The sequence below is a fragment of the Thermonema sp. genome (genome assembly GCF_026003375.1).
Classification (GTDB): domain Bacteria; phylum Bacteroidota; class Bacteroidia; order Cytophagales; family Thermonemataceae; genus Thermonema; species Thermonema rossianum.
In genome coordinates this window covers 633,039-690,709 of sequence record NZ_BPHD01000001.1, presented here as the reverse complement: position 1 = coordinate 690,709, position 57,671 = coordinate 633,039, and the positions used below count along the sequence as shown (strand labels likewise).

50 protein-coding genes and 1 pseudogene (2 of these 51 cut by a window edge) are annotated in these 57,671 nt (G+C 46.8%); 30 read left to right on the top strand and 21 right to left on the bottom strand.

The genetic code is table 11. The features are described from left to right. The 3 genes from QVE43_RS02990 to cyoE all read left to right on the top strand — a co-directional run. Window positions 1-840, top strand: partial view of a cbb3-type cytochrome c oxidase subunit I gene (locus QVE43_RS02990; protein WP_288004214.1) — the end only. It extends 1,053 nt beyond the left edge of the window; the window shows 840 of its 1,893 coding nt (coding positions 1,054-1,893); its start codon lies off the left edge, out of view; the stop codon is at window positions 838-840. A gap of 126 nt (window positions 841-966) precedes the next feature. Next, the gene (locus tag QVE43_RS02985; protein WP_169737601.1) at window positions 967-2,043 is read left to right on the top strand and encodes a heme A synthase; all 1,077 of its coding nucleotides are present in this window, start codon (window positions 967-969) and stop codon (window positions 2,041-2,043) included. A gap of 10 nt (window positions 2,044-2,053) precedes the next feature. After that, window positions 2,054-2,953 (top strand): heme o synthase, encoded by a 900-nt coding sequence (gene cyoE / locus QVE43_RS02980; RefSeq protein WP_038029458.1) that lies wholly within the window; start codon window positions 2,054-2,056, stop codon window positions 2,951-2,953. On the opposite strand, the gene QVE43_RS02975 is transcribed toward cyoE, so the two are convergent. The 4 genes from QVE43_RS02975 to QVE43_RS02960 form a co-directional block, all read right to left on the bottom strand. Beyond that, the gene (locus QVE43_RS02975) at window positions 2,946-3,539 is read right to left on the bottom strand and encodes a YigZ family protein (RefSeq protein ID WP_288004213.1); all 594 of its coding nucleotides are present in this window, start codon (window positions 3,537-3,539) and stop codon (window positions 2,946-2,948) included. The two genes, cyoE and QVE43_RS02975, sit on opposite strands and share 8 nt — an antisense overlap. A 20-nt stretch (window positions 3,540-3,559) precedes the next feature. Further along, entirely contained in the window at window positions 3,560-6,640 is a 3,081-nt protein-coding gene (locus tag QVE43_RS02970; RefSeq protein WP_288004212.1) for a two-component regulator propeller domain-containing protein, read from the bottom strand. Window positions 6,641-6,720: 80 nt separating this feature from the next. Next, window positions 6,721-7,629 carry an EamA family transporter gene (locus tag QVE43_RS02965; RefSeq protein ID WP_288004211.1) on the bottom strand — a complete coding sequence of 303 codons (909 nt, stop codon included), beginning with the start codon at window positions 7,627-7,629 and terminating at the stop codon, window positions 6,721-6,723. Window positions 7,630-7,711: 82 nt separating this feature from the next. After that, window positions 7,712-8,863, bottom strand: coding sequence for a hypothetical protein (locus QVE43_RS02960; RefSeq protein ID WP_288004210.1), 1,152 nt, complete (start codon window positions 8,861-8,863; stop codon window positions 7,712-7,714). Window positions 8,864-9,108: 245 nt separating this feature from the next. Here QVE43_RS02960 and QVE43_RS02955 point away from each other — a divergent pair, with 245 nt between their 5' ends. Continuing rightward, entirely contained in the window at window positions 9,109-9,852 is a 744-nt protein-coding gene (locus QVE43_RS02955; protein WP_288004209.1) for a DUF2279 domain-containing protein, read from the top strand. A 7-nt stretch (window positions 9,853-9,859) separates the two neighbouring features. Here the strand turns inward: QVE43_RS02955 and QVE43_RS02950 are convergent, their stop codons facing one another. Together QVE43_RS02950 and ispF are read right to left on the bottom strand one after the other, a co-directional pair. Further along, window positions 9,860-10,873 (bottom strand): ABC transporter ATP-binding protein, encoded by a 1,014-nt coding sequence (locus tag QVE43_RS02950; protein WP_288004208.1) that lies wholly within the window; start codon window positions 10,871-10,873, stop codon window positions 9,860-9,862. Next, window positions 10,870-11,358: a 2-C-methyl-D-erythritol 2,4-cyclodiphosphate synthase gene (ispF, locus tag QVE43_RS02945; protein ID WP_288004207.1), complete on the bottom strand. Its 489-nt coding sequence runs from the start codon at window positions 11,356-11,358 to the stop codon at window positions 10,870-10,872. Before ispF ends, QVE43_RS02950 begins: the two co-directional genes overlap by 4 nt. Before the next feature lie 107 nt (window positions 11,359-11,465). Here ispF and hemN point away from each other — a divergent pair, with 107 nt between their 5' ends. Then, a complete protein-coding gene (gene hemN / locus QVE43_RS02940; RefSeq protein WP_288004206.1) occupies window positions 11,466-12,845 on the top strand; it encodes an oxygen-independent coproporphyrinogen III oxidase in 1,380 nt (459 codons plus the stop codon). Between the two features lie 24 nt (window positions 12,846-12,869). Here the strand turns inward: hemN and QVE43_RS02935 are convergent, their stop codons facing one another. From QVE43_RS02935 to QVE43_RS02915, 5 genes are all read right to left on the bottom strand, one after another. Then, a complete protein-coding gene (locus tag QVE43_RS02935; protein WP_038029172.1) occupies window positions 12,870-13,757 on the bottom strand; it encodes a DUF3822 family protein in 888 nt (295 codons plus the stop codon). Window positions 13,758-13,852: 95 nt separating this feature from the next. Then, a complete protein-coding gene (locus QVE43_RS02930; RefSeq protein WP_288004205.1) occupies window positions 13,853-14,476 on the bottom strand; it encodes a hypothetical protein in 624 nt (207 codons plus the stop codon). Between the two features lie 135 nt (window positions 14,477-14,611). Continuing rightward, window positions 14,612-15,922: a transglycosylase SLT domain-containing protein gene (locus QVE43_RS02925; RefSeq protein WP_288004204.1), complete on the bottom strand. Its 1,311-nt coding sequence runs from the start codon at window positions 15,920-15,922 to the stop codon at window positions 14,612-14,614. Continuing rightward, window positions 15,873-16,496 (bottom strand): class I SAM-dependent methyltransferase, encoded by a 624-nt coding sequence (locus QVE43_RS02920; protein ID WP_288004203.1) that lies wholly within the window; start codon window positions 16,494-16,496, stop codon window positions 15,873-15,875. The genes QVE43_RS02925 and QVE43_RS02920 overlap by 50 nt, the downstream gene beginning before the upstream one ends. Beyond that, complete coding sequence (locus QVE43_RS02915; RefSeq protein WP_288004202.1) at window positions 16,483-17,769, bottom strand: pitrilysin family protein; 1,287 nt, start codon at window positions 17,767-17,769, stop codon at window positions 16,483-16,485. The genes QVE43_RS02920 and QVE43_RS02915 overlap by 14 nt, the downstream gene beginning before the upstream one ends. 107 nt (window positions 17,770-17,876) lie before the next feature. Between QVE43_RS02915 and QVE43_RS02910 the strand changes: the two genes are divergently transcribed. The 4 genes from QVE43_RS02910 (at window position 17,877) to QVE43_RS02895 (ending at window position 24,828) form a co-directional block, all read left to right on the top strand. Further along, window positions 17,877-20,225, top strand: coding sequence for a hypothetical protein (locus QVE43_RS02910; RefSeq protein WP_288004201.1), 2,349 nt, complete (start codon window positions 17,877-17,879; stop codon window positions 20,223-20,225). Window positions 20,226-20,296: 71 nt separating this feature from the next. After that, window positions 20,297-22,750 (top strand): T9SS-dependent M36 family metallopeptidase, encoded by a 2,454-nt coding sequence (locus tag QVE43_RS02905; RefSeq protein ID WP_288004200.1) that lies wholly within the window; start codon window positions 20,297-20,299, stop codon window positions 22,748-22,750. Beyond that, window positions 22,668-23,258, top strand: a complete 591-nt coding sequence (locus tag QVE43_RS02900; protein WP_288004199.1) for a T9SS type A sorting domain-containing protein — start codon at window positions 22,668-22,670, stop codon at window positions 23,256-23,258. Before QVE43_RS02905 ends, QVE43_RS02900 begins: the two co-directional genes overlap by 83 nt. A gap of 109 nt (window positions 23,259-23,367) precedes the next feature. Continuing rightward, window positions 23,368-24,828 carry a UDP-N-acetylmuramoyl-L-alanyl-D-glutamate--2,6-diaminopimelate ligase gene (locus QVE43_RS02895; RefSeq protein ID WP_288004198.1) on the top strand — a complete coding sequence of 487 codons (1,461 nt, stop codon included), beginning with the start codon at window positions 23,368-23,370 and terminating at the stop codon, window positions 24,826-24,828. A 65-nt stretch (window positions 24,829-24,893) separates the two neighbouring features. Here QVE43_RS02895 and hpf read toward each other — a convergent pair whose 3' ends face one another. The 4 genes from hpf to QVE43_RS02875 form a co-directional block, all read right to left on the bottom strand. Further along, window positions 24,894-25,196, bottom strand: coding sequence for a ribosome hibernation-promoting factor, HPF/YfiA family (hpf, locus tag QVE43_RS02890; RefSeq protein WP_038029186.1), 303 nt, complete (start codon window positions 25,194-25,196; stop codon window positions 24,894-24,896). Window positions 25,197-25,238: 42 nt separating this feature from the next. Next, complete coding sequence (locus tag QVE43_RS02885) at window positions 25,239-26,123, bottom strand: tyrosine-type recombinase/integrase (protein ID WP_308445291.1); 885 nt, start codon at window positions 26,121-26,123, stop codon at window positions 25,239-25,241. 101 nt (window positions 26,124-26,224) lie between these two features. Continuing rightward, entirely contained in the window at window positions 26,225-26,422 is a 198-nt protein-coding gene (gene rpsU, locus QVE43_RS02880; RefSeq protein ID WP_288004197.1) for a 30S ribosomal protein S21, read from the bottom strand. A gap of 97 nt (window positions 26,423-26,519) precedes the next feature. Further along, window positions 26,520-26,993: a DUF4293 domain-containing protein gene (locus QVE43_RS02875; RefSeq protein WP_288004196.1), complete on the bottom strand. Its 474-nt coding sequence runs from the start codon at window positions 26,991-26,993 to the stop codon at window positions 26,520-26,522. A 75-nt stretch (window positions 26,994-27,068) separates the two neighbouring features. On the opposite strand from QVE43_RS02875, the gene QVE43_RS02870 reads away from it, so the two are divergent. The 13 genes and pseudogenes from QVE43_RS02870 to QVE43_RS02810 all read left to right on the top strand — a co-directional run bounded on the left by QVE43_RS02870 (window position 27,069) and on the right by QVE43_RS02810 (window position 41,871). Continuing rightward, window positions 27,069-27,749, top strand: a complete 681-nt coding sequence (locus QVE43_RS02870) for a hypothetical protein (protein ID WP_288004195.1) — start codon at window positions 27,069-27,071, stop codon at window positions 27,747-27,749. A gap of 200 nt (window positions 27,750-27,949) precedes the next feature. Further along, entirely contained in the window at window positions 27,950-29,236 is a 1,287-nt protein-coding gene (locus tag QVE43_RS02865; RefSeq protein WP_288004194.1) for an ABC transporter ATP-binding protein, read from the top strand. Between the two features lie 12 nt (window positions 29,237-29,248). Further along, window positions 29,249-30,160 carry an FkbM family methyltransferase gene (locus QVE43_RS02860; RefSeq protein WP_288004193.1) on the top strand — a complete coding sequence of 304 codons (912 nt, stop codon included), beginning with the start codon at window positions 29,249-29,251 and terminating at the stop codon, window positions 30,158-30,160. Window positions 30,161-30,162: 2 nt separating this feature from the next. Beyond that, window positions 30,163-30,909 carry an FkbM family methyltransferase gene (locus QVE43_RS02855; RefSeq protein ID WP_288004192.1) on the top strand — a complete coding sequence of 249 codons (747 nt, stop codon included), beginning with the start codon at window positions 30,163-30,165 and terminating at the stop codon, window positions 30,907-30,909. A gap of 100 nt (window positions 30,910-31,009) precedes the next feature. Continuing rightward, window positions 31,010-31,807: pseudogene (locus tag QVE43_RS02850) on the top strand (glycosyltransferase); the annotation flags it as partial. A gap of 3 nt (window positions 31,808-31,810) precedes the next feature. Next, window positions 31,811-32,680, top strand: a complete 870-nt coding sequence (locus QVE43_RS02845) for an alpha-1,2-fucosyltransferase (protein ID WP_288004191.1) — start codon at window positions 31,811-31,813, stop codon at window positions 32,678-32,680. After that, window positions 32,665-33,429 (top strand): bifunctional 2-polyprenyl-6-hydroxyphenol methylase/3-demethylubiquinol 3-O-methyltransferase UbiG, encoded by a 765-nt coding sequence (locus QVE43_RS02840; protein WP_288004190.1) that lies wholly within the window; start codon window positions 32,665-32,667, stop codon window positions 33,427-33,429. Before QVE43_RS02845 ends, QVE43_RS02840 begins: the two co-directional genes overlap by 16 nt. After that, window positions 33,417-34,454, top strand: coding sequence for a glycosyltransferase family A protein (locus QVE43_RS02835; protein WP_288004189.1), 1,038 nt, complete (start codon window positions 33,417-33,419; stop codon window positions 34,452-34,454). Before QVE43_RS02840 ends, QVE43_RS02835 begins: the two co-directional genes overlap by 13 nt. 4 nt (window positions 34,455-34,458) lie before the next feature. Next, window positions 34,459-36,297 carry an asparagine synthase (glutamine-hydrolyzing) gene (asnB, locus tag QVE43_RS02830; RefSeq protein ID WP_288004188.1) on the top strand — a complete coding sequence of 613 codons (1,839 nt, stop codon included), beginning with the start codon at window positions 34,459-34,461 and terminating at the stop codon, window positions 36,295-36,297. Further along, window positions 36,294-37,220 (top strand): hypothetical protein, encoded by a 927-nt coding sequence (locus QVE43_RS02825; RefSeq protein ID WP_288004187.1) that lies wholly within the window; start codon window positions 36,294-36,296, stop codon window positions 37,218-37,220. Before asnB ends, QVE43_RS02825 begins: the two co-directional genes overlap by 4 nt. 48 nt (window positions 37,221-37,268) lie before the next feature. Beyond that, the gene (locus QVE43_RS02820; RefSeq protein WP_288004186.1) at window positions 37,269-37,712 is read left to right on the top strand and encodes a hypothetical protein; all 444 of its coding nucleotides are present in this window, start codon (window positions 37,269-37,271) and stop codon (window positions 37,710-37,712) included. Then, window positions 37,696-38,823 (top strand): glycosyltransferase, encoded by a 1,128-nt coding sequence (locus tag QVE43_RS02815; RefSeq protein WP_288004185.1) that lies wholly within the window; start codon window positions 37,696-37,698, stop codon window positions 38,821-38,823. The genes QVE43_RS02820 and QVE43_RS02815 overlap by 17 nt, the downstream gene beginning before the upstream one ends. A gap of 126 nt (window positions 38,824-38,949) precedes the next feature. Next, the gene (locus tag QVE43_RS02810) at window positions 38,950-41,871 is read left to right on the top strand and encodes a DEAD/DEAH box helicase (RefSeq protein ID WP_288004184.1); all 2,922 of its coding nucleotides are present in this window, start codon (window positions 38,950-38,952) and stop codon (window positions 41,869-41,871) included. On the opposite strand, the gene QVE43_RS02805 is transcribed toward QVE43_RS02810, so the two are convergent. Then, window positions 41,864-43,219 (bottom strand): hypothetical protein, encoded by a 1,356-nt coding sequence (locus QVE43_RS02805; RefSeq protein ID WP_288004183.1) that lies wholly within the window; start codon window positions 43,217-43,219, stop codon window positions 41,864-41,866. The genes QVE43_RS02810 and QVE43_RS02805 overlap by 8 nt on opposite strands. A gap of 91 nt (window positions 43,220-43,310) precedes the next feature. Next, window positions 43,311-44,012 (bottom strand): leucyl/phenylalanyl-tRNA--protein transferase, encoded by a 702-nt coding sequence (aat, locus tag QVE43_RS02800; RefSeq protein ID WP_288004182.1) that lies wholly within the window; start codon window positions 44,010-44,012, stop codon window positions 43,311-43,313. An 89-nt stretch (window positions 44,013-44,101) separates the two neighbouring features. Here aat and QVE43_RS02795 point away from each other — a divergent pair, with 89 nt between their 5' ends. The 5 genes from QVE43_RS02795 (at window position 44,102) to QVE43_RS02775 (ending at window position 52,249) form a co-directional block, all read left to right on the top strand. After that, window positions 44,102-46,231: an OmpA family protein gene (locus QVE43_RS02795; RefSeq protein WP_288004181.1), complete on the top strand. Its 2,130-nt coding sequence runs from the start codon at window positions 44,102-44,104 to the stop codon at window positions 46,229-46,231. A 56-nt stretch (window positions 46,232-46,287) separates the two neighbouring features. After that, on the top strand, window positions 46,288-48,489 hold the full coding sequence (locus QVE43_RS02790; protein WP_288004180.1) for a reprolysin-like metallopeptidase: 2,202 nt from the start codon (window positions 46,288-46,290) through the stop codon (window positions 48,487-48,489). A gap of 15 nt (window positions 48,490-48,504) precedes the next feature. Continuing rightward, window positions 48,505-49,008 (top strand): hypothetical protein, encoded by a 504-nt coding sequence (locus tag QVE43_RS02785; RefSeq protein WP_288004179.1) that lies wholly within the window; start codon window positions 48,505-48,507, stop codon window positions 49,006-49,008. Further along, on the top strand, window positions 49,005-50,438 hold the full coding sequence (locus tag QVE43_RS02780; RefSeq protein WP_288004178.1) for an MATE family efflux transporter: 1,434 nt from the start codon (window positions 49,005-49,007) through the stop codon (window positions 50,436-50,438). The genes QVE43_RS02785 and QVE43_RS02780 overlap by 4 nt, the downstream gene beginning before the upstream one ends. A gap of 140 nt (window positions 50,439-50,578) precedes the next feature. Next, window positions 50,579-52,249, top strand: coding sequence for an amidohydrolase (locus tag QVE43_RS02775; RefSeq protein WP_288004177.1), 1,671 nt, complete (start codon window positions 50,579-50,581; stop codon window positions 52,247-52,249). 9 nt (window positions 52,250-52,258) lie between these two features. Here the strand turns inward: QVE43_RS02775 and QVE43_RS02770 are convergent, their stop codons facing one another. After that, a complete protein-coding gene (locus QVE43_RS02770; RefSeq protein ID WP_038029214.1) occupies window positions 52,259-52,597 on the bottom strand; it encodes a hypothetical protein in 339 nt (112 codons plus the stop codon). 155 nt (window positions 52,598-52,752) lie between these two features. Here QVE43_RS02770 and QVE43_RS02765 point away from each other — a divergent pair, with 155 nt between their 5' ends. Together QVE43_RS02765 and QVE43_RS02760 are read left to right on the top strand one after the other, a co-directional pair. Beyond that, a complete protein-coding gene (locus tag QVE43_RS02765) occupies window positions 52,753-53,202 on the top strand; it encodes an STAS/SEC14 domain-containing protein (protein ID WP_288004176.1) in 450 nt (149 codons plus the stop codon). A gap of 77 nt (window positions 53,203-53,279) precedes the next feature. Continuing rightward, window positions 53,280-54,041 (top strand): 5'-nucleotidase C-terminal domain-containing protein, encoded by a 762-nt coding sequence (locus QVE43_RS02760; protein WP_288004175.1) that lies wholly within the window; start codon window positions 53,280-53,282, stop codon window positions 54,039-54,041. Window positions 54,042-54,135: 94 nt separating this feature from the next. Here QVE43_RS02760 and QVE43_RS02755 read toward each other — a convergent pair whose 3' ends face one another. Continuing rightward, window positions 54,136-54,792, bottom strand: a complete 657-nt coding sequence (locus tag QVE43_RS02755) for a YceI family protein (RefSeq protein WP_051633063.1) — start codon at window positions 54,790-54,792, stop codon at window positions 54,136-54,138. 35 nt (window positions 54,793-54,827) lie between these two features. Beyond that, a complete protein-coding gene (locus QVE43_RS02750) occupies window positions 54,828-55,973 on the bottom strand; it encodes an FtsW/RodA/SpoVE family cell cycle protein (RefSeq protein WP_288004174.1) in 1,146 nt (381 codons plus the stop codon). A 146-nt stretch (window positions 55,974-56,119) separates the two neighbouring features. Here QVE43_RS02750 and fahA point away from each other — a divergent pair, with 146 nt between their 5' ends. Beyond that, window positions 56,120-57,394 (top strand): fumarylacetoacetase, encoded by a 1,275-nt coding sequence (gene fahA / locus QVE43_RS02745; protein WP_288004173.1) that lies wholly within the window; start codon window positions 56,120-56,122, stop codon window positions 57,392-57,394. 135 nt (window positions 57,395-57,529) lie between these two features. Here fahA and QVE43_RS02740 read toward each other — a convergent pair whose 3' ends face one another. Further along, window positions 57,530-57,671, bottom strand: the end of a protein-coding gene (locus tag QVE43_RS02740) for a translocation/assembly module TamB domain-containing protein (protein ID WP_288004172.1). 4,508 nt of this gene lie beyond the right edge of the window; only the last 142 of its 4,650 coding nucleotides appear in the window; its start codon lies off the right edge, out of view — the gene reads right to left on this strand; it ends in the stop codon at window positions 57,530-57,532.

Genomic DNA, 57,671 nt, shown 5'->3' with positions numbered 1-57,671 from the left:
TTCTTGGGCACTATCTTCATGTTCCTTACTTTGATTATTGCCATTCCTTCGGCTGTGAAGGCCTTTAACTACATCACCACCTTGTGGCGGGGCAGCATCCGTTTCACGCCGGCGATGCTTTTCTCTATCGGTTTGGTATCGTTGTTTATTTCAGGGGGTGTAACAGGTATTGTGCTCGGCAATAACGCCTTGGATATTCAGTTGCACGACACCTACTTTGTGGTGGCACACTTCCACCTGGTAATGGGTAGTGCTTCTTTCTTTGGCATGATGGCGGGGGTTTACCATTGGTTCCCCAAAATGTTTGGACGCATGATGGACGAGCGCTTGGGGTATGTTCACTTCTGGCTTACTTTCATTGGGGTGTACCTGGTATTCTTCCCCATGCATTATTTGGGTATTGCCGGTTTCCCGCGCCGTTATTACACCTTCACCTCTTTCGATGCGTTTAATATCTTTGCCGACTTGAACAGCTTCATCAGTGTGGCTGCCATCATTACCTTCTCTGCTCAGCTGATATTCGGCTTTAACTTCTTCTACTCTATGTTTAGAGGCAGAAGAGCACCGGCTAACCCTTGGGGTTCTACTACCCTGGAGTGGACCACGCCGGTGGAACCCGGACACGGCAACTGGCCCGGTCAAATTCCTTATGTGTATCGCTGGCCCTATGACTACAGCAAACCCAATGCTGACAAAGACGGCTTCGGCGACTTCATTCCTCAGACCGTGCCCTATGCCTTTACGCCCAACTCTAACTTGCCTCATGAAAACGAGAAGGTAGCTTTCGAAAAAGAGTTTATGATTCCGGAAGATGCTACCTTAGAGAAGGCACAGGCTTAATTCATGGCCATGTGTGCATAAAATAAAAGGGCTGCCTGCATGGAAGGGTAGCCCTTTTTGCTTGTACTGTTAAGTAAATTTCAGCATTATTGCAGCACTAATTAGCTATTTTTGCTCATGAACGACATGACACGATTACAGCTTCGCCGCTTTGCCATCGCTTGCATGGCTTGTGTAGTGGCTTTTTTCTTGGTAGTGCTGGCCGGTGGGGTAGTGCGCAGCACCGGTGCCGGCATGGGCTGCCCCGATTGGCCCAAATGTTTTGGGCAATATGTGCCGCCTACTTCCGTAAAAGAGCTTCCACCCGATTACAGGGAAATATATGCAGCTAAGCGTAAGAAGAAAAACGAGCGTTTTGCACGTTATTTAAGGCTTTTAGGAAAAGAAGAAGTGGCAGAACGCATTTTGAATGACCCTGCCGTTTATATAGAGCAACCTTTCAATGCAGCCAAGACCTGGACCGAATACGTGAATCGCCTGGTGGGGGCCTTGTCCGGTTTGGTTATGTTGCTGACCACCATTGCCGCATTTCGCCTGCGCAAGCTGCGCAAAGTGTGGTTTTGGCACTGCCTGGGGGCTTTGGTGCTCTTGGTTTTTCAGGCGTGGATAGGCTCTATTGTGGTGTCCACCAATTTGCTACCGGGCATGATTACGCTGCATATGCTACTTGCCATGGCTTTAATTGCATGGATGCTTTGGGTATGGACAGATGTGCGGGCGTTCATGCAAAAGCCGGCGGAAAGGGTTGTTGTGCCTGCTGCTTCCTTGTGGCTTTTGAGGGGGAGCTATGCTTTGTTGGGCTTGCTTCTTACCTGGCAAATTATTGAAGGCACGGGGGTGCGTGAAACGGTGGATGGCGTAGCGCAGCAGATGGGAGAGGCGGCACGTGCCTACTGGGTGGACGGCTTGGATGCCGTGTTGCCCCTGCATCGTTGGCTCTCGGTAGGGGTTATACTGGTGGCTTGTGTGGCAGCGGCTTTGACCTTTGCTCTTTCTTCGTCTGCCTTTTTGAAAAAAGCGGCCATGGGGATAGGTGCCCTGCTTAGCTGGGAGGCTGCCGTGGGGATGACCTTGGCATGGAATGCCATGCCTTTCTATCTTCAGCCTTTGCATCTGCTTGTTGCATTGGTGGCATGGGCTTGGTGTTTTGCGGCATGGGCTTGGCTGCTGAAAAACCCCGGTGGGAAAGCTTTATTTTCATAAATTTGCAATTATGAATGCAGTGACCGGAAAAACAAGCAACTGGAAAGAGCATATATTGCCTTATTGGAAGCTGCTCAAACCACGCCTTTCATTTTTGGTGATATTTTCCTCTGCTTTTGGCTACTTCTTTGCCGCAAGAGAAGCATGGGCGTGGAGCACACTTCTGGCTTTGTGTATGGGTGGGTTCTTGATTACCGGTGCTTCGGTGATTATTAATCAGGTGATAGAGAAGGATATTGATGCGCGCATGAAGCGCACGCGCCATCGCCCTTTGGCGGCGGGCAAGGTGTCTATGGATGCAGCACTTACTTTTGCCGTGATAGTGGGGGCATTGGGTTATTTGCTTCTATTGTCTTTTACCAACCCCTTGACCGCCTACGTAGCTTTGCTGTCTTTGTTGGCATATGCCATTCTTTACACCCCTTTGAAGCGGGCAGGCGAGGTGGCTGTATGGGTGGGGGCCATTCCCGGTGCTTTGCCCCCTTTGTTGGGGGTGATTGCTTATGAAGGCGCTTTGACCATGTCGGCTATCTTGTTGTTTGTGCTGCAGTTTGTTTGGCAGATGCCCCACTTCTGGGCTATTGCGTGGCTGGCAGATGAAGACTACAAAAACGTAGGTTACCGGTTGCTGCCACGCGGCGGGCAGTGCACGCGTGAGACGGCACATTATATCATGTGGGTGACCGCTTTGATTATATTGGTTCCGTGGCTATTGTGGTATTACGCCTTGTTGCAATTGCCCACCACCATAGTGCTTTCTCTGCTGGGCGTTTGGTTTTGGATGAAAGCGGTCAAGCTATGGCGCCATACAGACCGCAAGAGCGCTTTGCAGCTGATGTTCGCTTCTTTCGGATATTTGCCTTTGGCACAGCTGATGATATTAACCGACCGCTTTTTGCTTTCTAACTGACAAGCCAGTTTTGCAGTTGAGCCCTTGCTTCTGCCCGGCGTGAAAGAGGAACGGCTATGCGGGCATGGCAGCGGCTTTGGAAGTCTTGCTCTACGAGGCGTGCCCCCAATTCATGAATAAGCCGCATCACCTGTGACGTTTCTTCGTAACCATATGTTATGTGAAAAAACGCTTCGCGTGTGCGCTCTGTTATGCCACCATCGAGCAAGGCTGCTTCGGCGGCTGTTTTATAGGCACGAATGAGACCGGGCACACCCAATTTGGTGCCGCCAAAATAGCGTACTACGACCACCAACACATTGAGCAATTCCAGTGATCGTATTTGATTCAGGATGGGGGTGCCGGCAGAGTGCGCCGGTTCGCCATCGTCATGGGCGCGCATAAGCGGCTCCGGGGGCGTATCCAGCACGTAGGCATAGCAATGGTGCCGGGCGTCGTAATACTCTTTTTTAAGCGCTTCTATATGCGCTTTGATTTCCTCTTCGGATTCTACCGGATAGGCAAAGCCCAAGAACTTGCTGCCTTTTTCTCTATATATGCCCGCGCCCGGGCAGGCTAATGTACGGTAGGTATCCGTATTTTCCATAGTTCTTGCAAAAAGCTCTTTTAAGGCGCTAACCGAAAGCCCACAACCAGTATATCATCTACTTGTGGGCGTCCGCCTTTCCAACTGAAAAAGAAATCCTCTATTTGCTTTTGTTGTGCTTCGGGGCTCAGCGAAGCAATTCGCTGCAGCAAGCGATAAAAGGCATTGACACCGAGCTTGCGTCCCGAAGGACCGCCAAACTGATCTTTATACCCATCAGAAAACAGATAAAACCAGGTGGGTTCTTCTATGGGAATGGTATAGAGCGGGAAGTCTTCTTGTTCCACTTCTTTGCCCCAAAGCGCACTGATTGCTACCACGGCACCTTTATATACTTGCAATCCTCGGCTGTTCACCGCTATCAAATGATGGCGTGCGCCGGAGAAGTAAAGTGCTTTTTGAGAGGCATCCCACTGACAAATGCCTATTTCCATACCATCTTGCAAGCCATTTTTTTCTATTATAGACAACAAGCTGTCATGCAGGCTCCTCATGGCTTCGGGGAGTGGATGTGTTTTTTTCAAGTTGAACACTTCATTCAGCAAAAACTGCCCGATGATGCTCATGAATGCTCCGGGAACACCATGGCCGGTGCAGTCGGCTACTGCCAATGTAGGGAGCAACGCAGCCTCTGAAAACCAGTAAAAGTCACCGGATATGATGTCTTTGGGATGGTAGAAGCGCCAGAAATGAGCATAATGCCGGCGAATAACTTCTATGTCCGGAAGCGATGATTCTTGTAGCAACTTAGCATATTGAATGCTGGACAGGGTAATGCTCAACTCTTCTTCAAGGGCGGCTGTGCGCTGTTTTACTATTTCTTCCAGCTCCTCCTTTTGCCGTTCGATATTTTGAATGCGCCAGGCATAAAAGCCGCCGACCAGGAAAATAAAAGCAATGGGAATGGCAATATAAAACCAAATGGTTTCATAAAAAGCAGCTTGAATACGAAAATCAATAGTGGCGGCCTCATGGCTCCATTGCCCGTCGGCATTGGCGGCATATACTTCCAGGCGGTAATTGCCCGGCGGCAGGTTGGTATAACTCACCATGCGTGGTGTGTTTTGTATATGCCATTCTTCGTCAAAACCTTGTAAGCGGTATTTAAACGTGATTTTTTGAGGAGCCACAAAAGAGCAGGCTGTAAACCTCAACGTGATTCGCTGTGGGTTGGGAGCCAGCTCAAGTACTTGTCGTTGGTTTGGAAGGTAGTGCTTGTCATCTACTTCGAGGTCGGTAATGTGTACCAATGGGGGGACCTTCAACTGCGGTATATCATTGGGTTGTATGTGTATTAAACCACCATTGGCGGGTACCCACAAGCTACCATCCGGAGCGCGAAGGCTATGGGCAGCCCCCGTGCACTCATCTGTTTTAATGCCGTCGTCTTTATAAAATATTTGCCAGCTGAGTGCTGCCGGGCGCGACGACCGCATGTGCTCAAGCAGGCTGCTATAGTCGCCACGCACAATGCCTTTGGCTGTGAACAACCATATATTTCCGTTTTCATCGATGGACATATCGAAAGGGCTGTCGTGGGGCAACCCTTCCCGTGAGGAGTAGTTTTTGACTGTGCCATTTTGCAGGTCAATATAACTCAATCCACCGGTTGTGCATACCCATAGGTTTTGATCGCCTTCTTTCAAAGTACTGAATACCGTATTGCTTCCCAAGCCGTGCCGGGTTGTGTATTGCCGGAGGCTGCTGTCTGCACGAAGCACGAGCAAACCTGATTCATTGGTTCCTATAAACACGTCGCCGTTGGGGGCTTGTTCAAGGCTCATAATGAAATTCGAAGGCAGCTTTCCTTGCTGCTTGTTGAGGTATTGGATGACTCTTAGGTTGGAGTCGAGAATGGTGATGCCGCCCCAGCGTGTACCCACCCAAATATTGCCTTGCCGGTCTTCCATAAGTACCCGCACGGCATTATCGGAAAGTCCTTGCTTCTTATCAAGGAACTGTTCGCGCCCATCGGGGTGAATGACCAATAAACCATAGAAGGTAGCTACAAATATTCTTTTTTGACGGTCCTGCAGCAAATGAAAGATGCGCAAGGCGGGCAGAGGTGTTTGTGTAACGAACGGGCTTACTTTTAAATCTCTGATACGGAACAGCTGCCCGTCATTGCTGCCTGCCAATATGCTGCCATCGTCAAGGTGGCACACGGCACCGGCACCTTCTTTACTGAAGCCATTTTCTTGGGTGTAGGTGAGGAATTTGGGCTCCCGCAAACGAAAGAGCCCATCGCGGTAGGTGCTTATCCACAAGCTCCCTTCTCTGTCATAGCAAAGGTCTGTGATGTTCAGCAGTGGGTTTTGCCCCCTAAATGTAAAGCGTTCTATGGTGCCATTCCGGGCATGTTGGCGGAAAAGCCCCACCGAAGTACCAAACCAGAGGTTGCCGGCGTCATCTTCAACGACCGAGTGTACAATGCAACTGCCTTCCAAAAAAAGATTGTGAAACTTTTGTCCATCCCAATAGGCAATGCCTTGGGTACTGCCACACCAAATGCGGCCATCGCCGGTTTCGAATAACCGCAAGGTGAAGTTAGTAGGCAGCCCTTGTGTGGTAGTATAGTGTTGCCAGCTGCCGTCACGTGTTTGGTGCCAAACGCCTTCGCCGCTTTGGCTTACCCATAAGTTTTGCTTGCTATCGACCAGTATGCCGTAAATGGCACCATTGCCCTGCGCAAAGGTAGTGTCCAGTGTAAAGCTCTCTTGCTCTATATCGAAGACGAGCAAGTGCCCATTTTGTGTTCCTACATATACCTTTTGCTTATGATAATGCAGTGCCGTAATGCGCCTGTTCTTTAGCCCGTGATAAACAAACTGACCGCGGTGGTAGGAGTAAAGCCCGTCTTCATTGGTGCCCACCCATAAGTAGCCCATGCCCGTTGTCAGCACATTGACTATATTGGAACGTAAAGCAGGGATATTCTTTCTGCCAAAAACAACAAATTGCTCGCCGTCGAAGCGTGAGAGACCGTCGTAGCTGCTTATCCACAAGAAGCCGTCTTCTGTTTGAGCCACACGGGAGGCGTGTGAAGAAGGAAGCCCCTTATCGGTGCCCCAATGCTCCAGCAACAAGTATTCTAAAGGCATGGAAGGAGAAAATGACTGGGCTTGTCCACTAAAAGGCAGCCATAATAGTGTAAGCCATATGTGTATTCTCCTTGTAATTTTCATGCAAAAACACTTAATAATTCTTGATGAGCCAATAACGTTAAAGCAAGCAAAGAAACAAAAATGCCCCATCGATTGGCGGCTGACAGCTTTTCTCCAAAAAAGAAGATACTGCCCATGGTGGATAGCAAGATAACCAATATATTAAAAACAGGGAACATAAAAGCCCCATCATGTTTGAAGAAAGCCAAAGCACGAAGCATGAAGTAAAGAGAAAAAATATTGGGAATACCCAACGCAATGCCCCCTATGATTTCCCTTACGCCTATGATATGCTCTTTTTGTATCAATTGTTTATAGAGTACTACCAGTAAGCCCAAGAAACCGGCAGTGGCAAACACACCCACGGTAAAGAGAGGTTGGGTTTGTTCATTCAGCCGGTAGGCATTTACATAATTGAGGGTGGTGTCGATGGTACCACTCATAAAGAATACGGCCAGCAATAGCCCAAGCCCTCGTAGGTCGAAGGTTTGGGGCGTATAGCGTGGGCGCAAAGAGGTAAGCACAATGGCTACGAACACCAGCAGCATGCCCATAATATTCCAGCTGTCCCATTGTTTGCGCTGTTCGAGTGAAAGGAACAGCAAGCTGAAAGCTACCGGAATAACCAATGAGAGCTTGGAAGCCACCGAAGCGGCACTTACCCCCACTTTTTGGGTTGTGTATGCCATCATATAGAAAGTGGTGATAAAGCAAAAGCCCAAAAAGAAAGCAAAGGGGAGCCATGATTGTAAGCTGTCGGCCGAAGCGGGCAGTGAAATGCCCGGTAGCAAGACCATGCCACTAAGCACGCATACCCAATAGTTGACTACAATGCCGCCCAGAAGGCGCACCTTTTTTCTTTCAAACACCTTGAAAATAAGAAAGAGACAGGCGGTGAGGCTTACACTTAGTAAAAAATCAATCATATCTGTTCGCTTTATCGATAAAAAGCGTAGATGCTCCGGCAGAACATCTACGCTTTTATTATGTAACCGGAAGTGTTTGTTTCTATTGGTTAAGTAATGCTTTTCCTTCTGCCCACAAGCCGGGGTTTACTATCATGGCAATGATTAAAGAAACCAACAAGCCGATGAAGGCAAACAGTAAGTCCTTGCCTATGAGCTTCCATGTTTTGACGAGGGGCTTTTTGTCTGATATCTTGATTGCCAGCTCACGCCCTGCCAGCAGTCCCAAAAACACCCAAGTGGTACTCATCGGGATGGTGCTGACGGTGAGCTTATATAACAAGATGCCTGCATAAACCAAATCCACCAAAGTGGCTGCACGGGTATCGGCTATTTCGGTTTTTTCATCTACAATCTCTTGAATGCGGTCGCCGCGCAAGTAGAAGAGCAAGCCCAAGCCGGCAAAGATAGTACCGGCAAAGATGAGGAACTCCACAACATCGAGCTGCCGGGGCAAATACACGGCTATATTGGCAGCGTCCTGCATGAGCCATACAGCCCAAAGCGCCCCACTGGTGAGCCACTGAGCCACTACCCAGCCCGGGTGAGGGCGTCCGGTAAACCACTTTTTGGTTTGGCGGTGAATCAGCAGCCAAACAACGATGGCTATGCCAAACGCCAGCAAATAACCGCCTATGCTTTTAATGAACACCTTGCTGATGCCCGAGCTGCTGGCCGTAAAAGCACTCAACAGCAGGAAGGTGGTGGATACGGGCATCTTCATGCGGGTGAGTATGAGCAAGAAAATGGGGGCAGCCAGCTGCACGAAAGAGAAAGAAGTAGGTTGCGGGAACAGCAGCTCGCCGGTTTTTTTGTCCACGGACATCAGGCGTTGGTAAGAAACATCGCCGTCGTAGAGGAGCCAGCCCACGGTCATGGTAACCAGGAAAATGCCCCCTATATAAAGCCAGAGCATCCACCAAGGGCGCTCTTTGTTGGATGCTATGAAGGTACCGATGGTTTGTATACTATCGTTGGCAACAGCAGAGTAAGCGGCAATAAAAAAGCCGAACCATGCGGCGGCTACAGGGTGTGGGTGAAACACATAAGCCAATGCAAGCAATAGAAGGCATGCCAAGATGAAGATGCGTTCGCGGCGCCATGCTTTGCGCAGCTTGACCGCGCGGCGTGCACGCGTCATGTCCGACAGGGGCTTGGAAGTTGGCGAGGAAGATTCTATGTTGTGCACTTGCATAGGAGCAAAATTTCTGCAATATTACTTAGTTTTCGCGGACTATTCAAACTGCTATCGTTTACTTGCAGGCAAGTTAACACTCTTTTGATACTTTATTAATCATGCGGCCTATGTTCTATCGACTCTTTCTTCTTTTTATTATATCTCATCTTGTTTTTGCACAAAAAAATCCTGCATTGCCTGATAGCTGCATAAAAAAGCGAAAAACTTTTTTTGCGTTTACAGGGGCAAGCTATACGGCAGGCATGGGGGCACTGGGGTACATATGGTATGGGCAGCAAGGCTTCGACCACTTTACTTTTTTCAACGACGCGCCCCAATGGATGGGGATGGATAAAGCCGGGCATGCCATGACTGCTTTCTATTTGGCAGAGCACACACACGAGGCTTTGCGCACTTTGTGTTATTCGCCTCGTAAGGCGCGCAATATGGCTGCCGTGCTGGCATGGACCGCAATGCTTCCCATAGAGATATTGGACGGCTTTTCGCCGGCTTATGGCTTTTCATGGGCAGATGCCGGGGCAAATCTGGCCGGTGCCATGTTGTTTTGGGTACAAAACGGCAGGGGACCATTGCTTGTGCGTCCTAAATATTCATTTCAACCGTCGCCTTACGCTGCCTTGCGCCCCGGAGTGCTTGGAGACGGGCTCGCCGAGCAGTGGCTAAAGGACTATAACGGACAAACCTATTGGCTCTCTTTCGACTGGCAAGCTTTGTTTAAGCGCCGTCCGTTGTCCGTGCCGCTTACATGGGCAATAGGTTATGGTGCGCAAGAAATGGTATATGCCCGCAGAGACGAGAACTTGCAGGCGGGCTTTCGTCCCTACCGCCAGCTGTATTTTAGCGTGGACATCGAGTGGCGTCAGGTGCCTGCTTCAAAGTCTTGGCTGCGTTCGGTGTTCCGCTTCTTGAATATGATAAAAATACCGGCACCTGCACTCTCTTGGGACGAGCGCCAAGGGTGGCGTTTTCATTGGCTTTATTTTTAGCAGCTTTTTAAGTTCCGGAGCCGGCTGCTATGCTGCTTTTTTGAGTAAGAATTTCATACAGGCGTTGCCAGTCGTGGGCTTGCATGTGCACCTCTTGTAATTCAATATGCCAGCTTCCGCCGGCCTGGCAGCTCACTTTCAGAGTAGCTGATTCAGGCGAGGGGGCAAGGCGCCAGCCCAGACGCTCAAGCAAATGACGGGTCCATGGGGCGTGGGGGGCATCATAGCCGTACAGGAAATAACTGCCATGCGTTTGCTGTGGCACATAACGCATGCTCATGGGGTCGAGTTGGTGCCCTGTTTGCGCAAACAGAAGGTCAAAATAACCGGCCGCCCCCAATGCTTCTGCCAGTCCGCTCACCAAGCGCCCATCGGGCAGTAGCAACCACAGCTCATCGCAGAACTGCATAGCCATGGATAGTTCATGAGTAGAAAACAAAATGCCTTTTTGCTGTTGTTGACACAAGTGCTTCAGCTGACTTAGCAGGGCATGGCGAGCCGGCAAGTCCAAATAAGTAGTAGGCTCGTCTAAAAGAATAAAGGGCGTGCCTTGCACCAGGGCGCGGGCAATCATTACTTTTTGTTGTTGCCCGTCGCTCAACTGTTCAAAATAATGCTCTTTGAGTGGCAACACACCACATTGCGCCAAGGCTTGCTCTATAAGAAGCCGCTGTGGGGGCGATAGCTGCCACATGTCGCTAAAAGAAGAATGGGGGTATAGTCCGAAGCTCACCAATTCCCAAACACGCAGATAGGGCATGGGTGGATGGTGGGTTAAAATAATGCTGATATAGCGGGCGCGCTCGCGGGCACTCATGCGCTTGAGCGCTTTCCCTTGCAGGGTGATGTCACCGGCAAGCGGAGGCAACAAACCGCCCAGCGTTTTGATGAGCGTTGACTTGCCGCCCCCGTTGGGCGATATGAGTCCTATCAGGCGTCCTTTGGGGAGCTTAAAATTCAGCCCCCTGAAAAGGGCATACTTTTTCCTGTAACCGATACTTAAGTTGTGCGCTTCTATCATGCCTGATTTTTATAGATGAGAGCTATAGCCAGCGCGCTAATGCCTTCTTCTCTTCCTACGAAGCCCAGTTTTTCGGTAGTGGTGGCTTTGATAGATACCTGCGACACGTGGACGCCCATCACTTGTGCAAGGCACTCACGCATGGTAGGGATATAAGGTTTTATTTTAGGTCGCTGCAGGCATACGGTAGCATCTATATTGCCAATTGCATATCCTGCTTCTTGCAATAACTCTACCACCTGTTTAAGCAGCTTTTTGCTGTCTATGCCCTTATAAGCAGGGTCGGTATCGGGGAAGTGGGTACCAATGTCGCCCAAAGCAGCCGCGCCCAAAAGCGCATCGCAGATGGCATGAATCAGCACGTCGGCGTCGGAATGCCCTTCCGAGCCTACATGATGAGGCACTTCAATGCCACCAATCATCAGGGGGTAGCCTTCGCTAAGGCGATGAACGTCATATCCTTGACCTATTCGTATGTGCGTCATAGATGTTTTGTTTTAAGGCAAAACTAATGAATGATGAGCAATATCATTGTATGCACAGCCTGTAATTGCTTCTTTTGCTTATTGGTAATAGAAACGTGTGGCTGACTATGATACAATCCACTTCCTCACTGATTCGTAAATATGCTGTTCCCGGACCTCGCTATACCAGCTATCCGACCGTTCCTTTTTGGGAAAACAATGTAGAAGAGGAGGAATGGAAGGAAGCGGTGCGCTTTCGTTTCCGGGAAGAAAACCGGCAGCGGGGCATGAGCATCTACATTCATCTGCCCTATTGTGAGAGTTTATGCACTTACTGTGGTTGCAACAAGCGCATCACAAAGAATCATCAAGTAGAGCGCCCTTATATAGAAGCACTGTTGAAAGAGTGGGCGTTGTATATGGAGTTGTTTGGCGAAACGCCCCGCATACGTGAAATTCATTTGGGGGGCGGAACGCCCACTTTCTTCAGTCCGGCACATTTGCGCATGCTGATAGAAGGTATCACTGCCCATGCTCATTTGTTGCCCGACGCCGTATTGAGCTTTGAGGCACATCCTGCCAGCACCACGCTTGAGCACCTGATGGAGTTGTATGCTTTGGGGTTTCGCCGCTTGAGCTTGGGTATTCAAGACTTTGAGCCGGAAGTGCAGAAGACAATTCATCGCATACAAACCTATGAGCAGGTGGAGAGGGTGGTGCGGCAAGCCCGTGCAGTGGGGTATGAATCCATCAATTTCGATTTGATTTATGGTTTGCCCAAGCAGTCGAGGGAGTCCATTGCGCGTACCATTGAGCATGTAGAGCGCCTGAAGCCGGACCGCATTGCCTGGTATGCTTATGCCCATGTGCCTTGGATGATGCCGGCACAGAAGAGCTTCGAGCGCTGGCTGCCTTCGCCCGAAGAAAAGTTGTCTTTTTATGAGTTTGGGAAACAGCAGTTGACCGAAGCAGGTTACCGCGACATAGGAATGGACCACTTTGCATTGCCGCATGATGCACTTTACAAGGCATACGAAAGCGGAAACCTGCATCGTAATTTTATGGGCTATACGGCAGTAGATACGCGCCTGCTGGTAGGCTTGGGTGCTTCTTCAATTGGCGATGCATGGAATGCTTTTGCTCAAAATGAAAAGAAAATAGAAGACTATAAAAAGGCAGTAGAAGCCGGGCGCTTGCCTATTATCCGTGGGCACCGTTTGCATGAGGAAGACTTGCTTATCAGGCGCCATATCTTGGATTTGATGTGCCGTTACCACACGGTAGCAGACACGCAAGCGCTTGGGGAAGAGAATAGCCGGCTTATTTTTAATGCCTTGCAGCCGCTTTGTGAAGATGGTTTGGTGGAAGTAAAGCCATTGAGCGGACAGCTGACAAGTATAGAAGTGCAAGCAGCCGGCAAGCCCTTTATTCGAAATATATGCATGGCTTTTGACCTGCGTTTGCACCGTAAGCAACGCAAAGAGCCCATTTTTTCTTCTACGGTGTAAAAAAGCAATGGAGCTTTGCCGGGGTTAGTCTAAAAGATGCATGTTAAGCAGGTCATAATAGCGGTGGTCAAGTACCTCATCGAATTGGTAGCTGAAGAGCAGGTGCGGCGGACGACCGCTGAAGCGCAGGTCTTTTATATACTTGCGCAACAACTCTACCGACTTGGCACCGGGGCTGATTTCGCCATAAAGAAGCACGGGGGTTTCATGGGCTGGCATTTGTAGCTCATCCAGTGCAAAAAGGGTGAAATACACGAAGTCTTCGGGCGACAGTACGGGAAATTGATTGATGAGTTTGACTTGCCCCCCCTTAACAGCCATGATGAGTATATACTTGGCTTCGCCATATACATGCAGGGCATTTTCAGGAAGGTTGCCCAGCGCAGTGTTTCTGTAAATGGCTTCTGCAAATACCTGTGCCTGATGATAAATATTGACACTTTGGTTCAGGTATATGTTTTGCAGACGGTTGGCCACGCTGCCGGAAGCTTTAAAGACGCAATGGGCTTGCAGCGCATTCGATTCGGAGAAGCGAGTAGCGTCATTATCCAACAGGGCGGCGGCATCTACGGCGTATTGCAGGTACTCGTCGCAGCGGTACATGTCAAACAACTCTGTGGGCACCCAGCTGAAAGGAGTAGCCCGGAAAGCCAGCTGTACCTTTGCCCAGTAGCCGGCCTTTAACAGGCTGTGTTTTTCATACAGCTCATCGATGGCTTGCAAAAGCTCATCTTCTGTTTGGATGCGGGAGCCGCGATAATCTTCAAGCAACAGGCATCTTGATTCATGCGCATCGACGGCACAAAGGCGGATGGTCCGTCTGCTCACCATGATAGACAGAGTGTATTGCGACAGCCGGTCGGTATCTAAGGCTGCATCTTGTATTTTGTGGGCCGGTTTGTCGAAAATCATAGATGCCTTTTTTATTGAAAAATAATAAGCAAAAAACAAATAACAAGCAAGAAAGCCCCTTCAAGAGAAGGGGCAAAGATGATAAGGTGAAAAGCTTAGAATTCCCAGGTACCTTTGGTAGTGAGTTCGGTTTGCGAACCAAATGCCAATACCGGCTTCTTGCCTGCTTTGCGGTCGGGGTTTTCGGGGTTGGGGTCTGCCACGTAAATCAAGCAGATGGTATTACCGAAGTTCTCGGTTTGTCCTACGTAGAGGAAGAAGGTATCGGGCTTGGCCGCTTGCGCTGTCTCTGTTTCTTCTTCAAGGGTATAGCCTGTTACATCCTTAATGGAGGGGCGCAAGGGCAGTTGTGCTATTTCTTCCGTACTCATTCCTTTCAGCAGCGAGTCGTGCACGGCAACCACAGACAAGGTGTCGTAAGTAACAATGACGGAGTCGTTGCCCAAGTCTTCCTCGTGCTTCGATATGTTGTAAAGGGAGTCTTCAAGTGCAAATTTGAGCAATTTTTCCCAGGAATCGGCATAGCATCCATGCTTGGCATAATATGCTTGCTCCAGTTTGCGAATGATTTCCAAACGTTGGATGATGGCTTGTTCGGTGAGCTCGATGTTACGCTTCTTCTCAATTGGTTTACGCACGGTGTCGTAAATCTGAAAAGCAATAAAGAAGGCAGCTACAAATAAAACACTTGTGAGTATCCAGATAGTTGTTTTGCTCATTGCTTTTATTGTTTAACAGGTTTAATTGCTTCAAAAATACAAAAAATAAGAAATAGCAAAAGAGGCCCAAGAACTCTTTTGTGTGGCAATGAGATTATAGATGTTTATTTTACTGCTTTTACCTTTGGGCTTTTTTTACTCTCGCACCTCTATTGGTACATGGCGGGGACGCTTGTAGCGCAACCAGATGACTCGTCCTTTTTGTAGCGGCTCATCTTTTTTCATCCGGTTGCGTTTCAGCAGCTTCTTGTAACGCACGCCATACTGCTGCGATATTTTCCATAGGCTTTCATTTCCTTGAACAATATGGTACAGTTGCTCTGTTTTTTTTCGTTTTTTAGTGAAAAAGTAAGGAATATTAGCTTGGATGGCTGCGCCTTCCGGCAGGTCGTTGTATGCATAAAAATCATCCACGGAAATGCCGCCCAAGCGTGCCAATGATTCGGCTGTATCGTTTTCTTGAGCGATGACGGCGGTCATGCCGTTGATGGTAACGATTTTTCGTTGTGCAAAGCCGCCGGTAGCGGGTATGGCTGTAGGAGTGGAAGACGAAGTGCGGGGATAAACCACCTCCAGTTGTGCTATTTGCTCGTTGCGCAAAGGTACAATCAATAAATAGGTGTCATCGCCGGGAAGTGTGCTTTGTTTCAACCATGGATTATGGTGTGCAAGGGTCTCGGCGTCGGTTTGAAAGTAGGGGGCGAGCGCTTCCCACCGGCGGGGGACTTGGTCCGGTGCCCACGCTACGGCCGTTAAAACGGGCTCGGCTGCTTGTGCCCCGACGAGCTCTTCCAAAGCAATTTTGTGTGCAATAAAGCGAAGCAGATACCAGTGTGTATCGCCCCGTATTTTCATTGCATTTGCACCATAATAACGGGCATCGGTATAGGGTTTGGCGCCAAATGCCCCGGTATAATAGGCAATGACGGCATATGCCCAGTTTCGATAAAGCGCATAGTGCTTTTTCAAATAGCGTGCAGCCCCCCGGGTAGCATGCACCAGGTGCATGCGTTCATCTATTGAGTCGTCTATGCGTAGTCCTACTTCGCGTGCTGCTGCTTCTTTCATTTGCCAGTAGCCTACCGCTTGGGCAGATGAAACGGCATTGCCGCGCAGGCTACTTTCTTGCACCGCCAGGTACTTCAAATCTAAAGGCACTTGCTCTTCTTTCAATATATCCTCAATGAGAGGAAAATGCATGCGGGCTTTTTCGGCAAGACGCTCGAGATAGTACTGGTTTGCCCACAGCTTGTCCACTTCTTTTTGTATTTGCTGCCGGGCATCTTGGTCAAATTCAATGTCCAAATCCATCAAATGTATTTGGGCAGGCACGGCAGGGGCTACACTTTGTTGCGCAACTGCCGTGTTCACGAACGCTATCCACAAGGTGCACACACTAAGGCAGGCGCGCCACCACTGAACGAATAAAGGAGCCAAAGAAATCATATTGTTGAAGAATTTGAACCGGTTGCCATTCCAAGCATTCAAAATAATGCCAAACATAACTGCCGGGCAAAGGTAAAAGCAGGCGGCAAACAAAGTACATGCACCGCAACATAGTTTGGTGCAGGCTATTGAGACAACAGTAGTCTGTGAGAAGCAGTAGCCCCCCGGCAGGAAGGCACCGGCGTATGAGTTGCATGAATTGCCGGGCTTCTTCGGGGGAATAGAGGTCAATAACAAAAGGAAGCCATATGGCATCTACCGGAAGAGCAGGCAATACATTTTCTGCTTCTTGTAAATAAAAAGAGATATTGGAGTGTCCTTCGGCATGTTGCCGGGCACGTTGCATCATGCCCGGCGCACACTCTATGTAGTGTACGTGTCCGTGCTGTAGATGCGACAGCAGCGCCGGCAGTATTTGCCCCGTACCGCCCCCTACCAGTGCCAGGCGGCTGTGAGGCGGCAGGTGAGGGATGAGCGCCCGTTGGGCGCGTTCGATATTTCCCAGGAAAGCAACCCGCATGAGTCCGTCGTAGAGGGGCGCCAAACGGTGAAAACTACGGCTATGCTTGCTCATCCGGTCCTACACTTATCCAGTGAAGCATATCCGGCAAAAAGTAGGAAGCAGCAGCTTGCTGCACTTCTTCGGGCAGTACCGCCCGGATGCGCTTCAAGTATTGAGTGAGCGAATCGAAGGGGCTGCCTTGCTTTAGCAGACGGGCAAATGTATCGACACGCCGGAACATGTTGGAAAAGCTGTTGATGAATTGACTGATGAGGTGCAGTTGCACGGTATGCACTTCTTCAATGGACGGAGGCACTTCACTCAAACGCAGGAGTTCGTGGCGTATCTCACGCAAAGCGTCCCGGGTGTGTTGGGCGCCCACTTCGGTAGCAATAGTATGCAAAGACAAATCCGGAAACTCTTGAATATAGCTATGCACACCATAGGTGTAGCCCTTATCTTCGCGCAAGTTCTGCATAAGACGTGAGCCGAAATAACCGCCCAGAAGTGTGTCGGTAACTACCAGCTTGTGATAGTCGGGGTGTTGCGGGGAAGGCAACACACGGCCGGCATAAATGCTCGATTGCAGGTGTTGAGGACCTTCCAGGTGGCATGCTTTAGGTGCCGGCGTGTCGCTTGTTGGATGATGAGAAAAAGGCGACTTGACAGGCAGGCTGCCCAAAAGGCGCTCGAGTTGTTCCATGATGAAGGCTTCTTGTGCGCCTGCTGCTACCACCATCATATTGCCGGCATGTATCTGACGTTGGTGGTAGTCGTGCAGATCATTTTCAGTGGTTTGCTCGATATCTTGTAATTCTGTCAATCGCCCATAGGGGTGGTTGTCACCAAAGACCGCTTTTTTGAAAGCACGGGCAGCTACGTGGCTGTTTTTCTCCAGAGCGGTAATGAAGCTTTGTTGAAAGCGTTTTTTCTGAAGGTCGAAGCGGTCGGAAGGAAAGGTGGCATGGGCAAGGCTGTCGTGCAACATGGGGATAAGAGCAGGCAGGTGTCCGGCAAGGGCACTCACTGACAGTTGGCCGTAGGTAGTGTAGCTGCTATATCCTATGTTGGCACCATGGTAGTCGATGAGTTCGTTGATTTGCTCTGCGGTGTACTGCTTGCTTCCTTCCAACAGCATACGGCTGTGCAGCTGTGCTTGTGCCACGTGTGTGCCGGCACAGTTTCCGCCTTGTACAATGAGTTGGAAATAAACAAGCTCGCTGCTTTCATCTATAACCAAATAAACGGGAATGCCATTGGAAAGTAACTTCTTTTCGGGAAGAAGAATGTTTATGCTGTCTATTTGAAAGATGGGCGGTGCTTGTGTTCTGTCAAGAGTGGTCATGGTATTTTTCTTTTGCGTCCGTTTCGCTTACAATAAGCAAAGATACAAGGATGTTACTAATTTGCAGGATGCTATTTTCTGCATTTTTATAAACACCCGTCTTTGACATGATGCGTATAGCTGCATTCATATTTCCGTTTTCCGGCTCATGGTGGTTGCCTTCCACTTTGCTTGCTTTTCATCTTTTGTTGCTGACGGTAGCCATTCAGTTTTGGCAATATCATCACGAGTACGAGCGGGAGTTGCCCGGATACGAGCGTATCTACCGTTTGAGTGCTTCTTTCGATACGGAACAAGGGCGCCGCTATTTGGCAGCAGCACCGCCCGGCACCAACGAATGGCTGTCGTTTTTCTTTGAAGATGCTCTGGAGGGGTGCACCTATCTGCTGCCTACCGAAGGGGCAATTTTGAGTCATAAAGGGAAATACCGTTTCTCTAAATATGTTTTCTTATCAGACGCTTCTTTTTTTCGTGTGTTTCAACTGCCCGTTGATAAGCATTTTGAAGCCAATCAAGCGGTGGCTTGGTTAAGCGATTCCGTAGCCCGGGCACTTGAAACAGAAAAGCAGGCAGACAGCCTCGAGGTGCGCTCTGCATCGGCGCTTTTTTTTGACGGTGTGTATCAATATGAAGGGCGCCTGCCTTTATCTTCTCAAACTCATTTACAAATAGATGCCCTTTTGTTAGGGGCACCATTGACACGCCGTCAGCAACTCTCTTGGCGCTACGTGTATGTAAAAATGCCGGCGTCTTTGACTTCCGAAGCAGAGCAATATTGGGAGAAGCGCATTACCGATTCTCTGAGCGTGCATTATAACGAGTACAAAGCCCTGTATTTTGAATTGACAGCTATTGACCGTTTGCATCTGAAGACCTGGGACATGCCCGAAGAAGAGCTGGCAATGGGCGACAGCTTGCCTCGCGTATTGCCCCAAGCCGTATTGGCAGTGGCTTCGTTTCTTTTCGCAGTAACGGCTTTTTATTATGCCCTTTGGCTCAGGATGCGCTGGATGATGCACCGGAAAGAGTGGTTTGTGCGTTGGGTATCCGGCGAAATGCCGGTGCTACTGTACGGGCGTTATCTCTTGTATGTATTTACTGCTTGGGGGGGCGTGGTGCTACTTGCCGGTGTATTGCACGAGTGGTTACCCTATGAGCGCTGGTTTATGTTGCCGCGCATGGCTTCTTTCATGAAAGAAAGTCCGTTTGAACTTTGGATGGCTTGCGCCGGCGCTTGCATGTTTAGTTTTTGGATAGGGGCAAGGCAGCGTGTGCGCTTTTTGCCTGTTTACCGCCAACCGCAACGCCCGGCTTTTTCTTTACGGCCGGCAAGAATATTATGGCTGCCTCTTTGGGGGCAGTTACTGCTATTTCTTTCTGCGGGGGGCATTCTGGGGTTAATGCTGCAGCAGCTTGCTTATGTGGAACGGCATCCTTTGGGATACGATACTCGTGCTTTGGTGTTGGTGCGCCTGCCACAATACGGCGTGCAAGCCGGTCAATTGCAAGAGGCACAAAAGGCACTGTTGGAGTTGCCCTTCGTGCGCTCGGTAGGGCGTGTGCTGGAGGTGCCTTCGGACCTGCTGCTGCCGCAGTTGATAGTGTATAAACAGGGACAAAAGCCCGGGGTGTGGCAATCGTTATTATGGGGACGCATGATGGTCATGGAGAATGCGCCCGACGCCTTGGGCGTGACTTTGCTGCGGGGGCGCTACTTCAAGCCGGAGGACGATGTGCGGACCACCTTAATGGTAAATGAAGAGGGCTACAAACAGCTCAATGGGGCAGCCCTCGCCTTTGTAACCGACAGCACGGGCAAGCCACTGCCTGCAAAAATCATAGGTGTAGTGCGTAACTTTCACTTCGAGAGCCTGCACCGTCCCGTTGTGCCGATGGTGTGGCTCAAAGGCGATGGACGCATAGGCAGCATATTGATACGCTTGAAGGAAGAAGTGAGCAAAAAACATTTACAAGCCATTCACCGGCTGCTTGCTCAAACACTTCCCGCCGTGCCGTTTATCGAAGAAAAACAATATGATTTAGTGCGGCAACAGTACAACTATGAGCGGGTGCTGGTGCGCCTTCTGGCTTTGGCTTGGGCAGCCATGATTCCCGGCTTCTTGCTTACGGCATGGATTGGCATCCGTCAGTGGATAGGGTTACGGCAGCGCAGCGCAGCGCTTTACCGCTTATTGGGGGCTTCGGTATATGATTTCCTCCGGCAGGAGCTGAAAATACCTTTTGTGCTTGCTTGCCTGGCTTTGCTGTTGGTGATTTGGGTGCAATATGAAGTGGAAACGCGGTGGATTCAAGAGTATTTTGCCTACTTTTCGCCTGTTTGGTACTATAGCATGTGGGTTCCTGCCGGCTTGTTTGTATGCTCTGTTGCAGTGCTTTATGTGTTTGCGCTCTTCTTTTGGAAGCGTATATACTTACCTGAACAATTTCGTGTATAGTTGGTTTTTAATTTTTTGAATCTAACCCTTACCTTTGCACTGACAAAATATTCTTTCAAAAATTTAGACACATGAGAAAAATTGTACTACTATCACTCGGTTTGCTGCTCACTTTGCTTGCTTCGTTGAGTGCGCAGCAGCTGCCTTCCACACGGGTGGAGCAATTGAATGGGCATTTCCGGCTTTCTACATCTGCCCAAGACTGGGAAGTGACGCATCATTTCGAAAATAACGGCGTGGAGTATTGGTACTTTCGTCGTATGTATCAGGGAATTCCCGTTTTTAATCAGCATGTAACGGCTGTTTTCCGCAAGGGGGAATTATTGCATGCTGCCGGTGATCCTACTGACCTGAAGAATGTACAGGCTACCAAAGCAGCTGCCCTCGATGCCGCTGCTGCTTTTGCTAAAATACTGCAATATGCCGAAGCTGATACCGGTGGTTGGGAGACTGCCGGGGAGCACCGTGGCAATGGCGAATTTGTGGTGTATCGCCAAGAGAAAACCGGCGTCCGGTCAGTTTTGCGGCGTTTCTGGTGGCAAGAAGAAGACGGCAGTTTGCGCTTGGTATGGGCCGGAGCGGCGCCTTCGGCAAATCATGCTCATTGGTGGGAGGTGTTGGTAGATGCTTCGAATGGCGACATGGTGCAGCGTTTCGACTGGGCGGCGCACGACCATTGGGAACTCTGTTTGGAACACAGCAACCGACGCTCTGCTGCACCGGTTCGCCAAGAACAGGCTACAGTCAAGAAGAAAGGTGATGGAGCCAAATACAATGTGTTTGCTTTGCCTTTGGAAAGCCCCAACCATGGTTCCCGTTCCCTGGTGACCGACCCGGCAGATCCCACTGCCTCGCCTTATGGATGGCACGACGTAAACGGTGCTGCGGGGGCAGAATATACCATCACCCGCGGCAACAATGTGTACGCTTATGAAGATAGCAATGCAGATAACGCTCCGGGATACAGCCCGGATGGTGGTGCTTCCCTGAATTTCGACTTTCCGCTGGATATGGGACAGCAACGTCCCGACTTGTTTCAAGATGCTGTTATTACCAATTTGTTTTATTGGAATAATATTATTCACGACGTCTTTTACCACTACGGCTTCGATGAAGTGAGTGGTAACTTTCAGCAAAACAACTACGGGCGTGGCGGGCAAGCCGGCGATGCTGTGAATGCAGAAGCACAGGACGGCTCCGGCACCAACAATGCCAATTTTGCCACCCCCCCGGATGGCACTTCACCTCGCATGCAAATGTACTTGTGGGTAGGTAATGTTTATGATGTAGAAATTACGGCACCGGCTTCTATTGCCGGCGAAAAACAAACTTCGCGCGCCCAGTTTGGTAAGCAGCTAAGTGAGCTGTCCGCACCTATTACAGCCGAGGTCGTATTGGCTGATGATGGTGTGGATACCACCACGAACGCTTGCAGTCCTTTGGTAAATAATGTAAGCGGTAAGATTGTGTTGATTGACCGTGGGGCATGTACTTTTGTAACCAAAGTAAAAAACGCGCAAAATGCGGGCGCAGTGGCAGTCATTGTTGCCAACTATGAAGATGCTTTGCTTAGCATGGGTGGCGAAGATGCTACTATCAACATACCGGTTGTGATGATAAAGAAATCAGATGGAGATGCCATCAAAACAGCTCTAAGCAATAACCAAACGGTTACGGCCACCATACGGTATGATGCGCGTGCCTTAGATAGCGACCTCGACAATGGCATTATCGTGCATGAGTATGGGCATGGTATTTCCACACGTTTGACCGGTGGCGCTGCTGTTTCTTCTTGTCTCAACAACGAAGAGCAAATGGGAGAAGGCTGGAGTGATTGGTTTGCCTTGATGCTGACCATGAAAGCCGGCGATACAGCCACTGACCCGCGCGGTATCGGTACCTTTGCTGCGGGGCAGCCTACAACAGGCGTAGGCATTCGCCCGGCGCCTTATACCACCGACATGAGCGTGAACGGATTCACTTATGCCGACTTGCCGAATCAGGGGCTTTCGGTGCCGCATGGCGTTGGTTTTGTATGGGCAACCATGCTTTGGGATTTAACCTGGAAGTTTATCGATTTATATGGTTTTGATTCGGACTTGATAAACGGCAATGGCGGAAACAACAAAGTATTGAAGCTGGTGGTGGAAGCGCTTAAAATGCAGCCTTGCAATCCCGGTTTTGTGGATGGGCGTGATGCCATCTTAGCCGCAGACAAAGTGCTCTATAACGGAGCGCACGAGCAAATAATATGGGACGTATTTGCCCGCAGAGGCTTGGGTTGGAGCGCTTCACAAGGCAGTAGCAATAGCCGTAGTGATGGCACCGCTGCTTTTGATGTGCCGCCGGCTTGCCGTGCCAATGCAGGTTATATTATTCCGCCTGCCGGAGCCGAGCAATGCATATGTGGGTGGCGACTTGCCCGCTTTTCAACACAACTACTTGGGTACGAATGCAGCCAACAGCAACCCCGGCACCGGTTACAACTACACTTACCTGCTAACTGCCGCAGAGGCTCCTTATGAAATACTGGCAGTAGAACCTACCGGTAACTTCGACTGGACCGGTTTGCCCCAAGGCAGCTATACAGTTTGGGGAGTGTCTTACGACAAGGGCAATACGCAGACCATCGAAACGTATTTGTCGGGCAAGAGTAATGTGAGCGATATCCAAGCAGATATTGACAACTCGGTAATATGTGCACACTTGTCTAATAAGGATAAGAATGGACAAGAAGTAATGGTGGAACTCAAAGATCCCTTGGGGGTAGAAGAAGTAAATCAATTAGGAATAGCCATTTATCCCAACCCGGTGAAAGACTACATGCTCCGCATGAATGTGGGACAAGCGACAGGGCAAATGCTCCGGCTACAACTATGGAGCCTGGACGGCAAGTTGTTGTGGAAAGATACACGCCGTGCCGCTCAAGTGGAATGGATCCAATTGCCGGAGTCTATCCGCCAAGGCACTTATGTGTTGAAGGTAGAAAATGAAAAAGGCGAGCAGAGTGTGCTCAAGTTGCTTGTGCAATAAGTGTATGCCGCCTTGGTTTTGAACAATAAAAGAAGAGGGCAGCCTGTCTGCCCTCATTTTTTTTCTATAATTTTACCTTCCTTGTTTGGTTATTGAACGAACAGAGATTATGACACACGTACTTAGTGAGCTTCTTTATGGCATAAAGATAATATCAGCCACGGGCGACATGCATGTGCCGGTGGCTGACCTTGCCTTTGACTCGAGGAAGGTGTTGCCCGGTGCCCTCTTTGTGGCGGTGCGCGGTACCCAAACCGATGGGCATCAATACATAGGGCAAGCGTTGGCGGCCGGTGCGCGTGCGGTGGTGTGCGAGGCACTGCCGGCAGAGCTGCATCCGTCGGTAACTTATGTTCAGGTAGAAGATTCGGCAGAAGCCCTGGGACTACTGGCTGCCAATTTTTATGGGCGCCCTTCCGAAAAGCTGAAAGTGGTAGGAATAACCGGCACCAATGGCAAAACAACGACGGCTACGCTGCTTTACCGCTTGTTTATGGCTATGGGTTACCGGGTGGGGCTCATTTCAACAGTAGTCAACCGTATTGGAGAAGAAGAGTTGCCGGCTACTCATACCACCCCCGATGCGCTTTCGGTGCAGGCTTTGTTGGCAAGGATGCAGCAGGCCGGCTGTACGCACGTATTCATGGAGGTGAGCTCGCATGCCTTGGACCAAAGGCGGGTGGCCGGCTTACATTTTACCGGTGGAGTTTTTACCAACATCAGCCGTGACCATCTGGACTACCACAAAACCTTTGAAGCTTATATCCGGGCAAAGCAGCGTCTTTTCAACGACTTGCCTGCCGGGGCTTTTGCCCTGAGCAACCGGGATGACAAACGGGGCGAGTATATGCTTCAAAACACACGTGCGCAGCGCCTGTTCTTTGCCTTAAAGCGCCCGGCCGACTTCAAAGGGCGTATATTGGAAAACACCATCGAAGGGCTTCATATGGAAATCAACGGCATAGAGGCTTGGTTTCGCTTAACAGGCGCTTTCAATGCTTATAACCTGACAGCAGTAACAGGAACGGCGGTTGCTTTGGGCGAGCCTATAGATGTTGTTATTGAAACACTTTCCGGATTGAAAGGCGCACCGGGGCGTTTCGAGACGTTTGAAAGCAATGGAATAACAGCCATTGTAGATTATGCCCACACTCCGGATGCTCTTGCCAATGTGTTGCAAACCATCCGGGAGTTGCGCGTTCCCGGACAGCGTATTATTACGGTAGTGGGGTGTGGCGGAAATAGAGACAAGGGCAAGCGCCCGCTCATGGGGGCAATGGCAGCGCAAATGAGCGATTACGCCATCTTTACTTCCGACAACCCCCGCTACGAACAACCCATGGACATCATCCGGGATATGCTCGAAGGCGTGGGCGTAGCCGACAGAAAGAAAGTAATCGTTATAGAGGAGCGCAGGGCAGCCATTCGTGAGGCTATACAAATGGCACAAAGAGGAGATATTGTTTTGGTGGCGGGCAAAGGGCACGAACCCTATCAAGAAATAGAGGGGGTAAAGCATCCTTTCGATGACAGACAAGAGGTGCAGGCGGCTTTTGCAATGCTTCAATAGTAGCAGATATGCAAAAAGGCGGGCTTATGAACCCGCCTTTGCTGTTTTTATTTACTTTTTGCTTCTTAATGAGTAGTCTCTTTTTCTTTTAGCTTAAGAATTTGACGCCGCAGGTTTTCTACCACTTCCACGGCAGCTGCCTCAAAGCTGGTATTGATGCTTTTAGAAAAGAGCGAATGCCCCGGAGCATTGAGTTTTATTTCTACTACTTTATTTTCCCGGCCGTGCTCGCCTTTGTCTAAGCGAAAGATCACTTCGCCATCCACAATGCGGTCGTAAAAACGGTCCAGCTTATTGAGCTTCTCTTGCACAAAGTCCAACAACTTCTGGTCGGCTTTGAAGTGAACGGATTGAAAGTTGACTCTCATAGGTCTTACTGTTTAAGAGTGAAACATGGAACTGAAAGAAAGTTAGGCTTTGGGATGCGCCTGCTCAAAGATATCTTTGAGGCGCTCCAAAGAATTGTGTGTGTAAATCTGGGTAGCACTTAGGCTGCTATGTCCCAGAATATCTTTAATGGCATTGAGTTCGGCGCCCCGGTTCAATAGATGGGTCGCAAAAGTATGTCGTAAAACATGGGGGCTTTTTTTCTCTTTATGATTGACCATAGTCAAATACCTTTGCACGATTCTGTATAAAAGCAGTGGATAGGCTTGCTCGCCTTTATTGCTTAAGATAACATATGGGGATGAATTTTCAAACTTTTTCTTTTTAAAAACAAAGTATTGTTTGAGCAGGTGCACCAAGTGGGTACTTATGGGAATGACGCGTTCTTTATTGCCTTTACCTTTTACCTTTATGGTGCTTTGCAGAAAGTCTATGTCCTGCTCTTTGAGTTGAATAAGTTCCGATTCGCGCATGCCGGTTTGGTAAAGAAGCTCCAACACCAGGCGATCGCGCATGCCGGCAAAAGTGTTGGGGAACTCTATTTCGTCGAGCAGTTGCTGCATAGCCCCTTCTTCCACAAAAGTGGGCGTGCGCTTGGGCGTTTTCATCGGCTTGATGCGCAGTGCCGGATTGACCTTTATAATTCCCTTTTTAAGCAAAAACTTATAAAAAGACTTGAGGGTGGCTATTTTACGGTTGATAGAGCTTGCTTTAAGTCCTTGTTCGGAGAGGTGCACTACCCACGAGCGAAGGGCGTTGTGATCCACTTGGCTGAGGTCTTCGGTTTCATAAATCTCTGCCACATAGGATCGAAACTGTGCCAAATCGTGGGCATAAGAGGCAATAGTGTGTGGGCTTCGGCGCTTTTCGTATTCAAGATATTGTAGAAACTTGTCTGTCAGCTGCATAAAAAAAGGGGTTAAAAGCTTGGATTGCTTCTAACCCCAATATAGAAAAATTAAAGCGAAGCGCAATGCTTTTTTGTCATTGCTGCTTTCAGCAAAAAAGCTTAGCCTTGCAGTTCGCTTTGTGCTTTCTTCTGACGGTAGATGGCACGAGCCAGTTCGCGTTTTCTCTTAACCGAAGGCTTTTCGTAGAAAGTGCGTGAGCGATACTCGCGCAATACACCTGCTTTGTCAAGCTTCTTCTTAAAACGCTTGAGTGCCTTGTCGATAGATTCGTTTTCTTTTACAGTTACGCTAATCATACTTGCTTAAACACCCCCTTTCTTTTTAGGTTTCACATCATGTGCGATGATGCGGCTGCAAAGGTATGAAGTATCAATGAAAAAAACAAGTCTTCACTTACCGGATGCGATCGGCAGAACGCACCAGCCGCTCATCCCGTCGAATAAAGCGGTTGGCGAGCGTGATAAACATCATAACGGCAATGATGACAAAGAAGCCATAGTAATGCCCGCGTTGCTCGGGAAGAAACAGCTTTTCATATTTTGTGATAACATGATAAACAGACCAAAGTACAAGAATCATCAATACCAACGAGTTCACGGCATTGAGTTTGATTTGCTTGAGACGGTTGGTATAGCTGAATAAAGAGCCAAATGAGAGGGCAGCAGAGGCTAAAACCAAGGGCACAAAGTAATAAATGGTTTCGCTGCTGACTTCTTTACCCCCTTGTGTATGCACAAACTTCCACAAGTAAAGAGTAGCTTCCTGCTCGCCTTGTGGGGTGGCTTTGGTCCAAAGAGGAATGTAGAAGAGTAACAGAATGCCGATGCCTGCCAGGGCTAAAAAAACGGATTGAATGCGCTGTATCATAACTTGTGATTTGTTTAACAAGTGCTAAATTGATGCTGCAATATTAACACATTTTCATCAAAAACGAGGAAGAATATGCTGCTACAGATAGTGGCGGATGGAGGGCCCATGTATCAAGAAACCCTTACCGCAGTGGCAGAGCAGGTGGTCATAGAACCATGGAATGCCATTTCTTCGCTGGCTTTGTGTGTGCCGGCTATTTATTGGTTCCTGCGCATCAGAGAGCACCTGAGAAGAACCCCCGTGTTGTTTCTTTGCTGTTTGCTTTTGTTCTTGAATGGCGTGGGAAGCACGCTGTTTCATGCATTTAGAGTATCGCGCTGGTTTTTATGGATGGATGCATTGCCCGCCTTACTGCTAACTCTGACATTGGCCGGGTACTTTTGGCGGGTGTGGTTGCAGCGCCTTGTGCATTGGTGGGGCGTGATAGGTGTTTTTTTGCTGCTCGTGCTTGTCTTGGGATGGTTACTGAAGGGGAGCTGGTACATGAACACCCAATATCTGTTGCGTGGCATTTTTTTGTTGCTACCTACCTGGGGTATCTTGCGCAAAACACATTTTATGGAATGGCGCTCTTTAGCTATTGCCGGTCTTTTTTTATCTTTGAGTTTGGGTTTTCGCCTATTGGATAAAGTTTCAATAGAATGGCTGCCTATGGGAACACACTTTTTGTGGCATCTGATGTCGGCAGTAGGAGCATGGTTCCTGGGTAAGTACTTGTTGTCCTTGGAGCATTATTTCCTGCATCGTCGCTAGAAATGGCCAATTATGTTATTTACATTTGTTTGATATAGCATTATTCCGTTACTTTCTTTTAAAGGTCTTTTTTGTTAGTTTTACATCAAAAAATATTTTTATTATTAATCAAAATTTAAAATGCACAGCATAATGTTTTGTTTGATGACGGGTATTGAAAATTCTAATTTAGAACTATCTTTCTAAAAAGTGTAGAGAAGATGTCAAACATTGTATTATCAGTAGAAAATGTATGGAAACAATATCGCTTGGGTGTAATAGGGGTGAGCTCTTTACGTGAGGAAATAGAGCGTTTCTGGGCAAAAATAAAAGGGAAAGAAGCTCCACTTTTTAAGGTAGGTGAAACCAACGATAGGCAAAACATTAGAGGAAGATATGTGTGGGCTTTGCAAGACATTAACTTTGAAGTGAAACAAGGGCAAGTGGTGGGAATAATCGGCGAAAATGGAGCGGGAAAATCTACTTTACTGAAAATTCTTTCAAAAGTAACTCCCCCGACTAAAGGAATAATTAGAATAAAAGGAAGAATAGCAAGCCTTTTAGAGGTAGGCACGGGATTTCATCCTGAGCTTACGGGCAGAGAAAATATTTTTCTAAATGGTGCTATCTTAGGGATGACTAAGAATGACATTCGTAAGAAGTTTGACGAAATAGTGGAGTTTTCGGGTATAGGGAAATATGTTGATACGCCTGTAAAGCGTTATAGTTCAGGTATGTATGTGCGTTTGGCATTTGCAGTAGCCGCACATTTAGAACCTGAAATCTTAATTGTAGATGAGGTGCTTTCCGTAGGTGATGCCGAGTTTCAGAAAAGATGCCTTGGCAAAATGCAGGATGTAAGTAGTGAAGGACGCACGGTACTCTTTGTGAGCCATAATATGGCAGCGGTACACTCATTGTGCTCTTATGGTATTTTAATGAACCAAGGGAAAGTGAAGTTTCAGGGTAATATTGATGTCGCTATCAAAAATTATTTGAACCAAGTGACTATCAAAAATGATAACAAAACACAAATAGAAAAACTATTAAAATTACAAGATGAGTTTATTGAGATTATTTCCCTAAAACTATTTCAGAAATCTGTTGGCGACCTCCTTGATAACGCATTTGACTCAGGTGAGGATATTTGCCTTCAATTTGTATATCGAGTTAAAAAAGAAGTGATAGGACTAAGAATAGGGTTTGAGCTTCAAACACTGGAAGGGTTAATTATTTTTAGAAGTTTTCATGATGACAGGCACGAGGAACTTGAAACCATAAAAGCTGGGACTTACTGTGCATTAGCAAGAATTCCCGCCAACTTTTTGTCACCCAAGGAATACATAATCAATATTGCGATAGGAATACATAATTATCGTTGGATCGTTTATAACGATTGTAAATTAACGATTTGTTCTTCAGGTGTGCCAACGTTCAACAAACCTTATGGGTACATTCATGAAGGGGTGCTTATGCCTTTAATTAACTGGGACTATACACCTTTGTAAATTTTATGTAAAATGGGCATAATAAAGAAATTATGGCATAATAGCTTTATATACAAAAAAATTGAGGCGTTTGTAGAAGCTAAGGCGGCTAAAATAGCCCGGAAAATGGCCGCTAGTGAAATATGGACGGCTTGTAGTGATAAGCCTAATATGCGTTTAAAGAAAAATATAGGCGATGGCATCTTTATGTACTGCTATGTAGACAGCATAGTTGCTGAGCTTATATTTAAAGAGCTTTTTGAGCAAGATGAACTGCTATTTTTGAAAAGATTTTTAAGACATCAAGATACTTTTATCGATGTAGGTGCAAACATAGGTTTGTTTTCCTTATTGGCTTCTAAGTATGTAGGTGAGAGCGGTAGGGTAATAGCTTTTGAGCCGGCATCTACTGCATACCGGCGTTTGCAGGAAAACATAGAGCTCAATAACCTAAAAAATATACAAGCACACCAAATGGCTCTTTCCAGTAGGGATGGGCAGGCGGAATTAAAAGTAGCGTCAGAAGGCTATGATGCTTGGAATTCTTTGGCAAAACCATCTTCAGGCAAGGTTGTGGGCTCAGAAATAGTACCGACGCTTACGCTAGATAGTTTTTTACAAAAAGAAGGTGTTGGGAGTATTTCTCTGATAAAAATAGATGTGGAGGGTTGGGAAATACCTGTTCTGAGGGGAGCAAAAGAGTTATTAAACTTAGCAAATGCGCCTACATTAATAGTAGAGTTTACTGAAGAAAATGCTCAAAATGCCGGGTTTTCGTGTAAAGAACTCTATCAATTATTGGTAGACTATGGTTATAAGTTGTTTACCTACAATGCAACCAAGAATTGCTTAGTTCCAGAAAATCTTCGAGCATACTACCCTTATGTAAATATTATTGCCACCAAGCAGCCGAAGTTTGTGGAACGAAGATTAAGAAACAAGTAGTTATGATAAAAGAAGTTATTAAAAAAATATTTCTTTCACTGGGTTACGAAATACGTAAACAGAATTCCTGTAAAGAAATGGATGCCTTTGGTTATCAAAAGATGTTGATGGAGAAGTTCAAAGGCGTCAACCAAGTACATACTATTTTTGATGTAGGGGCCTATGATGGGCAAACGGCTTTACTTTATGCTTCTTTATTTCCTAAGGCGCGAGTATATGCTTTTGAGCCTTTTTCTGACAGTTTTCAAAAAGCCGCTGAGCTTGCCAAGCAAGAAGCACGTATAGAACCATACCAACTGGCGGTGTCTTCATCTAATGGTAAAGGAATGCTGAATGTGAATAAATTTGAAGCGACCAACTCTCTACTTGTCTCTAATAAAATTGGCAATAATATAGATGAGCTTACACATACCATAAGAACAGAAGAAGTAAAGACCACTACCTTAGATGCTTTTTGTAAAAATAAGGATATATCTTTTATTGATATTCTCAAAATGGATATTCAAGGTGGTGAATTGGAAGCACTTAAAGGGGCAGAGGAACTTCTGAAAAGACAAAAAATAGGTCTTCTTTATACAGAGGTGGAGTTTGTACCTATCTATAAGGGCCAGCCCTTATTCAGTGATATAGAATTATACTTAAGGCAGTTTGACTATCAGCTTTACCGTATCATGAATATGTATTCTGATGAAACAGGACAGCTTTTGTGGGCAGATGCTATTTTCTTGAGTAATGTCTGTCAGAAATAAACAAAGCATGGGAGTATGAGCTTATCCAAAGTCCCTGTCATCACGCCTTTCTTCAATACATCGAAGACCCATAGAGGTATGTCTGTAAAGCGTTGCCAAGCAAAACTACCCCTACCTTGAGCACTGGATTATAGACGGGCTTTCGACCGACAACACTATAAAGATTGTATCGGAATATGCCCATAAGTACCCACATGTTAAGTACGTATCTGAAAAAGACCGGGGCATTTATGATGCAATGAATAAAGGTATAGATTTGGCAAAAGGTGGCTTCCTACTGTTCTTGGGAGCCGATGATAGATTAGTGGAAGGGGTACTCAATAAAGTTGTAAAAATGTGTAACTGGTACGACTTTGATTTAATCTATGGTAAAGTGCAATACCCTGATGGAAGTACTATCGGGCAACCTTATAACGCTGAGGTACTGAGTTTGAAGCCTTCTTTACCACAATTTGTGCATCATCAGGGGGCTTTTATAAGTAAAAAGGCTTTTGATTTATTAGGTAAATATGATACAAGGTACTCCATTAATGCTGATATAGTTTTTTTTGTAAAGTTACTTGGATACCCCAATAGCAGAAAATTTTTTTTAAATGAAGTGATCTCTTACTACTCCACCGAAGGGATTAGCTCCCAAAATATGGACGAGGGTTTGATATTCGAGTTTCCCGGTATGCTCTATAAGTATTTAGGAGTAAAAGTAGATGAGCATAGTTATTTTGAGTCTTTTAATGGTTATCTGTTCTATCAGATAGGTTATAAAAATCCTTTTAAGGGATTGTTAAATATTATTAAAGTAATGTATCGTACAGGCAAATACAGGTACTATTTGACAAATACATTGTATTGGATGAAGTTCAGACTAATAAATTCTTTTTTTAAAAGAACGAAGTGTTAAACTATGATTCTTGTCAGGTTAAAGGGCGGTTTAGGCAATCAGATGTTTCAGTATGCTTTTGCGAAATCTTTGCAGCTATTACACCGGCAGAAAGTGTTTTTAGATATTTCTGAACTGAATAATGGTTATAAACGATACGAGCTGCATCATTTTAATACTACCATTCCCATTGCAACGGAAAATGTAATCACTTATTTAAACAATTATCAGCGTAAACCAATAGTAAAAATAAAGAACAAACTACTGCCTTATTATTTAAGAAGTTATGTGCTGGAGCCTTTTTATCATTTCGATAAAAACTTGCTTAAAATAAAACAAACTGCCATTGTAGAAGGGTATTTCCAGTCGGAAAAATACTTTAAATTCAAACCGGTAGAAGAGACCATTAGAAGCGAATTTACATTGAAACAGCAGCTTTCGGATAAAAGCCAAGACTTGCTTCGGCAAATTATCCAAACGCCAAACGCGATTGGTGTGCATATCCGGCGGGGTGATTACGTAGGCAATCCGCTGCATCCTGTTCAGGAGGTGAGCTATTTTGACAAAGCTATTTCAAAGCTCAAACTACACCTTTCAAACTTTCACTTTTTTATCTTCTCGAATGACATAGACTGGTGTAAGGCAAATTGGAAGTTTCCTTACCCAACTACCTTTGTAGAAAATGTGGGTGAAGCCAACGCAGTGGAAGATTTCAGCCTTATGATGCATTGTAAGCATAATATTATCGCAAACAGCTCTTTTAGCTGGTGGGCTGCTTGGCTCAATCCTAACCCCAATAAAATAGTAATTGCACCCAAGCAGTGGGTAACCAGCAATTCTATATTTTATCGAAACCTAAACGATATCATACCGGAGCAATGGATCAAAATTTGAATATAAAAGTGCAAAAGAAGCTATCCTTTACTTATGACGCTTGCGTGTATAATACACAATCGGCAGAAGTGATTTTACCGATTGTTTTTCAAGAGATAAAGCCGAAAAGCGTATTAGATGTAGGTTGTGGCAATGGCAGTTGGTTAAAAGTGTGTGAAAAGCTTGGTGTTGAAAATTATTTGGGACTCGACGGGGAGCACCTTTCGCCCAATGACTTACTCATCCCTTATGAGAAATTTAAAGAGCAGGATTTACGACAACCATTTGATTTACAAAATAAGTATGATCTTGTACTTTGTTTAGAAGTCGCTGAGCATCTACCTGAACAGGCTGCCGATGGGTTGGTACAAAGCTTAACAACTCATGGTGACATCATTCTCTTTTCGGCAGCTATTCCTTATCAAGGGGGCTTTATGCATATCAATGAACAATACCCAAGCTATTGGCAAAAGAAATTTGAATCATATGGCTTTTACTTCTATGATTTGGTTCGCCCACAAATATGGACCAACCCTAAGGTACAACTCTGGTACCGGCAAAACATATTTGTTGTTGCTCATAAAGACAGCTTCATTGCTAAAAAATACCGTGCGAGTAGCGACTTTATAGATTTTGTGCATCCGGAGCTTTATGAAAAAAAAGCGTATCAAGCTTTAAGAGCTGAATTGATAGAAAAAGGCGAGTTGGGAATAACATTGGCATTAAAAGTCCTGAAAAACTCTATCTTGAAAAAGATATGGAAGAAATAAGTGCAGTACATCCCTTGGTGTCGGTAGTTATGCCTGTTTATAATGCAGAAAAATTTCTTGCAGAAGCAATAGAGAGCATTCTGAATCAAACATTTACCGACTTTGAATTTTTAATTTTTAATGATGGCTCTACCGATAACTCATTAAAAATCATTCAACAATATCAGCGGAAAGATTCACGGATTAAATTGGTTTATAGTGGAGAAAACAAGGGATATGTTTTTCATCTGAATGAAGGAATACGCTTAGCCAAGGGGAAATACATTGCACGAATGGATGCTGACGATATAGCCCTTCCGGAAAGATTAGAAAAACAAGTAGAATTTCTTGAAAAAAATGAAGATTATGTTTTATGTGGTAGTAGAATAAAATGCTTTGGAAAATCGGAACATGTGGTAGACTTGCCCATAGAAAATAACGAAATACATCTGAAAATGCTTTATATTAATCCATTAGCACATCCCAGTGTGATGATTAGAAAATCTGTATTGATAGATAAAAAGTTGTTTTATTATGATGGGGTTATGCCCGCCGAGGATTATGATTTGTGGGTTAGGTTAGCCCAATTTGGAAAGTTCTATAATTTTAGAGAATGCCTGTTATTATATCGGATACACAATAAAAATATTAGTTATCAGAAATACAAAGAAGAGCAAATAGCGAGTTTAGTAAAAACAGAGCAACGATACATTGAATATTTCTTTAATAAATTACAATTGAATAAAAGAGAGATAACCTTACTACATCTTATGTTTCGCCATAGAGATACCTTAGATATTCAAAAAGCAAGAGATTTAGTTGAACTAATCAAAAAAATAGAATCTCAGGATGTCTCTCATAAATATGTAAGTAACCAAGAAATAAAAAAGCTTTTAAGAAAGAAGTTTTTCTACCTTTGTACAACATCAACTCACTTGGGGTGGAAACTGTGGTATCTCTATATTAAAAGTGGTTTGACAATAACTTCCGTAAGTCTGAATTTCAAATTTCTAATAAAAGCTCTATTAAAATACAAAAAAAACTAATGTTATGTGTGGTATTTTGGGTACTTTGCCAAGTACAGAGTCATTTTTTTTTGAGCAAGCACTAAATCAGTTAGCACATAGAGGGCCTGATGGATTTGGGATATGGAGTGAAGAGGGTGTGGTTTCTTTAGGACATAGACGTTTATCTATCCTAGATTTATCGGAAAATGGTCGGCAGCCCATGGAATACAATGATAGATGGGTAATCACTTTTAACGGAGAAATTTACAACTTTATTGAAATTAGAAATGAGTTAAAACTGAAAGGCTATAAGTTTATATCTGATACTGACACTGAAGTCATCTTAGCCGCATATCAGGAGTGGGGGCCTCTTTGCCTTCAGAAATTTAATGGGATGTGGGCATTTGCTATTTGGGATAAACACCTCAAAAGGCTCTTTTTGTCAAGAGATCGCTTTGGAATAAAACCTCTATTTTACGCTTTTACTGAAGATAAATTTATTTTTGCTTCCGAGATGAAAGCTATTTTTCCTTTTTTAAAAGAGAGGAAATTGAGCTCAAAGTTTCAATGGTGCTTAGAAAATATTTATGAATATGAACATTCGCCATATTGTCTTATTGAAGGCATAAAACGTTTCCCAGCAGGGCACTATGGTTTTGTGGATACAGATGCGAAAAAAGTAAATGTAACGTCTTACTGGAACACTTTAGATAATCTTGAAATTTTACCTGAAAAGTATGAAAAACAAGTAGATAGATTCAGAGAATTATTCTTTGATGCTTGCAAAATCAGGATGCGAGCAGATGTAAAAATAGGAACAGCTTTGAGTGGAGGCTTAGATTCAAGTTCTGTTACCGCAGCTTTGTGCCAAATAGGAAATAAAAATGAGAGAACAGCCCAGGATTGGCAAAACGCTTTTGTAGCAACTTTCCCAAACACAGATTTAGATGAAACTCATTATGCTAAAATATTGACAGAAAAATTAGGTATAAGGGCTTTTTTTCAAGAAATAAATCCAGAAAAAGGAATTGCTAATTTAGAAAATTATCTTTGGTTATTTGAAGAAATATATTTTACTTCACCTATTCCAATGATAGAACTCTATAAAGCTATTAAAAATCATGGAATAACAGTAAGTCTTGATGGACACGGAGCTGATGAATTACTTTCAGGGTACGGAAATAGCTTGTTTAATATAGCAAAAGAAAAGCCTTTTGACTGCAGATTAATAAAAGAAGTCATAAAAACATATAAAGAAATTAGAAATATTCAAGATAATAAAACTTTAAAATATCTAATTGATGGCTACGAGGGTAGAAAAAATATAATAAAACATTATGCAAAAGAAATAATAGGGCTCAATACCAAAGAAAATCTTAAAAAGCAAAAAATGGGGTTGTTTAATCAATACTTGTATGAGATTTTTCATAAAACCATATTGCCAACATTATTAAGAAATTACGATAGATACTCAATGGCGGCAAGTGTTGAAGTAAGGATGCCCTTTATGGATTACAGATTGGTAACTTACTGTTTTTCTTTGCCTTGGCAGAGTAAGTATAGAAACGGCTTTACAAAAGCAATATTAAGGGATGCAATGAGCGCTTATATGCCGCCAGAAATTACTTGGAGAAAAGTAAAAACTGGTTTTGGAACACCTTTCACGGAATGGATTAGAGGTCCGTGGAAATCTTATTTTTTAGACATAATTCATTCAAGCAATTTTTTAAACTCTTCTTTGATAGATAGCAAAGCTGTAAAAAATAAGATAGAAAGCTTGATATCAACCCCAACACCTACATTTGCTATGGGACAAGAGGCTTGGAAGGCTATTATGCCATTTTTTTGGGAAAACGCAGTTTTAAAACGAATAATAAAATGACCATTAGAAAAGCCGTTATAAAAGTGGGCTTTTGCGTAGCCTACGACTGGCATTTACTTGCTCACTCTTTGCCTCGTGTATATCCGCATTCTGATATGATATGTTTAGCCCTGGATAAAAACCGCAGGTCTTGGGCGGGGCAAAAATATGCCTTTGACGACAAAGCTTTTTATCGCTTCGTAGAAGAGATTGACACCGAAAAAAAAATTATCCTCTATGAAGATGACTTTGCTTTGCCTCATCTTAATTCACGGCAAAACTGCAATAGGCATCGTACGCTTATAGCAGAAAAAATGGGAAAAGGAGGCTGGCATATTCAAGTAGATGCCGATGAATATTTCTTAGATTTTGCCGGCTTTGTCGAGTACTTAAAAAAACTGAATCCTGCCCCCACCGGCAATGAAAAACCATTGAACGTATCTTGTCCCTTTATACCTCTTATTAAAAAGACCCAAAAAGGTTATTTGTTTGTTCAATTCGGCGACCGGCTCCCCGAAATGATACCTATGGCTACCAATGTGCCTGACTATCAGAGGGCAAGGCAAAATGGGCATTTCAATCACTATACGCCTTTCTACGTAATTCATGAAACTTGGTCAAGAGGGGAAGAAGAGCTGCTGTACAAAATAAATAACTGGGGGCATGCATCCGAAGAGTTGGAAGCTAAGGAAAGACGATTGAGCTATTTTGCTCTTTGGAAAGCACTTGATGAATACAATTATATGTATCTACATAATTTTCATCCTGCCAAAGCAGAAATTTGGCCCAAACTGGGGTATTGTGAGGCTCAAAACATAGAGGAGCTTATAGAGCGAATACCGACCCCTAAGTTTCCCTTGTCAAAGTTTCAGTTATTTTTAAAAAACAATCGTAACGTAGCCAGAATCAAGCATTTGTGGAATAAACTATTACGAAAGTCATGAAATGGATACAAAGCATAAAACAAAAAATACACGAGTGGAACGCCGCACGTGAGCTTAAGCGAATATGCCCCCTTATTGGCGCGTGAGTCTGAAGGTTTAGATGCCGAACAGTTGGTTGACTTGATTTATGGCGCCAGATGGAAGAGGTTTTTTTGGATAAAACAAGTGAAATCTGAAATTTTGGCTCTCTGCAAACTGGTAGAGCAACGTAAGCCTCGTTTTGTATTAGAAATTGGCACAGCAAACGGTGGTTCGCTTTTTCTTTTTTCTAAGCTGGCACATCCCGAAGCAACCATCATCTCCATAGATCTGCCCGGTGGAGCGTTTGGTGGAGGTTATCCTGCTTACAAAGAGGCTTTTTACCGGTCTTTTGCAGGCAAAAAACAAAAAATGATTTTATTTAGAGCGGACTCTCACGACCCGGAAACATTGCAACAAGCTCAAAGAGGTTTTAAATGGCAATCAGTTAGATTTTTTGTTTATAGATGGTGATCATAGCTATGAAGGAGTAAAAACAGATTTTGAGCAGTATGCTCCATTGGTAAGCAAAGGTGGAATAATAGCTTTTCATGACATAGCCAAACACCCGGAAACGTGGAATGTAGCGGTCTGTAACTATTGGGAGGAAATTAAAACCGCTTATGAATCATCAAGAGTTTATAGAAAATCAAGAGCAAGGCTGGGCCGGCATTGGAGTATTGGTAAAATAGAAATCATGCTCTCCATCATTATCGTCAATTACAACACCTTTGACCTCACTTGCAAGTGCATAGAGAGTGTATTGAAATACACCGCCCTGCATGACTATGAAATTATTCTTGTGGACAACGACTCCTCCGAGTGCCCGCCGCAGCTGTTTAAAGAGCGCTTCCCCCACATACAACTCATTGTCAGCCCTCTGAACGTAGGCTTTGCCAAAGGCAATAACTTGGGCATTGCGCACGCCCGTGGTGATTATATACTACTGCTCAATAGCGATATAGAGCTCATAGAAGATGCCATTACCCCTTTGCTTCACTACATGCAGCAGAACCCGGCAGTGGGCGTGGTGTCGCCCATGTTGGTATATCCTGACGGGCGGATTCAACAAGTAGCGGGGCGCTTTCCCGGCTTGCGTTACGAGCTCACAGAGCTGTTGCGCCTGCACAAGCTTATGGGACCGCAATCCCTGTTGGGATGGCATTTCGACCACCTAAGCCTCGTGGATGCCGACTGGGTATGGGGGGCTTTCTTTTTGATGCGCAGAGAGGTACTCGACATATTCCCCAACAAACAACTGCCCGATGACTTTTTTATGTATTTTGAAGACGTGCAGTGGTGCTATCACATCAAAAAAGCAGGATTCAGAATTGTTTATAATCCGGTAGCAAGGGCAGTACATCATGTGTCGGCAAGTAGTGGGGCATCTGCCATCGCAGAAGAAAAGCTGCATGCAAGTTTGAAGAATGAGTATATCTTCTGGACAAAAGAAAAAGGTGCCTGTTATGCACGCCTGCTGATGGGACTGCGTGCACTGAAATACCTGAGCCTGCGAAAACCGGCGTTTCGTAAAATAGCGCTTGTCTATGCAAAGGTTTTTTTGAAAGGGCTGCCTGCTGTTTAGTTGTCCGGTTTTTTTGAAATATTACATATCGCCCCGCCTCAAAGCAGCTGTTAAGCTATCTTAAATAGATTGTTTTCTGTATATTATTGCTCTATTTTGCTTTGTTTGTTCTAAGCACATCACTCTATGAAGGTAGCTACTACACAACCTTTCCGCATTGTTTACTCTCTTTTTGCGCATGAGTACTTGGGATACCTCCTGGAATCCTTTGCTATACAACTCAACTCCAAAGGCGAGCTCACGCTTCGGTACCAAAACATATCTGCCAAAAATATCCATGAATTTGCCAAAGAAGCCTCAGAAGTAGATTACGAGCTGACCCGCCTCATGGATAGCATACAGCCGGAGCAGATTGTGCGTAAGTTTTACAATAAAAAAATTTCGCAGGCTGACTTCTTTTTGAAGATATACCATCCTGAAAAAGGCGATAAAATATTACAAGAAAGCATTGCACGCTACATAGAAGAACGCCGGGCTAAAATCCTTGCCCTGCTGCGTGATCATGACCGCCCGCTCTATATCATGGGCAACGACGGCAATCCGGCATGGCAACAGGTCGAAATAATGAAAGAGGCTGCCACCGTGCTTTTTCATTTCCGCAGGCACGAACACGAAACCCATTACTTCCCGACCATCAAGCATGCCGGGCAAAAAGTGCATTTTCATAAAAAAGAAAGTATTCTCATATGCCATCAGCCGGCATGGCTTTTAATAGAAAATAAACTATACCATTTTGCCGATGAGGTGGAAGGGCAGAAGCTAAGCCCGTTTTTAAAACGCCCATTTATTGCCATCAAAAGAGAGCTGGAAGAGACCTATTATCGAAAGTTTGTTGCCCCCCTTATTGCACGTTATCAAGTCTTTGCCAAGGGCTTCGATATTATCAAAGAAAAACCCGCGCCGCGCCCCCTTTTATGGTTTAGCAGCCTGGCAGCGCAGCAAAAGCTGGTGCCGGCAGGTGAAGACGCCGCCGTGGAGCAAAGCGGACAGATACTTTTTCAACTGCAATTCGACTACGGCAGGCATCGTTGTGCGCCCCACGACGAAGGCGCGGCGCTTGTTTCCGTGGAGCACGACAACGACCACTATACTTTCTACAAAACCATTCGCTCTTTGTTCAAAGAACAAGCCATCATTCAAAGTCTGAAAGAGAAAGGCTTAATCCTTAAAAAAGGAAGGGCTGTTTGGGATGCGGGCGCTGCCCTCGCCTGGATAGATACCCACCGGGAAGCCTTGACGGCAGAAGGCTTTGTATTGGAGCAGAAAGTGGGCGAGGGAAAGGCCTATTTCGTTGGAAAACCCTCTATTTCCATTGCTATAGAGGAAGTGCACGATTGGTTCGATATCAAGGCGAAGGTGTTCTTTGGTGAATACGAAATCCCATTTCTCAAACTACGGGAATACATCCTCAGTGGCAAGCGTGAGTTTCTGTTACCCAATGGACAAATAGCCGTCATCCCCGAAGAGTGGTTTGAGCGCTATTATGACCTCTTCCATTATGCACAACCCAACGGGCAAACAGCTACTTTACGCCCTCATCATGTGCAACTGGTAGAGCATCTGCATAAGCACCGCTTGGCAGAAGTGCGGCTGTCGGAGCGTTTGCAGCGGCTTCGTTCTTTTGAAAAAATAGAGGACTACCCCTTGCCCGAGGGCTTCCGCGGCGAGCTGCGCCCTTATCAGAAGGCCGGTTATAATTGGTTGCGTTTCTTGAACGAATATCAGTTGGGCGGCTGTTTGGCAGACCATATGGGCTTGGGCAAGACCATACAGACGTTGGCTCTGTTGCAAGCCGAGAAAGAAAAGGGCGCCTCCACACCTTCGTTAGTCGTGGTGCCCACTTCATTGGTTTACAACTGGCAGCTGGAAGCCGAGAAATTTACTCCCGGTTTGAAGATTTTTGTTTACACAGGTACTTACAGAAACAAAGACATCAGCCAATTCCAAGGTTACGACATAGTGCTTACCTCTTATGGAATTGTGCGTTTGGATATCGACCTTTTGAAAGACTTTCCTTTTCATTATGTTATCTTGGATGAAGCACAGGCTATTAAAAACCCTTCATCCAACATATCAAAAGCAGTCAACAGGCTAAAATCCAAGCACAGGCTTATCTTAACCGGCACGCCCATAGAAAACTCCACGCTCGACCTCTGGTCTCAAATGAATTTTGTGAATCCCGGTCTGCTGGGCAGCCAGGCTTATTTCAAGCGGCATTTCCTTTACCCCATTGAAAGAGATGGCGACGAAGCCAAAAAAGAAAAGCTCTATTATTTGATTAAGCCGTTTGTATTGCGGCGAAACAAAGCACAGGTAGCCAAAGACCTGCCCGAGAAAATAGAGCAGACCATTTACTGCGATATGAGCGAGCTGCAGGCAAAGGTATATGAAGAAGAAAAATCGAAATACAGAAACGAAATACTGCAGCGTCTTGAAAAAGACGGCTTAGGAAAAACGCAGTTTCTGCTTTTGCAAGGGCTGACCCGGCTACGCCAAATAGCCAACCATCCGCGTTTGGCTTTCCCCGATTATGAGGGCAATTCCGGCAAACTGGAAGAAGTGCTCGACAAGCTGGCCATGATTGTGCAAGAAGGCGCCAAGGTGTTGGTGTTCAGTCAGTTCGTTAGCCATTTGAAGATAGTAAAAGACTACCTCGACTTGGTAGAATGGAACTACGCTTATTTGGATGGCGCTACCAAAGACCGTCAAGCAGAAGTAGAGCGTTTTCAAAATGATGAAAACGTAAAGGTGTTTCTTATCTCTTTGAAAGCCGGCGGCTTGGGACTGAACTTGACAGCAGCCGAATACGTCTTGCTGCTGGACCCCTGGTGGAATCCCGCAGTAGAGGCACAGGCCATAGACAGAGCCCATCGTATCGGTCAGAAAAACACCGTTATTACTTACCGCTTTATCTCTAAAAATACCGTAGAAGAAAAGATACTGGCACTTCAACGCTCGAAACGGCAGCTTGCCGAAGAATTGATTACCGTGGAAGAAGGTTTTATGAAGTCGCTCTCTTCCGAAGATATTATGATGTTGCTTAATTGATGCGTTCAAGTGCCATGATACCGGTGGTAGCCGCTGCTTGGGCTTCCCGGTACATATTCCAAAGACGCAGGCGCTCTTGTTCTTCTTCGGCACGGCGCTTCTCTTCTTCTATGCGTGCAAGCTCTGCCTTCGAAGTCAGAGGAACCACTACGTTCAAGCGAACGGTTTCGGTGATTGCGCCTACCTGCAGGCGTACCGTGTTGGGCTGGTAATTCGTTGCTGCACCGGCTACAAAATACCGGCCGGACAGATCGTTCAGCGCCAAGCTGAATTCCCCTTTGGCAGAGGAGCGCCCCCGGGCAAGCACCTTCCCCTCGGCATTGACCACAACCACACTGCCCTCGAGTGGGGCTTGTGTTTTGGCATCTATGATTTTTCCGGCAAGCAGCACGGTTACTTGAGGCTTCAAGGCCGGATTGGCATTTTCTACTTTGGCATAATACAAATCGCCGTCACGTGTAAAATAAGCTTCCGAGCCGTCGGCCGTGATGATAAAACACTCATCATCGGCTGCTGTATTAAAGGGGCTGCCTATGTTGATGACTTCCCCAAAACTGCCATCTTCATGAAGTACCACCTTGAAAATATCAAGTCCGCCAAAGCCGTTGTAACCATCCGAAGCAAAGAATAGAGTCTTTCCGTCGCCGGCCAGAAAAGGGTGGCGGTCATTGCCCGGCGTGCTGATGGGCAATTTGCGCAGATAAGACCACTTGCCATCAGCCCCCCGGCGGCTATAATACAGGTCCATGTTGCCGTAATAAGGACCCGTAGCCACAATGAACAAATTACCGTCGGGCGATATGGTCATGCCGTCGGTGGCTAACTCTTTGCCCATGGCTTCCTGGTCTAAAAAGTACTGAGTGATGCCGCCATTAAGCCCGCGAGGACTGACCCACTTGCCGCCTATGATTTGGGCTTTGTAGTAGGGTCCCTGCCGGAAGTTCCATTGATCCCAGCTTTGAAAATAAACACTGTTGCCGTCCGGAGTTACTACCGGCTCGTCCTCGCCATTCCATGTGTTGATAGGGGGGGGCAGACAGACAGGATCGCTCCACCGGCCGTTTTCTTTGTAGGCATAATAAATATCGCCATCGTACTCATGGGTTCCATCCGGGCGGTCACGACGTTCCGACCACTCTTTGCCCCCGCGGGTGGACATAAAAAACAAGTAGCGCCCATCCGGGGTAATGCTTGGATTGGTTTCTCTAAAGGGTGAGTTCAGGCGGTAGAGCCGCTCTATGCGCACTTGATACGGGTGTTTGAGTATGCGCACGGGCTTTTGGGCTTGTATGCCGTTAGAAATCAAGCAGAACAGTAAAAGCTGAAATAGGTATGACAGACGTCTCATCGCAACAGCAAAATTGGTATAAAATCTATTATTGATAAAAACTAAGAAAAAAAGATGGTTTCAACAATCAAAGGAGCCGTAATATCGCCGCTTAACTGATTTTTTGGAATAGTTCCCCCCAGTTGCCCGTGATGGAAGGCATCGCCAGGGCTGCTTGCAACTCTTCTATGAACTGCCGGCGTGGAATAAGCTCTGCCCCCAAGCTTTCTAAATACTGCGTATATACTTGACAATCGATAAGGTAAAAGCCTGCGGCTTCCAATGTCCGGCACAATGTGATGAACCCTACTTTAGAAGCATTGCTCACAAGGGAAAACATCGACTCACCAAAGAACACACGCCCCATCGACAAACCATATAAACCGCCTACCAGCTGCCCTGCCTGCCATACTTCCACCGAATGGGCATATCCCAGCCGGTGCATATGGATATACGCCTGCTTCATTTCTTCGGTAATCCAGGTGCCGTGCTGTCCCTTGCGCGGTACTTGCCGGCAGTGGGTGATGACCGAAACGAAGTCTTTATCGTAAGTAACTTCAAAAAATCTTTTTTTCAGTATTTGGCGGCTGCTTTTCGATACCTTCAGCTTGGCAGGATACAATACAAAGCGCGGGTCCGGTGACCACCAAATAATAGGCTCGCCCGGGTTATACCAAGGAAAAATGCCGCTACGATAGGCTAAAAGCAGTCGCTCGTGCGATAAATCACCGCCTATTGCCACAATGCCTTCCTCGCTTGCTTCTTCTACGGGGGGGAAATAAAGAGCTTTGCCCAAAAAATGAATGCCTGCCATCTTCTTTGTCCTGCTTTATTGTTACCTTCTTTTACAAGAAGTGGTTTTTTTCCTTGAAAATACTAAATTCGCTATACAAAGGAAAACATATGATGAAACACTTCATAACCCTGTGTCTGCTGGCTTCGTTTTTGATGACAGCCTGCAGCTCATTAAAAAAAGCCGAAAACCTTTATTTGAAGGGGCAATATCAGCTGGCAATAGAGCAGTTGCAAAAAACCAAAGCAGCAGCCGGTAAAAAAGCCGTTTTGCGCAACTTTTATATGGCGCAATCCTACCGTAAGTCCAACCGCCTGCACGAAGCCTTGCCTTACTATGAAAAAATATATAACAAGCCTATACCGAAGCTTATTGACCCGGACGACCACCCCGACGACGCTATTTTTTATTATGCCCTGGCTTTGAAAAACGCCGGTAAGTACGACCAGGCAAAACGGCAGTTCGAAAGCTATGTGCGCCAAGGCAAAAAGGTGGAGTATGTGAAGCGGGCACAAACAGAAATTGAAAACATAGAGCGCCTGCAGCGACTCATGAAAGAAAAGTCTTATTATGAAGTGGAAAACTGTAGCGGACTGAATTCGCCGGCCGCCGAGTTTTCTGTTTTGCCGCTCTCCGCGCGCGAATTGCTGGTAAGTGCGGCACGCAAGGAAAATATTTACGCTGCCAATGGGCAGCCCTTCACCGGCCTGTACAAAGTGGTGCTTACCGACACCTGCGAAGGCACTTATCAGGTGTTTAGCCCCAACCTGTTTACTGATGGCATCAATGAAGCTACGGCTACTCTTTCGCCCGATGGCAAAACACTTATTTTTGCCCGGGGCAACCCGCAGCAAAAGAAAAATGCCAAAGGGCAAAAAAATGTAAAGCTTTTCATTTCGGAAAAAGTGAACGGAGAATGGACGCCGCCGCGCCTGTTGGAAGGGGTCAGCAGTAACGATGAAGAGCGGTATTACGGAAAACAACTGCCCGGCTCCAAGCCCCAAGCTTATGCATGGGATTCATCGCCCGCCTTTTCGCCCGATGGCGAGCGCCTTTATTTTGCATCTACACGTGAATACGACGACTTTGGTAACCGCAACTTGGGCGGAAGCGACCTGTTTTATGCCATACGCTTGCCCGATGGCAGCTGGGGCAAAGTGCGCCACCTAGGCGACGAAATCAATACGCCGGGCAATGAAATGTTTCCCGTGGTTTCTTCCGACGGTAAGCTTTATTTTGCCTCAGACGGACAGCCCGGCTTCGGGCAACTGGATATATTCGTTGCCACGCGTTCAAAAGGAAAAATTACCATCCGCAATTTGGGCGCGCCTGTCAACTCGCCTTATGACGACTTTGCCATGACTTTCGATTCCGATACCACAGGCTACTTTAGCTCCAACCGCCCGCAGGGCAAAGGCAGCGACGACATCTACCGCTTTATTGACCGCACGCCCAAAACCAAAATCGTGCGTTATTATTTAGCCATCCGCACCTTGGGCATAGAACTGAATGGCACCGAACAACCGTTGCCCAACACGCGCGTACGCCTGCTCGACAAAAACGAACAACTCATTCAAGAACTGTATAGCAACAACCGCGGATGGACCGACCCCCTTCCTGTTCCCGAAAATGCCGAGTTTATAGTGCTGGCAGACTTGCCCGAAGGCAAAAAGCAATACCTGGCCGCACGCGAGTTCTTCACCATGGCGGGGCGAAAAATACCACAAGAGCTGCTCGAAAAGCCGGAGACTGATACCGTTCTGGTGTTTGAAGTGAAGCTGAAAGCCTTTGAGGTAAATAAAACCCGTTTTGTGTACAACATCCTTTACGACTACAACAAATGGAACATACGCCCCGATGCAGCAGCTGTGCTCGACCGTATCGTTACTTTCTTGCGCGACAACCCCAACGTAACCGTAGAGTTGCGCTCACATACCGACTCACGCGGCACTTATGCCGACAATGAAATACTGGCGCAAAACCGTGCACAGGCGGCCGTCGATTACATCGTATCGAAAGGCATAGACCGGGAGCGCCTCAAGCCCAGTGGCTACGGCGAGCGGGAGCCGCGTGTGGTAGATGCCGACTTGGCGGCACGCTATCCTTTCCTGAAAGAAGGCGATGTGTTGAATGATGAGTTTATTTACAGCTTTCCCGATGAAGCCACACGGGAACTACTGCACCAGTTGAATCGCCGCACCGAAATTATTATCACCGGCGTTATCAATACCGGCCGGTAGGCGGTATTATTTTTGAGGGATTAAAATATGGTAATTGAAAAGAAGCAAATAAACTTATGAAAGCAATCGTAAAAATTCTTTTTTGGGCAATGGGGCTCATGAGCAGCGCCGTGTATGCACAGCAAAGCGCCTATTGGCAAGCGGTGCAGGCCAGAGACGTGCAGCTGCCTTCTTCTGCGCAACGCGTGTTGTTCCCCGAAGAGTATGCCCTTTTCAGGCTAAATGCCTCTTTGTTCATGAACGAGATGCAAAAAGCACCCCAAGAAGCAGCACGCACTGCATCCAAAGGGGTTGTGATGGAGCTGCCCTTGCCGGATGGCAGTGTGCAGCGCTTCCGGGTGTATGAGTCGCCGGTAATGGCGCCCGCTTTAGCTGCCAAGTATCCGGCTATTAAAACCTATGTGGCACAAGGTATAGACGACCCCACCGCCACTGCCCGTTTAGGTTGGACACCCACCAAAGGCTTCCATGCCATCATTCGTTCAAAAGAAGGAACCGTTTACATTGACCCTTATGCCAAAGGGCAGAAGGAGTATTACATGAGCTACTTTCGAAGCAAGCTCTTGATTACCAAAAACTTCTTTTGTGAAGTAGATGGTGCCGTGAAAGCTACGCAAGAGTCTGTCTTGGCGCGTGCCGCTCAGCTGGTCGAAGGCAATGAGTTGCGCGTGTACCGGCTGGCACTGGCAGCCACAGGCGAATACACTCAATACCATGGAGGTACCGTGGCGGCAGCACTGGATGCCATGGTGACGACCATCAACCGCGTCAACGAAATTTACGAACAAGATTTGGCCGTGCGATTGGTCTTGATAGACAATACTGATTTGCTTATTTACACCGACCCCACCACAGACCCTTACTCCAACAACGATGGCTATGCCATGTTGAGCGAAAACCAAAGTAATGTGGACGCTGTCATCGGTAGTGCCAATTACGACATCGGGCATGTCTTTAGCACGGGGGGAGGCGGCATTGCAGGCTTGGGCGTTATTTGTTCATCGGGGCAGAAGGCACGCGGCGTAACCGGTAGCACTGCCCCCGAAGGCGACGCCTTTGATGTGGACTATGTGTGCCACGAAATAGGGCATCAGTTCGGGGCAAATCATACATTCAATGCAGAAGTAGGGGCTTGTGCGGGAAATAAAGCGCCTTCGGCTGCCTTTGAGCCATGGAGTGGGTCTACCATCATGGCTTATGCCGGAATTTGCGCCCCCTTCAACCTGCAAAACCATTCCGACCCGTACTTCCATATACATAGCATACAGGAGATTCAGACAACCATTGCAAGCTCTTCTTGTGCCTCTGTTGAAGCCGTCAACAATACAGCGCCTGCTGTGAGTGTAAGCACTGTTTCTTATACCATCCCGCATTCCACGCCTTTCTTTTTGGCAGGCACTGCTACCGACAGCGAAGACGAAGGGCTTACTTACTGCTGGGAAGAATACGACCTCGAGCAGGATGGGCTGCCGCCTTTGTTTCGAAGCTACCTGCCCACAACGAGTGGCATACGTGTGTTTCCCTCTTGGGACCGCATTTTAAGCAACACCAATGAAGAACCGGAACTGCTGCCTTCAACCAACCGCAGCATGAACTTCCGCCTGACCGTACGCGACAACCATGCCGGTGGGGGTGGGGTGAGCTACGAGTCAGCGAGTTTGAATGTAACCACGGCGGCCGGTCCATTTCGTGTGACTTATCCCAACTCTTCTTTTGTAACGTGGTATGAAGGCGATGAAGTTACCATCAATTGGGATGTGGCCAATACCGACCTTTTCCCTGTAAACTGCCAAAGCGTCGATATCTATTTGTCGAAGGATGGAGGTGCTACCTTTCCCGCCGCTTTAAAGCTGGCATCGGGCGTGCCCAACACCGGTAGCTATACACTCACCTGCCCGGCTGTCACCACCACGCAAGCCCGCATCATGATAGTGGCTGCCGACAATGTGTTTTTCGACGTCAGTGATAACAACTTTACCATCTTTTCAAATGTGGTAACAGCACCGGACGAGGAATTATCGGAAAAAGTAGCCGTTTATCCGAATCCAAGTCATGGTGTTTATGTTATTAAAGTGCCGGCTGAATTGAAGGACGCACGGGCCTTGGTGTTCAATACCTTAGGCGAGCAAGTAGCAGCCCAAATCATAGGACAAGAGCGCTTGGAGCTCGACCTGCAGTCGCTGCCGGCAGGGGTGTATGTGCTAACTATTCGCACAGAGCGTGCACAAATACAAAAACGCTTGATTAAAGAACGGTAAAATAAAAGTAAAGCCATGGCAAGTTGGATAGAAAAAACGGAGCATTTCTTTCAAAAGGTAAGAGCGCTTTCACCCGAAACCAAGTACGAAATAGGCAATGCCGTTGTGGTTGCCGGGATCTGCAGCATTTTTATGTTCCCCGGCTACCCGGGACTGTGGATGTCGATGCTGATTGTGGGAAGTATCATTAAGAAGCGCTTCCGTTGGGTTAAGAAGAAAGGCTACCGCTTTGGGCACCGGAAGGATAAAAGAAGAGGGCAAACCGTAAAAAAAGGTCCCCTCACCGATGAACAAATTGTGCGTTTTGCTCGTATAAAAGGCGGCGTGATTACCCCGGCAGAGTTGGCTTTGGAGACTTCGTTGAGTGTGGAGGAAGCCGAAGAGCGGCTGATAAAGCTGCATAGTAAAGGGTTCAATGAAATAAAAGTGAGTGACAAAGGCTTTGTTGTATATGATTTCCACTGCGTTTTACCTTCCTTAGATGACAAAATCAATGCAAAAAAACTGGATTCATTTTGAACCGTACCATGTGGCAGGAGCTGTTTGCTGAGCTTCGAAAAATGATTTCTTTAAGCATGCCCATTATCATTGCCCAAATAGGCAGTGTGTTTATGGGCATTATTGATAATATGATGGTTGGTGACTTGGGCGAGGTGCCTTTGGCAGCTGCCGGTGTCGCCAACCCTATTTTCTTTTTGCTTGCCAGCATCGGTATAGGTATTTTTTCTGCTATTTCGCCCTTGGTAGCCAAGCAATACAGTGAAACAGCCGGCAAAAAAGAATGCGGTTACATTCTTTTTGCCGGTATGAAATTGTCTATTAGTGTGGGCTTGGTCATTACGGCCGCTTTGTTGCTGATAGCTGCCAACTTCGATATTTTCCGTCAAAGCAAGGAGGTAGAAATAGAGGCGCGCCCTTATCTGCAGGTAATTGCCACCTCGGCAGTGCCCATGATGTTTTTTCTGGCAGTCAAGCATTTTAGCGATGGGCTCTCTATTGTATGGCCCGCTATGATTATTACTATTGTGGGCTTGGTGGTGAATGTTTTCGGCAACTGGGTGCTGATTTATGGCCATCTGGGCTTTTCGCCTATGGGCTTGTATGGCTCAGGCTTATCCACGCTTATTGCGCGGGTGCTGATGGCTTGTTTGATGATTGTGTATGTTCTTGAGTCGAAGTATTTCCGGGACTATATCCCCAACATATTAAAACCGATTCCTACACGCGTGTGGAGCCGGCGCATCTTGCGCTTGGGACTGCCCAGTGGCATGCAGTATTTCTTTGAACTGGGGGCTTTCACCGGGGCTGCCATCCTTGCAGGTTGGATTGGTGTGACGGCACTGGCAGCTCATAATGTGATTTTTAGTATCGCTACCTTCACTTACATGGTGGCGGCAGGGGTTTCTTTTGCCGGTGCCATACGCGTGGGTATTCAAGCAGGCAAACAGTCTTACCACAAGGTGCGTATTGCCGGCTTTGCCAGCATATTGCTGGTAAGCGTGCTGATGTTGTTCAGTGCTACTTTGCTGGTAGTATTTGCCGAGCCGGTCATTCGCCTCTACACGCATGACTATGAAGTGGTGCTGTTTGCTTCTTCCGTAATTTTTGTTTTCATGTTTTATCAGCTGTTTGACGGCATACAGGCGGTAGGGGTAGGTATTTTGCGGGGGGTTTTTGACGTGAATGTACCTACGTTGATTACCATCTTTGCTTATTGGGTGGTTTGTTTGCCGATTGCCTACTTGTTGGCCAATAAAGTAGATTGGATGACGGTAGCTTCGTGGTGGGGCGAAAGTGTGCCACCGGCCGAAGTGAACAAATACCGTTTGATGGGCCTATGGATTGGCCTTACTACCGGTTTGGGGGTCTCTGCCACCTTGTTGACGGCGCGTTTTTATCTACTTACGCGTGAGGGACACCTGCCGGTGATAGAAAAAAAAGCAGCCTGAGTGCCCGGATGGTAAGCAAGAACAATACCATACACTTTCCTATTGTGTGAAAACTTACATAGCCCTTCGATAGCTCCGGTTGACGGCTATCGAATTTTTTATAAAATTAATGCTTAAACAAACAACCAAGCAACAGGCTTATGAGACAACTTTTACTTGCCGTATCACTGCTTCTACTTTCCCCGCTTATGTGGTCTTGTGAAAAAAAGCATCAAGATACACGCCGCGAAAAGATAGACTTGCTTGTAGTAAATGCCACTATTTACACTGTGGACTCTTCGTTCACCGTAGCCGAAGCCATGGCCATTAAAAATGGCCTGATAGTAGCCACGGGTGAGCGAAAAGAGCTGGAGCAACGCTATGATGCCCAAAATATCTACGATGCGGGGGGGCATTTTGTCTTTCCGGGTTTCTATGATGCCCACTGCCACTTCATAGGTTATGCCCAAACTCTTGCCCAGGCCGACTTGGTGGGGGCTGCTTCGCCGCAAGAAGTCATAGAGCGCTTGAAAGCCTTTCGAAAGCAAAATCCCGACCTGCCTTGGTTGTTGGGAAGAGGCTGGGACCAAAACGACTGGAGCGACAAGTCTTTCCCCGACCGCCGCTTGCTGGATGAAGCCTTTCCCGACATACCAGTATTTCTGACCCGTATCGATGGACATGCCGCTTGGGTAAATACCAAAGCGCTGCAAGAAGCGGCTTTGCTGCAGGCAAGAAAAGTAGAAGGCGGAAGCATACGGTTGCGCCCCGATGGCAGCCCCTCCGGCATCTTGATAGACAATGCCGTGGACTTGGTGGAACGCCACATTCCACCTATGAGCCGGGAAATGCTAAGTAAGCTGCTTTTAAAAGCCCAGCAGAATTGTTTTGCCGTAGGGCTTACCACCTTGAGCGATGCAGGCTTGCCCTTAGAGCATATTCGCTTGCTCGATAGCCTGCAACAAAGCGGAAGCTTGCGCATGCGTCTTTATGTGATGGCAAGTGCCACTCCCGAAAATATAGCATTCTTCCGGAAGAATGGACGCATAAAAACCGATCGTCTCAATGTCCGCAGCTTCAAAATATATGCAGATGGCGCTTTGGGCTCGCGGGGGGCTTTCTTGCTGGCGCCTTACCACGATGCACCCGGCGAGCGGGGCTTTTTACTGCAGAGCGAGGCAGCACTCGACAAGCTGTACAGTCAAATAGCCGGTATGGGCTTTCAAGCCAATACACACTGCATTGGCGATGCCGCCAATCGTACGGTATTGCGCTTATATGCCAAATATTTGAAAGGAAACGAACGCTGGCGCATAGAGCACGCGCAAGTGGTGCAGCCCGAAGACCTGGCTTATTTCCGCAAATATGGCATTATTCCGTCTGTACAGCCTACCCACGCTACTTCCGATATGTATTGGGCAGAGAATCGTTTGGGAAAAGAGCGCTTGGCTTTTGCTTATGCCTATAAAAGCCTGCTTGATGCAGCCGGCTTGTTGGCGCTGGGTACCGACTTCCCCGTAGAGCGCATCAGTCCTTTTCTTACCTTTTATGCGGCATTGAGCCGGAAAGACCTGAACGGTTTCCCGCCCGAAGGCTTTTTGCCGGAACAGGCACTGAGCCGCCGCGATATCCTGAAAGGCATGACCATTTGGGCGGCCTATGCCAATTTTGAAGAAAACGAAAGGGGAAGCCTTGAAGCCGGAAAGCAAGCAGATTTTATTGTGATTGACCGCGATTTGATGAAAGTAGAAGCGGCCGATATTCCGGATGCCAAAGTACTGGCAACTTTCATAGGGGGCGAGCAGGTATATAGCGCCGAAAACGAAAAGTAAGAGGCGCTTCTAAGAAAGCCAATGGAGGAGGCGCGCCCACCACTTTTTAATGGGGGAAGTGGGGGCGGATGGGTTCTCTGCCGTCTTTTGAGATGCAAGCTGCCGTAGATGCTCTACTTCTTGCAGCAATAACTGATGCTGTTCTTTGAGCTTTTGGTGCCGGGTTTTGAGGCGCTTATACTTGGCTTCGCTTCGGCGGTACAAAGCTTCCCACTCGTGCGCCCCGGTGGCTTCTTTGACGGCTGCCACAAACGCACTGTGTGGATAGTAGCGCTCTTCGTTGCATACAATACAACGGTGGTCATTGTCAAAATTATGTGTTTCGCAATGAATGCAAATCCATCCCATGATCGCAGTAGCCTGATGCCCAAAAATACAATAAATCTTATCTTTTGAAAGTGGCGCATAGAGATGCGCTTTATCCTTTGAAAAAAGTAGTATACTTGTGACGAATAATAAGAATATAAGTCCCTGTTTAAGATTCAACAAAAATGACACTTGATATGAATAGCACCGTAGAAGTACTGCATGAAGATGACTTCATGAAAATGTATTTTAACCCTTCCATTCAATGTATAGTGAAGGAGTGGAAGCAAAATCCTTCCGAGGATAAAATTAAGTTGTTGATATTGAATCTTGTACATAAAATCATCCTGACACGCAGAAAATACGAAATAGACATTAACCTGCTGGCCGATTGCCGGAAACTGACGGGCGAACTGTTTTCAGAGCAGGTGATTGATTGGTTGAATGAGAAGATTCATAAAATGTATGTAGCCAATAATATCCGCAAAAAGGCATTCGTGGCTTCTTCTGAAATAGCTTGCAACCGTTCGTTGATAGATTACATCGAGCAAAGTGGCGGTGCCTTGACCGGTTTGGAAATGCGTCTGTTTGACGACATAGAGCAGGCCAAGGCCTGGTTGGCTTCCTCAAAGGTAAATACTCTCTAAGCAAGCATATGACGGCAGAGCGTCCGCAATTGTAGAAAAGTTCGTATTTTTGCCCCCTACAAAACAAGCTTTATTCAATGTTCACAAACTTTCAATCCATACGTCGCCACATGTTTTACGCTGTGGCACTGTCTCTTTTGCTGGGGGCTTGCCAAAAGCGCTTGCAATACCAAAGCACGGTCGAGTCACTGCCCATCAACAGCGAAATATCGGCCGATGCACGGATAGATAGCATGATTGCCCCATATAAGCAGCGCCTAACGGCAGAAATCAGCCGGGTGCTGGCTTATTCTGACAGGGCCGTAGAGCGTCCCAAGAATGTGTATGAACATCCGTTGGGCAATTTTACTGCCGATTTGATGCTGCAAAAAGCGCAAGCCCTGCAGCCGCAAACGTCGTTGAGTGTGATTACCTTTGGGGGATTGCGTACCGGTTTCCCGGCCGGCGCCGTTACCGTGGGGCATATGTTTGAATTGATGCCCTTCGAGAACGAATTGGTAATCTTGACCGTGGAAGGTAAAACCTTGGAAGAGCTGTTTGAATACATGCTTCGCAAAAAAAATACTGCCTTGGGCGGGGTACGTTTGGAAGTGGCCGCCGGTAAAGTACGCAACGCATGGATTGGAGGCAAACCGTGGGATCCGAATCAAACATACCGGGTAGCCATTTCCGACTATCTGGCCAATGGTGGTGATGATATGAGTTTTTGGAAAGAAGCCAAACAACGGGAAGAAACCGGGGTGAAGATTAGAGACATATTCATAGAAGGGGTAGAAGCAGCCGGTAAGAAAGGGACCATCCATCTGCAACTGGATGGCAGGGTAAAGGTGGTAGAATAAATCATGCAGCCGGTTGCATTGTGCATAAACTCAAAAAAGGCTATCCAAGACGGATAGCCTTTTGTCTTGTATTTGATAGGCCTTGAAAAGGTGCTTATTGGCAATCTTTGTTTACTGCCGCTTCGGCATACAGCTTTACTTCGGGCCACAATACCGACTTGCCATCAGGACCGGTGTGCAGGTCTTTACATACTTCATTCAGGGCTTTGATACCACTGCCGGCATTCCATTCTTCTACGTTGATGGTGGTGCTGATGCTTACTTTTTCTTCGCTTAGGGTGAGTTCTACCGGCACTTGCTTGTTGATGCCGTTCATTTCTATGCTTAAAAGTGCTTGCGTATCGCTAATGACAGAATCCAAGCGGGCTTTTAAAAGCACTTCTTCGCCTTCTTTTTGGGCAAAAGAACCAAAAAAGTATTTGGCTATTTTAGCGTCCCGGTCGGGGTTTTGGGTATCCACACTGCCTGTTTTGATGGTGATGCTCGCACCTTTGATGAGCTCTTGCAAAGAAGTGGCTTCTTGCAGGGGGCTTTCCACTTGGTATTCTTTAAAGCTGCCGCTTACGCCTGCCTTTTCGGTGAACTTGTAGGCAGTCCAGGTAAGGGTGGTTTCCCCCAAGCGGTAGCGGCACTCTGTGCTTGCTTGTGTGGTTTGGGTGCTGTCGGTATTTGTTTTTTCTTGTTTGGTTTCTTGTGAACCACAGCTCCATAATAGAGCGGCTAATCCGAAAGATAAGATGATTTTTTTCATGGCTTGCTTTGATTTTTTATTATTGAAACGGTTATCTAATTGCTTTGTTCTACAATATCGCCCCGGCTGACGCTCAGTATAATACCTGTTGCCAAGCCGGTAAAGAGTAGGGAGGTGCCTCCCATACTGACCAGTGGCAGCGGCAAACCTGTGATAGGCACCAAGCCTACGGCAACGGCCATGTTTGCCATGGCTTGCACAACCAGGCTGAATGAAAGCCCTGCTGCCAGTAGTCCCCCGAAAGCCCGGTGGCTGCGCGAAAGAATCATCATGCCGCGGTACAAAAGCCCCAAGTATAAAAAGACCACAAAAGCGCCGCCTATCAGGCCATATTCTTCCACAATGATGGCAAAGATGAAGTCAGAGAAGGGGTTGGGTAAAATATTGCGTTGTGTGCTGTTGCCCGGTCCTTTGCCGGTCAGTCCCCCGGTGGCAATGGCTATATAAGACTGCTCAGCTTGAAAGGGTATATTTTCTTTATCCAAGTAGCTTTCTATCCGGCTTTTTACTGTAGCCGCCCGTTCACCAAACGATAAAGCCACAAAGAGAGCCACTGCCCCCATCAGCAGTATGACAAAGAAATAGCGAAGTGGCACCCGGCCAATAAACATAATCAAGAGGCTGGTCATGAACAAAATCAGGGCATTGGAGAAGTTACTCAGCCCAATTAAGCCGCATACCAGACCAATCCAAAAAAGCATGGGCAACAGGCCTTCTTTGACGTCCTCGATGCGGTGTTGACGCTTGGAGAGCATGGCTGCCAGGTGTGAAATAAGGGCGAGTTTTGCCAAGTCAGAAGGTTGAAACGATTGATTGATGAAAGGAATGGTAATCCAGCGGCTGGCTTCGTTGATGGTCGTGCCGTATAACTGCGCTACGATGAGCAGAGGAACCGAGACCCACAAGGCAAACAACGACAGGCGGGCATAATAGCGGTAATCGATACGGTGGGCTATCCACATGACGATTAACGCCAGCAGCACCAGGCGAACATGCTTAAACAAGTAATATTCGGTGTTTCCTTCCAAGTACTTGAAAGCCAATGACTGTGTGGCGCTATATACCACCAAAATACTCATGAGAGAGAGTGCCGCAACAATGTACCAAATCACCGGGTCCCCTTTGAAGATGGGATGCTCTTTCTTTTTTGTTATATCCGCTTGGTAATCCAAAAAACTCATAATGCTCATTCTTTGTATCAAAGATAAAAAAACCTTTGGGCATAGAAGCAAGAAAGTGAATATGGCACCCTTTTGCTTTGTTGAATGCTTGTGTTTTTGGAAATATCCTATAATTTCGTGGCAGGAACCAAAAAAAATTGACAACAATGATACAAGCCAATGACCCTAAGCTCCGTTCGTGGATAGAAGTAGCACCCGATAGTGATTTCCCCATTCAAAATATACCTTTTGGCATCTTTTCTCATGATGGGCGCACCAAGCGCGCAGCCAGCCGTATAGGTGATGTTGTCATAGACTTGAGCGCTTTGGCAGAATTGGGCTACTTCGATGATTTGCAAATTCCTGACTTGTCTGTTTTTTATAATGACACCTTGAATGACTTCATTCGTCTGGGCAAGGAAACCACCCGCCGGGTGCGTAACCGGATTGCCGAGCTTTTCGCCGCCGATAACCCTGCCTTGCGGGAGCAGGCAGAGCATAAAGAACAGGTGCTTTTCGATGCCCGCCAAGTGCACATGCACATGCCGGTAGAGGTGGGGGACTACACTGATTTTTATTCCAGCTTGGAACACGCCACCAATGTAGGCAAGATGTTTCGCCCCGACAACCCCCTGTTGCCCAACTGGAAACACCTGCCCGTAGGCTATCATGGACGCTCGTCTTCCATCGTGGTTTCGGGGCACCCGGTCATTCGTCCCAAAGGGCAAGTTTTGCCTGCGGGCGCCGATAAGCCGGTGTTTTCTGCCACCCAGCGCCTTGACTTCGAGCTGGAAGTGGCTTTTGTTGTGGGCAAAGACACGCAAATGGGCGACAGCATCACCACTGCCGAAGCCGAAGACTATATTTTTGGTTTGGTGCTTTTCAACGACTGGTCAGCCCGTGACATTCAAAAATGGGAATATGTGCCCTTGGGTCCTTTCTTAGGGAAAAACTTTGCTTCTACCATTTCACCATGGATAGTTACCTTGGATGCCTTGGAGCCCTTCCGCGTGGAATCGCCCAAGCAAGACCCCGAAGTGCTGGATTATCTTAAGTTTGAAGGCAAAAAGAGCTTCGATATCCACCTGGAGGTATACATTCAGCCCAAAGACAGTGTGCCTTCGTTGGTATGCCGCAGCAACTTCAAATATATGTACTGGAACATGAGCCAGCAGCTGGCACACCACACAGTGAATGGGTGTCCCATGCGGGTGGGTGATATGTGTGCGTCGGGAACCATCAGCGGGCCTACTCCCGATAGCTTTGGTTCTATGCTGGAACTTAGCTGGGGCGGAAAAAATGTAGTAAAGCTCCGGGATGGCATTGAGCGCAAGTTCATCGAAGACTACGACACCGTCATTATGCGCGGGTATGCGCAAGGCGATGGTTACCGCGTGGGCTTTGGTGAGTGTGCCGGACAAGTGTTGCCGGCAAAGAAATAAGGGGGAGCAGAAGGAAGCATGCCACAGGCGGCGAGGTAGTTGTGTGCTTCGCCGCCTGTTTGCTTTAGGAATTGGTTGCTTGATATTTTTTAAGTGGATTTGAAGTGAAGGGGACACACCGGGGCACGGCAACCTCTACTGCACCTCTTCACCGGTGGTTTCTTGCTTTTCAGAAGGTTCTTCTTCTTTCAGCAACCCATCGGGGCGGGGCAATATTTTTTGATTTGATTTGTCTTTTTTCTTGCGTGAGAACAACTCCCATATAGAGTTGAAGTCG

Coding starts and splice junctions, on each gene's coding strand:
- QVE43_RS02985 (WP_169737601.1), top strand. CDS start 967: ATGACACGATTACAGCTTCGCCGCTTTGCCATCGCTTGCATGGCTTGT.
- cyoE (WP_038029458.1), top strand. CDS start 2,054: ATGAATGCAGTGACCGGAAAAACAAGCAACTGGAAAGAGCATATATTG.
- QVE43_RS02975 (WP_288004213.1), bottom strand. CDS start 3,539: ATGGAAAATACGGATACCTACCGTACATTAGCCTGCCCGGGCGCGGGC.
- QVE43_RS02970 (WP_288004212.1), bottom strand. CDS start 6,640: ATGCCTTTAGAATACTTGTTGCTGGAGCATTGGGGCACCGATAAGGGG.
- QVE43_RS02965 (WP_288004211.1), bottom strand. CDS start 7,629: ATGATTGATTTTTTACTAAGTGTAAGCCTCACCGCCTGTCTCTTTCTT.
- QVE43_RS02960 (WP_288004210.1), bottom strand. CDS start 8,863: ATGCAAGTGCACAACATAGAATCTTCCTCGCCAACTTCCAAGCCCCTG.
- QVE43_RS02955 (WP_288004209.1), top strand. CDS start 9,109: ATGGGGGCACTGGGGTACATATGGTATGGGCAGCAAGGCTTCGACCAC.
- QVE43_RS02950 (WP_288004208.1), bottom strand. CDS start 10,873: ATGATAGAAGCGCACAACTTAAGTATCGGTTACAGGAAAAAGTATGCC.
- ispF (WP_288004207.1), bottom strand. CDS start 11,358: ATGACGCACATACGAATAGGTCAAGGATATGACGTTCATCGCCTTAGC.
- hemN (WP_288004206.1), top strand. CDS start 11,466: ATGATACAATCCACTTCCTCACTGATTCGTAAATATGCTGTTCCCGGA.
- QVE43_RS02935 (WP_038029172.1), bottom strand. CDS start 13,757: ATGATTTTCGACAAACCGGCCCACAAAATACAAGATGCAGCCTTAGAT.
- QVE43_RS02930 (WP_288004205.1), bottom strand. CDS start 14,476: ATGAGCAAAACAACTATCTGGATACTCACAAGTGTTTTATTTGTAGCT.
- QVE43_RS02925 (WP_288004204.1), bottom strand. CDS start 15,922: ATGATTTCTTTGGCTCCTTTATTCGTTCAGTGGTGGCGCGCCTGCCTT.
- QVE43_RS02920 (WP_288004203.1), bottom strand. CDS start 16,496: ATGAGCAAGCATAGCCGTAGTTTTCACCGTTTGGCGCCCCTCTACGAC.
- QVE43_RS02915 (WP_288004202.1), bottom strand. CDS start 17,769: ATGACCACTCTTGACAGAACACAAGCACCGCCCATCTTTCAAATAGAC.
- QVE43_RS02910 (WP_288004201.1), top strand. CDS start 17,877: ATGATGCGTATAGCTGCATTCATATTTCCGTTTTCCGGCTCATGGTGG.
- QVE43_RS02905 (WP_288004200.1), top strand. CDS start 20,297: ATGAGAAAAATTGTACTACTATCACTCGGTTTGCTGCTCACTTTGCTT.
- QVE43_RS02895 (WP_288004198.1), top strand. CDS start 23,368: ATGACACACGTACTTAGTGAGCTTCTTTATGGCATAAAGATAATATCA.
- hpf (WP_038029186.1), bottom strand. CDS start 25,196: ATGAGAGTCAACTTTCAATCCGTTCACTTCAAAGCCGACCAGAAGTTG.
- QVE43_RS02885 (WP_308445291.1), bottom strand. CDS start 26,123: ATGCAGCTGACAGACAAGTTTCTACAATATCTTGAATACGAAAAGCGC.
- rpsU (WP_288004197.1), bottom strand. CDS start 26,422: ATGATTAGCGTAACTGTAAAAGAAAACGAATCTATCGACAAGGCACTC.
- QVE43_RS02875 (WP_288004196.1), bottom strand. CDS start 26,993: ATGATACAGCGCATTCAATCCGTTTTTTTAGCCCTGGCAGGCATCGGC.
- QVE43_RS02870 (WP_288004195.1), top strand. CDS start 27,069: ATGCTGCTACAGATAGTGGCGGATGGAGGGCCCATGTATCAAGAAACC.
- QVE43_RS02865 (WP_288004194.1), top strand. CDS start 27,950: ATGTCAAACATTGTATTATCAGTAGAAAATGTATGGAAACAATATCGC.
- QVE43_RS02860 (WP_288004193.1), top strand. CDS start 29,249: ATGGGCATAATAAAGAAATTATGGCATAATAGCTTTATATACAAAAAA.
- QVE43_RS02855 (WP_288004192.1), top strand. CDS start 30,163: ATGATAAAAGAAGTTATTAAAAAAATATTTCTTTCACTGGGTTACGAA.
- QVE43_RS02845 (WP_288004191.1), top strand. CDS start 31,811: ATGATTCTTGTCAGGTTAAAGGGCGGTTTAGGCAATCAGATGTTTCAG.
- QVE43_RS02840 (WP_288004190.1), top strand. CDS start 32,665: ATGGATCAAAATTTGAATATAAAAGTGCAAAAGAAGCTATCCTTTACT.
- QVE43_RS02835 (WP_288004189.1), top strand. CDS start 33,417: ATGGAAGAAATAAGTGCAGTACATCCCTTGGTGTCGGTAGTTATGCCT.
- asnB (WP_288004188.1), top strand. CDS start 34,459: ATGTGTGGTATTTTGGGTACTTTGCCAAGTACAGAGTCATTTTTTTTT.
- QVE43_RS02825 (WP_288004187.1), top strand. CDS start 36,294: ATGACCATTAGAAAAGCCGTTATAAAAGTGGGCTTTTGCGTAGCCTAC.
- QVE43_RS02810 (WP_288004184.1), top strand. CDS start 38,950: ATGAAGGTAGCTACTACACAACCTTTCCGCATTGTTTACTCTCTTTTT.
- QVE43_RS02805 (WP_288004183.1), bottom strand. CDS start 43,219: ATGAGACGTCTGTCATACCTATTTCAGCTTTTACTGTTCTGCTTGATT.
- aat (WP_288004182.1), bottom strand. CDS start 44,012: ATGGCAGGCATTCATTTTTTGGGCAAAGCTCTTTATTTCCCCCCCGTA.
- QVE43_RS02795 (WP_288004181.1), top strand. CDS start 44,102: ATGATGAAACACTTCATAACCCTGTGTCTGCTGGCTTCGTTTTTGATG.
- QVE43_RS02790 (WP_288004180.1), top strand. CDS start 46,288: ATGAAAGCAATCGTAAAAATTCTTTTTTGGGCAATGGGGCTCATGAGC.
- QVE43_RS02785 (WP_288004179.1), top strand. CDS start 48,505: ATGGCAAGTTGGATAGAAAAAACGGAGCATTTCTTTCAAAAGGTAAGA.
- QVE43_RS02775 (WP_288004177.1), top strand. CDS start 50,579: ATGAGACAACTTTTACTTGCCGTATCACTGCTTCTACTTTCCCCGCTT.
- QVE43_RS02770 (WP_038029214.1), bottom strand. CDS start 52,597: ATGGGATGGATTTGCATTCATTGCGAAACACATAATTTTGACAATGAC.
- QVE43_RS02765 (WP_288004176.1), top strand. CDS start 52,753: ATGAATAGCACCGTAGAAGTACTGCATGAAGATGACTTCATGAAAATG.
- QVE43_RS02760 (WP_288004175.1), top strand. CDS start 53,280: ATGTTCACAAACTTTCAATCCATACGTCGCCACATGTTTTACGCTGTG.
- QVE43_RS02755 (WP_051633063.1), bottom strand. CDS start 54,792: ATGAAAAAAATCATCTTATCTTTCGGATTAGCCGCTCTATTATGGAGC.
- QVE43_RS02750 (WP_288004174.1), bottom strand. CDS start 55,973: ATGAGTTTTTTGGATTACCAAGCGGATATAACAAAAAAGAAAGAGCAT.
- fahA (WP_288004173.1), top strand. CDS start 56,120: ATGATACAAGCCAATGACCCTAAGCTCCGTTCGTGGATAGAAGTAGCA.